Source organism: Photobacterium sp. S4TG1, assembly GCF_036040035.1.
Lineage (GTDB): Bacteria > Pseudomonadota > Gammaproteobacteria > Enterobacterales > Vibrionaceae > Photobacterium.
Map to the genome: position 1 here is coordinate 57672 of NZ_JAYXUH010000015.1, position 56290 is coordinate 113961.

The 56290-nt window shown below is 37.3% G+C and carries 57 protein-coding genes and 2 pseudogenes (1 of these 59 running past the window's edge); 33 read left to right on the forward strand and 26 right to left on the reverse strand.

Translation table 11 applies throughout. The annotated features are described in order from the left end of the window. Positions 1–739, reverse strand: partial view of a TldD/PmbA family protein gene (locus tag VXS03_RS15650; RefSeq protein WP_327764833.1) — the 5' portion only. 647 nt of this gene lie to the left of the window's left edge; the window shows 739 of its 1386 coding nt (coding positions 1–739); the start codon lies at positions 737–739; the stop codon falls past the left edge of the window. Positions 740–855: 116 nt separating this feature from the next. Then, positions 856–1845: a CobW family GTP-binding protein gene (locus VXS03_RS15655; protein WP_327764834.1), complete on the reverse strand. Its 990-nt coding sequence runs from the start codon at positions 1843–1845 to the stop codon at positions 856–858. A gap of 202 nt (positions 1846–2047) precedes the next feature. Here VXS03_RS15655 and VXS03_RS15660 point away from each other — a divergent pair, with 202 nt between their 5' ends. From VXS03_RS15660 to VXS03_RS15670, 3 genes are all read left to right on the forward strand, one after another. Beyond that, entirely contained in the window at positions 2048–2260 is a 213-nt protein-coding gene (locus VXS03_RS15660; protein ID WP_327764835.1) for a KTSC domain-containing protein, read from the forward strand. A 163-nt stretch (positions 2261–2423) separates the two neighbouring features. Next, the gene (locus VXS03_RS15665; protein ID WP_327764836.1) at positions 2424–3419 is read left to right on the forward strand and encodes a RelA/SpoT domain-containing protein; all 996 of its coding nucleotides are present in this window, start codon (positions 2424–2426) and stop codon (positions 3417–3419) included. A 114-nt stretch (positions 3420–3533) separates the two neighbouring features. After that, entirely contained in the window at positions 3534–3956 is a 423-nt protein-coding gene (locus VXS03_RS15670; protein ID WP_327764837.1) for a PACE efflux transporter, read from the forward strand. 65 nt (positions 3957–4021) lie between these two features. Here VXS03_RS15670 and VXS03_RS15675 read toward each other — a convergent pair whose 3' ends face one another. Next, on the reverse strand, positions 4022–5533 hold the full coding sequence (locus VXS03_RS15675) for a diguanylate cyclase domain-containing protein (RefSeq protein WP_327764838.1): 1512 nt from the start codon (positions 5531–5533) through the stop codon (positions 4022–4024). A gap of 698 nt (positions 5534–6231) precedes the next feature. On the opposite strand from VXS03_RS15675, the gene VXS03_RS15680 reads away from it, so the two are divergent. Genes VXS03_RS15680 through VXS03_RS15690 form a run of 3 tightly spaced genes read left to right on the forward strand, consistent with a single transcriptional unit; the run spans position 6232 to position 9778 of the window. Beyond that, the gene (locus VXS03_RS15680) at positions 6232–7554 is read left to right on the forward strand and encodes a paraquat-inducible protein A (protein ID WP_327764881.1); all 1323 of its coding nucleotides are present in this window, start codon (positions 6232–6234) and stop codon (positions 7552–7554) included. Positions 7555–7565: 11 nt separating this feature from the next. Beyond that, positions 7566–9206: an intermembrane transport protein PqiB gene (pqiB, locus tag VXS03_RS15685; protein WP_327764839.1), complete on the forward strand. Its 1641-nt coding sequence runs from the start codon at positions 7566–7568 to the stop codon at positions 9204–9206. Between the two features lie 2 nt (positions 9207–9208). Then, on the forward strand, positions 9209–9778 hold the full coding sequence (locus tag VXS03_RS15690; RefSeq protein ID WP_327764840.1) for a PqiC family protein: 570 nt from the start codon (positions 9209–9211) through the stop codon (positions 9776–9778). Positions 9779–9909: 131 nt separating this feature from the next. On the opposite strand, the gene VXS03_RS15695 is transcribed toward VXS03_RS15690, so the two are convergent. After that, positions 9910–10563 (reverse strand): HAD family hydrolase, encoded by a 654-nt coding sequence (locus VXS03_RS15695; RefSeq protein ID WP_327764882.1) that lies wholly within the window; start codon positions 10561–10563, stop codon positions 9910–9912. A 210-nt stretch (positions 10564–10773) separates the two neighbouring features. Here VXS03_RS15695 and cqsA point away from each other — a divergent pair. After that, positions 10774–11941 (forward strand): annotated as a pseudogene (gene cqsA / locus VXS03_RS15700) (alpha-hydroxyketone-type quorum-sensing autoinducer synthase). 177 nt (positions 11942–12118) lie between these two features. Here cqsA and VXS03_RS15705 read toward each other — a convergent pair. Beyond that, a complete protein-coding gene (locus VXS03_RS15705; protein WP_327764841.1) occupies positions 12119–14173 on the reverse strand; it encodes a hybrid sensor histidine kinase/response regulator in 2055 nt (684 codons plus the stop codon). Between the two features lie 175 nt (positions 14174–14348). On the opposite strand from VXS03_RS15705, the gene VXS03_RS15710 reads away from it, so the two are divergent. Next, positions 14349–14978, forward strand: a complete 630-nt coding sequence (locus VXS03_RS15710) for a class I SAM-dependent methyltransferase (protein WP_327764842.1) — start codon at positions 14349–14351, stop codon at positions 14976–14978. An 86-nt stretch (positions 14979–15064) separates the two neighbouring features. Here the strand turns inward: VXS03_RS15710 and VXS03_RS15715 are convergent, their stop codons facing one another. Beyond that, the gene (locus VXS03_RS15715; RefSeq protein WP_327764843.1) at positions 15065–16471 is read right to left on the reverse strand and encodes an amidohydrolase; all 1407 of its coding nucleotides are present in this window, start codon (positions 16469–16471) and stop codon (positions 15065–15067) included. 314 nt (positions 16472–16785) lie between these two features. Here VXS03_RS15715 and modA point away from each other — a divergent pair, with 314 nt between their 5' ends. From modA to VXS03_RS15750, 7 genes are all read left to right on the forward strand, one after another. After that, positions 16786–17559: a molybdate ABC transporter substrate-binding protein gene (gene modA, locus VXS03_RS15720; RefSeq protein WP_327764844.1), complete on the forward strand. Its 774-nt coding sequence runs from the start codon at positions 16786–16788 to the stop codon at positions 17557–17559. Between the two features lie 198 nt (positions 17560–17757). Then, a complete protein-coding gene (gene modB, locus VXS03_RS15725) occupies positions 17758–18447 on the forward strand; it encodes a molybdate ABC transporter permease subunit (protein WP_080156182.1) in 690 nt (229 codons plus the stop codon). Then, on the forward strand, positions 18447–19547 hold the full coding sequence (gene modC, locus VXS03_RS15730) for a molybdenum ABC transporter ATP-binding protein ModC (RefSeq protein WP_080156181.1): 1101 nt from the start codon (positions 18447–18449) through the stop codon (positions 19545–19547). Before modB ends, modC begins: the two co-directional genes overlap by 1 nt. A 176-nt stretch (positions 19548–19723) precedes the next feature. Continuing rightward, the gene (locus VXS03_RS15735) at positions 19724–20017 is read left to right on the forward strand and encodes a Bor family protein (protein ID WP_327764845.1); all 294 of its coding nucleotides are present in this window, start codon (positions 19724–19726) and stop codon (positions 20015–20017) included. 153 nt (positions 20018–20170) lie between these two features. Further along, positions 20171–20527 carry a type II toxin-antitoxin system HigB family toxin gene (locus VXS03_RS15740; protein ID WP_107250802.1) on the forward strand — a complete coding sequence of 119 codons (357 nt, stop codon included), beginning with the start codon at positions 20171–20173 and terminating at the stop codon, positions 20525–20527. Positions 20528–20553: 26 nt separating this feature from the next. Next, entirely contained in the window at positions 20554–21021 is a 468-nt protein-coding gene (locus VXS03_RS15745; RefSeq protein ID WP_107180346.1) for a helix-turn-helix domain-containing protein, read from the forward strand. Positions 21022–21259: 238 nt separating this feature from the next. Continuing rightward, positions 21260–22777, forward strand: a complete 1518-nt coding sequence (locus VXS03_RS15750) for a hypothetical protein (protein ID WP_327764846.1) — start codon at positions 21260–21262, stop codon at positions 22775–22777. 299 nt (positions 22778–23076) lie between these two features. On the opposite strand, the gene VXS03_RS15755 is transcribed toward VXS03_RS15750, so the two are convergent. After that, entirely contained in the window at positions 23077–24105 is a 1029-nt protein-coding gene (locus VXS03_RS15755; protein WP_327764847.1) for a DUF2955 domain-containing protein, read from the reverse strand. Positions 24106–24156: 51 nt separating this feature from the next. Beyond that, positions 24157–25224, reverse strand: a complete 1068-nt coding sequence (locus VXS03_RS15760) for an HlyD family secretion protein (RefSeq protein WP_327764848.1) — start codon at positions 25222–25224, stop codon at positions 24157–24159. Between the two features lie 115 nt (positions 25225–25339). Between VXS03_RS15760 and VXS03_RS15765 the strand changes: the two genes are divergently transcribed. Further along, complete coding sequence (locus VXS03_RS15765) at positions 25340–26206, forward strand: LysR family transcriptional regulator (protein ID WP_327764849.1); 867 nt, start codon at positions 25340–25342, stop codon at positions 26204–26206. 48 nt (positions 26207–26254) lie between these two features. Here the strand turns inward: VXS03_RS15765 and VXS03_RS15770 are convergent, their stop codons facing one another. The 4 genes from VXS03_RS15770 to VXS03_RS15785 all read right to left on the reverse strand — a co-directional run bounded on the left by VXS03_RS15770 (position 26255) and on the right by VXS03_RS15785 (position 30027). Continuing rightward, positions 26255–26521, reverse strand: a complete 267-nt coding sequence (locus VXS03_RS15770; RefSeq protein WP_327764850.1) for a hypothetical protein — start codon at positions 26519–26521, stop codon at positions 26255–26257. Between the two features lie 169 nt (positions 26522–26690). Beyond that, positions 26691–27413, reverse strand: a complete 723-nt coding sequence (locus VXS03_RS15775; protein ID WP_327764851.1) for a DUF4336 domain-containing protein — start codon at positions 27411–27413, stop codon at positions 26691–26693. Positions 27414–27580: 167 nt separating this feature from the next. Beyond that, a complete protein-coding gene (locus VXS03_RS15780) occupies positions 27581–28930 on the reverse strand; it encodes a cation:proton antiporter (protein ID WP_327764852.1) in 1350 nt (449 codons plus the stop codon). 356 nt (positions 28931–29286) lie between these two features. Next, positions 29287–30027, reverse strand: coding sequence for a glycerophosphodiester phosphodiesterase family protein (locus tag VXS03_RS15785; RefSeq protein WP_327764853.1), 741 nt, complete (start codon positions 30025–30027; stop codon positions 29287–29289). Between the two features lie 288 nt (positions 30028–30315). On the opposite strand from VXS03_RS15785, the gene VXS03_RS15790 reads away from it, so the two are divergent. The 3 genes from VXS03_RS15790 to VXS03_RS15800 all read left to right on the forward strand — a co-directional run bounded on the left by VXS03_RS15790 (position 30316) and on the right by VXS03_RS15800 (position 33287). Then, entirely contained in the window at positions 30316–30894 is a 579-nt protein-coding gene (locus VXS03_RS15790; RefSeq protein WP_327764854.1) for a nucleoside triphosphate pyrophosphohydrolase family protein, read from the forward strand. Positions 30895–31011: 117 nt separating this feature from the next. Next, positions 31012–32364, forward strand: coding sequence for an MATE family efflux transporter (locus tag VXS03_RS15795; protein ID WP_327764855.1), 1353 nt, complete (start codon positions 31012–31014; stop codon positions 32362–32364). 104 nt (positions 32365–32468) lie between these two features. Next, positions 32469–33287 (forward strand): alpha/beta fold hydrolase, encoded by an 819-nt coding sequence (locus tag VXS03_RS15800; RefSeq protein WP_327764856.1) that lies wholly within the window; start codon positions 32469–32471, stop codon positions 33285–33287. 83 nt (positions 33288–33370) lie between these two features. Here the strand turns inward: VXS03_RS15800 and VXS03_RS15805 are convergent, their stop codons facing one another. The 3 genes from VXS03_RS15805 to VXS03_RS15815 form a co-directional block, all read right to left on the reverse strand. Then, positions 33371–34171: an alpha/beta fold hydrolase gene (locus VXS03_RS15805; RefSeq protein WP_327764883.1), complete on the reverse strand. Its 801-nt coding sequence runs from the start codon at positions 34169–34171 to the stop codon at positions 33371–33373. 114 nt (positions 34172–34285) lie between these two features. Beyond that, complete coding sequence (locus tag VXS03_RS15810; protein ID WP_327764857.1) at positions 34286–35380, reverse strand: nucleotidyltransferase family protein; 1095 nt, start codon at positions 35378–35380, stop codon at positions 34286–34288. 89 nt (positions 35381–35469) lie between these two features. Then, entirely contained in the window at positions 35470–36321 is an 852-nt protein-coding gene (locus tag VXS03_RS15815; protein WP_327764858.1) for a CPBP family intramembrane glutamic endopeptidase, read from the reverse strand. Positions 36322–36496: 175 nt separating this feature from the next. On the opposite strand from VXS03_RS15815, the gene VXS03_RS15820 reads away from it, so the two are divergent. Further along, a complete protein-coding gene (locus VXS03_RS15820; protein WP_327764859.1) occupies positions 36497–37987 on the forward strand; it encodes a cobyric acid synthase in 1491 nt (496 codons plus the stop codon). Positions 37988–38088: 101 nt separating this feature from the next. Here VXS03_RS15820 and VXS03_RS15825 read toward each other — a convergent pair whose 3' ends face one another. The 3 genes from VXS03_RS15825 to VXS03_RS15835 form a co-directional block, all read right to left on the reverse strand. After that, complete coding sequence (locus VXS03_RS15825; RefSeq protein ID WP_327764860.1) at positions 38089–38640, reverse strand: protein disulfide oxidoreductase; 552 nt, start codon at positions 38638–38640, stop codon at positions 38089–38091. 14 nt (positions 38641–38654) lie between these two features. Continuing rightward, positions 38655–38846, reverse strand: coding sequence for a hypothetical protein (locus VXS03_RS15830; RefSeq protein WP_327764861.1), 192 nt, complete (start codon positions 38844–38846; stop codon positions 38655–38657). A gap of 121 nt (positions 38847–38967) precedes the next feature. Continuing rightward, on the reverse strand, positions 38968–39345 hold the full coding sequence (locus tag VXS03_RS15835; protein ID WP_327764862.1) for a hypothetical protein: 378 nt from the start codon (positions 39343–39345) through the stop codon (positions 38968–38970). Between the two features lie 314 nt (positions 39346–39659). Between VXS03_RS15835 and VXS03_RS15840 the strand changes: the two genes are divergently transcribed. Then, on the forward strand, positions 39660–40346 hold the full coding sequence (locus VXS03_RS15840) for a pseudouridine synthase (RefSeq protein WP_327764863.1): 687 nt from the start codon (positions 39660–39662) through the stop codon (positions 40344–40346). 59 nt (positions 40347–40405) lie between these two features. Here VXS03_RS15840 and VXS03_RS15845 read toward each other — a convergent pair whose 3' ends face one another. From VXS03_RS15845 to VXS03_RS15855, 3 genes are all read right to left on the reverse strand, one after another. After that, positions 40406–41098, reverse strand: a complete 693-nt coding sequence (locus VXS03_RS15845; protein WP_327764864.1) for a DUF305 domain-containing protein — start codon at positions 41096–41098, stop codon at positions 40406–40408. A gap of 82 nt (positions 41099–41180) precedes the next feature. Continuing rightward, positions 41181–42218, reverse strand: a complete 1038-nt coding sequence (gene rsgA, locus VXS03_RS15850; protein WP_327764865.1) for a ribosome small subunit-dependent GTPase A — start codon at positions 42216–42218, stop codon at positions 41181–41183. 5 nt (positions 42219–42223) lie between these two features. Beyond that, entirely contained in the window at positions 42224–43402 is a 1179-nt protein-coding gene (locus tag VXS03_RS15855) for a MerR family transcriptional regulator (protein WP_327764866.1), read from the reverse strand. A gap of 235 nt (positions 43403–43637) precedes the next feature. On the opposite strand from VXS03_RS15855, the gene VXS03_RS15860 reads away from it, so the two are divergent. Further along, positions 43638–44669: a cytosolic protein gene (locus tag VXS03_RS15860; protein ID WP_327764867.1), complete on the forward strand. Its 1032-nt coding sequence runs from the start codon at positions 43638–43640 to the stop codon at positions 44667–44669. Between the two features lie 77 nt (positions 44670–44746). Here the strand turns inward: VXS03_RS15860 and VXS03_RS15865 are convergent, their stop codons facing one another. Beyond that, positions 44747–45361: a hypothetical protein gene (locus VXS03_RS15865; RefSeq protein ID WP_327764868.1), complete on the reverse strand. Its 615-nt coding sequence runs from the start codon at positions 45359–45361 to the stop codon at positions 44747–44749. 216 nt (positions 45362–45577) lie between these two features. Here VXS03_RS15865 and VXS03_RS15870 point away from each other — a divergent pair, with 216 nt between their 5' ends. Beyond that, positions 45578–46222: a glutathione S-transferase family protein gene (locus VXS03_RS15870; RefSeq protein WP_327764869.1), complete on the forward strand. Its 645-nt coding sequence runs from the start codon at positions 45578–45580 to the stop codon at positions 46220–46222. Positions 46223–46719: 497 nt separating this feature from the next. Here VXS03_RS15870 and VXS03_RS15875 read toward each other — a convergent pair whose 3' ends face one another. Then, positions 46720–47307: a TetR/AcrR family transcriptional regulator gene (locus VXS03_RS15875; RefSeq protein ID WP_327764870.1), complete on the reverse strand. Its 588-nt coding sequence runs from the start codon at positions 47305–47307 to the stop codon at positions 46720–46722. A gap of 310 nt (positions 47308–47617) precedes the next feature. Between VXS03_RS15875 and VXS03_RS15880 the strand changes: the two genes are divergently transcribed. The 8 genes from VXS03_RS15880 to VXS03_RS15915 all read left to right on the forward strand — a co-directional run bounded on the left by VXS03_RS15880 (position 47618) and on the right by VXS03_RS15915 (position 52048). Continuing rightward, positions 47618–48175: a carboxymuconolactone decarboxylase family protein gene (locus tag VXS03_RS15880; RefSeq protein WP_327764871.1), complete on the forward strand. Its 558-nt coding sequence runs from the start codon at positions 47618–47620 to the stop codon at positions 48173–48175. Positions 48176–48352: 177 nt separating this feature from the next. Then, entirely contained in the window at positions 48353–48847 is a 495-nt protein-coding gene (gene msrA / locus VXS03_RS15885; protein WP_327764872.1) for a peptide-methionine (S)-S-oxide reductase MsrA, read from the forward strand. A 143-nt stretch (positions 48848–48990) separates the two neighbouring features. Beyond that, positions 48991–49557 carry a sugar O-acetyltransferase gene (locus VXS03_RS15890; protein ID WP_327764873.1) on the forward strand — a complete coding sequence of 189 codons (567 nt, stop codon included), beginning with the start codon at positions 48991–48993 and terminating at the stop codon, positions 49555–49557. 85 nt (positions 49558–49642) lie between these two features. Further along, a complete protein-coding gene (locus VXS03_RS15895; RefSeq protein WP_327764874.1) occupies positions 49643–50038 on the forward strand; it encodes an ACT domain-containing protein in 396 nt (131 codons plus the stop codon). Between the two features lie 84 nt (positions 50039–50122). Beyond that, the gene (locus VXS03_RS15900; protein WP_327764875.1) at positions 50123–50371 is read left to right on the forward strand and encodes a DUF3297 family protein; all 249 of its coding nucleotides are present in this window, start codon (positions 50123–50125) and stop codon (positions 50369–50371) included. Between the two features lie 296 nt (positions 50372–50667). Continuing rightward, positions 50668–51144 (forward strand): prolyl-tRNA synthetase associated domain-containing protein, encoded by a 477-nt coding sequence (locus VXS03_RS15905; RefSeq protein WP_327764876.1) that lies wholly within the window; start codon positions 50668–50670, stop codon positions 51142–51144. A gap of 62 nt (positions 51145–51206) precedes the next feature. Beyond that, entirely contained in the window at positions 51207–51677 is a 471-nt protein-coding gene (locus tag VXS03_RS15910) for a pyrimidine dimer DNA glycosylase/endonuclease V (RefSeq protein WP_327764877.1), read from the forward strand. Between the two features lie 89 nt (positions 51678–51766). Continuing rightward, positions 51767–52048 (forward strand): hypothetical protein, encoded by a 282-nt coding sequence (locus tag VXS03_RS15915; RefSeq protein WP_327764884.1) that lies wholly within the window; start codon positions 51767–51769, stop codon positions 52046–52048. Positions 52049–52246: 198 nt separating this feature from the next. On the opposite strand, the gene VXS03_RS15920 is transcribed toward VXS03_RS15915, so the two are convergent. Both VXS03_RS15920 and VXS03_RS15925 read right to left on the reverse strand, forming a co-directional pair. Further along, a complete protein-coding gene (locus tag VXS03_RS15920) occupies positions 52247–52600 on the reverse strand; it encodes a hypothetical protein (RefSeq protein ID WP_327764878.1) in 354 nt (117 codons plus the stop codon). Positions 52601–52757: 157 nt separating this feature from the next. Continuing rightward, entirely contained in the window at positions 52758–53276 is a 519-nt protein-coding gene (locus VXS03_RS15925) for an Hcp family type VI secretion system effector (RefSeq protein WP_327764879.1), read from the reverse strand. Between the two features lie 365 nt (positions 53277–53641). Here VXS03_RS15925 and VXS03_RS15930 point away from each other — a divergent pair, with 365 nt between their 5' ends. Together VXS03_RS15930 and VXS03_RS15935 are read left to right on the forward strand one after the other, a co-directional pair. Then, positions 53642–54763, forward strand: a complete 1122-nt coding sequence (locus VXS03_RS15930) for a type VI secretion system ImpA family N-terminal domain-containing protein (RefSeq protein ID WP_327764885.1) — start codon at positions 53642–53644, stop codon at positions 54761–54763. A 52-nt stretch (positions 54764–54815) separates the two neighbouring features. After that, positions 54816–55817, forward strand: a complete 1002-nt coding sequence (locus VXS03_RS15935; protein ID WP_327764880.1) for a formylglycine-generating enzyme family protein — start codon at positions 54816–54818, stop codon at positions 55815–55817. A gap of 121 nt (positions 55818–55938) precedes the next feature. On the opposite strand, the pseudogene VXS03_RS15940 reads toward VXS03_RS15935, so the two are convergent. Further along, a pseudogene (locus tag VXS03_RS15940) lies at positions 55939–56290 on the reverse strand (hypothetical protein); the annotation flags it as partial.

Here is a 56290-nt window from a genome sequence, read left to right on the forward strand (position 1 = left end):
AAGCTTCATGGAAGATCACACCGCCAAAGCCATTACCAATGATAACCGGCATTTCACCTGACGGGCAGGCCTCAGCAAACAATTTAATCATGGCTTGTTGTGCTACATCATGGCCAAGCTTTTGTGCGTCGAGATGAGTATTAAATTCCCATCCGGTAAATGCACCAGGTGCTTCGTAACCTGTTGATTGCTCACTGCCATTCTGTGCGACAGCATTCGCTGAAATACGGGTGTAGTGACGGGTGTCGCCAATATGAAGACCATCGGAATTGAAGATCTCAATTTGTTGTTCACGTTGTGCAACGCTACCAATAAATTGGGCGATTTTCTCGTTTTCAGCACGGGCTGCTTGATCCGCTTGGCGTAAAAAGGCAATTTTAGCCGCCATGTTGGTATCTTGGCTTAGCGGTAATTGACAGCTATGTTTATTGTCATAGCGGCTTAAGTCTAAAGAGCCTGCCGTTAATATTTGGTCGCGTTTATCTTTTGCAGCAAGTAAAGAAGTGACACGTTTTAATTCTTCTTCATCAGTGCTATTGGTGTAACCGTAGAGGACTTTATGGCCAAAGAAAAGGCGGATACCAATGCCAAAATCAATGCCTGAGTTAACTTTATCAATGTCAGCAGAGATAAGCTGAACTGAACTTGATTGATGATGTTCGACAAATAATTCAGCAAAATCGGCACCAAGAAATAGTGCGTGATCAATGACTGTTTTAGCAGTATTAGGGTTTAGCATTTTTGCTCCCTTCTTTTTATGAGCTCTATTTTATAACCTAGCAGTAAAGTGATAAAATTTCTCACTATTACTGCAATTGGTATGAGCAATGAATCAACAACGACGAAATAGTAGCGTTATTTGGCAACTGTGTTCTCAGCAATAGAACACAAAATATTTTCCAGTTCATCCCACGGTAAAATTTCACTATCAATCACTTCAATGCGTGATTCAAATCCTTCTAGCGAAAGTTCATTCACTGATACGACTTGATTGACAACATTAAAGGCAAAGCAGCCATTTTCAGTATTAACCACCGCTTTTACTCGGTTGGCATTAAGGTTGGAGAAGAGACTGAATAGTTTTGAAAATTCAAATAATTGATCAGCGGCAAAGAACCAACCACAGCTGTGGTATCCCTGACCATGGTTTTCTTTACGAATAAATTGCTGACCAGGAGCCAATTCTAATTCAGGCAGTGGTTCCATTTGGTTATCGTGATGATGGTGGTGACTATGTTGCGCTTGACGTTCTATGCGTTCAATATCGAGCCACTCAAGTTCAAGGCGACCATGTTCCACTTCTGCGATCAGGGCTTTTTTAGGCTCGGCTTTTTCCATTGCGGTTTGGAAAGTGTATAAATCAAAATCATCACATTGGTCGATTTTATTGGCGACAACAACATCAGCTAGTGCAAGTTGATCTTGGAAATTAGCGTTATCAGTATAAATACTGTCGGCAAAATGGCGTGGGTCAACGACGGTGATGGTTGCTCGAAGATCAACGTAATTACAGTAGCTTTCAGAGGTTAACTTATTGATGACTTCTTTTGGATGACCGAGGCCTGTTGGTTCTAATAATAAGCGGTCAGGTTTTTGTGCTAACAATGCATTAATTCCGACAGACATAGGTAGGCCAGCGACACAGCACATACAGCCACCAGGAACTTCTTTAATAATTGCCCCTTGTTGCTCTAAAATAGCGCCATCAACGCCAACGTTGCCAAATTCATTAATTAAAATGGCCCACTTTTCATGTTCAGGTTTACGTGCGAGCAAAGAAAGAATAGAGGTCGTTTTCCCTGCACCTAAGAAGCCAGTAATTATATTTGTTGGAATACGTTTCATGTTTTTACTCATTCCTAAACGATTAAGTACCAAAATAAAGAGGTCAGTTTACGTGAGCGATACGAAAGTGACTAGTATAACTGAGTGAAGCGTTAGTTAAGTGCGGTTTTTGACTGCAAAAATCATGAAAAGCAAAAAAATCTAGGTATGTTATAACGTTTTTGGCATGATTAATTATTCAAATATTATCAAGGAAATATGAATGATTAACTGGTTTATTGTAAGTTCTGACTTAATAAAAAAAATAGGGCATGATGCAAGTAATGATTGCCTTTATATTGATTTTGGCCTGCGGGGTGAGTATGAAGTTTACGCTAATGTATCCTTATACGCTTTTTATCATTTTTCGTTAGCAGCCTCAATTGACGAGTATTACCAGCAAGTTATTCGATCCAGTTATTCACTCCAGCCTTAATACTATTAGTGGTAACTTTGTTATCATTTTAAAACGCGTATTAAGTTGAAAAATATATGTAATAAGCATAATTTAACTCACTTATTAAAATAACAAACACAACAACAAATTATTGTTCGTTCGTTTTTATCTGTAACTGTTATTTATCAGTAAGTGAGCCAAAATGAGTATTGCTTTTTTGACAGAAGATGAGTTTCTGCACCAGAATCGAATTAGTCAACAGCAGTGGCAAGCAAGCCAAGTTTCGTGGCCGACATTAAAAGCTATTGGTCTGCGCCATGAGCAACGAACCCCAGCATTGAATGTTACCGCAGAATCATATGCACGAATTATTCAGCAATGCTCACATGTCCATTCTGTACGCTGGCGAGTTAAGAATCCGCAGCATTTGATGGAAAAAATCGTTCGAAAAACACAGCCTCATAGTGCAACATTCAAAGCTAAATATCTTGGTATTGATCAATATAATTATGATGCCATTGTGACTGACCTTATTGGTGTTCGTGCCTTGCATTTATTTAAAGATGATGGCTTGGCTATTCATGATTATTTAATGAGTCAGTGGCAGTATGAAGAACCACCTGTTTATTATGTTCGAAGTGGTGATGATGAAGTCTCTGCGGCATTACCTGCAGATATTACCGTGAAAATACATCCTGCAGGTTATCGGTCCTTACATTATGTATTTGGCAGTGAATCACAGCAGCAACATATTTTTACTGAAGTGCAAGTCAGAACCATTTTTGAAGAAGCATGGACAGAAATAGATCATAAAATACGTTATCCCAATTTTTCTACTAATGCAGAAATTTGTTCTTTTTTACTTATTTTTAATCGTCTTGTTGGCTCCGCTGATGAAATGGGTTCATTTGTAAAACAGCTTGCGGTTGAGGCTGAACAACGTCAGCAAGCTTTCATTGAATCGAAAAAAGGAATAGAAACGAATGTAACTGATGTGGAAGCTTTGTTTCAAAAGCTAGAACAACAAGATGAAAAACAGCATAACTCTCAATTGGTTATCAATCAACTTCGTCAACAAGTGATGCAGTTACAGGCAGACAAAAAAGCATTACAACAATCAATGAACTCAAATATGTTATCGTTACCAACATCAGTTGCTCAGCGTTGTTATAAAGCCTCTGAATTGTTAGACAAATAGTTAATCTATCTCTTTTTCGGATAGGTCCTAGCTTGTTAATAGCAAAAAAACATTTATAGTCCGTATGCAGAAAAGCTATCGATTATAAAAATACATGTACTGAGGGAATTTTTAATGAGAACGCGGTTGGATCGTATTCGCCATGCGATTTGTTTTGAAGTTATTGGTTTAATTTTATTGGTGGGTGTATTAAGCCAATTTGGGTTTGATAGTAGTCATGTTGGCGTAGTCGGGATTGCTTTTTCAATTTTAGCAACGGTTTGGAACTATATTTATAATATATGGTTTGATCGTATGCTTTATCGTCGTTATAAAACAACGGTAAAAACCACGATTGTTCGAATTATTCATAGTCTTGGATTTGAAGCTGGACTTCTTTTTGTTACGATTCCTATTTTATCTTGGGCGCTAAAAGTGACCTTATGGGAAGCTTTTGTTCTTGATATTGGAATGGTACTTTTTTATCTCATTTATGCATATGTCTATAACATTGTTTATGACCGCTTATTTCCAGTGCCAGTAGTACAACAAGATTAAAATCGAATAATATAAAAAAAGCCCCTAATATTAATACTATTAGGGGCTTTTTATTGGTTAAAACATTAATCGTTAATATAAAAGCTATAACAATTTTTACCTTTTTTCTTGCTGTCATAAACAGCTTGGTCAGCATTGTTGATCAATTGTTCAATATCACGAGTTTGGTTATCAGTAACGGCGACACCAATAGATGCTGAAAATGGTATAGCGATATCACCATTACTAACGGAGCCATTAAGTTGGCTAATAAGAGTTTCTAATGTATTGATTAAATCTGTCTTATTATTGAAGTTACTGGTTAATACAATAAATTCATCCCCGCCAAAACGACCAATTAAATCGATAGGATGATTAAAAAATGACTTCACATGTTGAGCAAAAATACTAATAACATCATCACCATAGTAATGGCCTAAGGTGTCATTAATGGCTTTTAGATTATCAAGATCAATAAAAAGTAGCGCTAAATTTTGATGACGTTTTTGAATCGTAATATTTGCATGTTGAATGAAATACTTGCGATTCAATAAATTTGTTCGAGAGCAATAAACGCCATCTTTAGTCGTATTGATGATGTTTTTAAAGTGATGATTTATATCAATATTATTGTTTTTTGATTGTGGCTGAATTGGTACGATAGAGGTGCTTTCTTTAATAAAGGCATCAATGGGGGACATGATGATAGTTACTTTTTTTATTAAGTAATACCCGATAGCTATTGATGCAATAATAGAAATACAAATATTAATAACCATAAAAAGAACTCGATCTTTCAAATATTGATTATAGTTAAGTGTTGACACTAAATACCATGGCGTGTTTTTTAATGGATGTAACGATAATATTTCAAGTTGGTTTTTATTGTTAATAACATGATAGCTAAATGTTTTTTTATTTTTTATATTAAGCTGTATTTGTTTGTTATTTAATGATGAATAGATTTTATTTTTCTTAAGTGTGTTAGTATTTTTACAATTATTATTGCTATCTTTACAATTATTAAGAATGTTATTTTTAATACTAGTGTTTTCTTGATGCGCTAAGGCTTGATTAATATCGGTGTAAGAGACAGAAGCAAAGACTGTCCCTTCATTGCTGGTGTTATTAAAAGGCTTACATATTATATAAACATAGCTATCAGAAATAGGCGAGTAAATTAAGTTACTAATAGTTAATTTTTTTTCTTTTATTGCTTGTTGGAAATACTGTCGATAGTTTATATTTTCAGCATTATTCCTATACGTTGTGGCAGCATTACCCTCAATATCACTAATACCTAATGTTTCTATATTAAATGCTTTTTGATAGGGGCGAATAATCTCAATTCGTTGCGGTAACTGTAATGATAGATCTTGCATGACGGTATCATTAGATATAGCCGTCAATAAGTCTGTGTGCTTACTAACAATCGTTAATACATTGTTCTCTGTAATGGTTTGATTTCGAATAAGCGATTTCTGAATATTAATATATTGGTTATAGGACCAATATCCAATGTTAAATATAACTAATAAGCTTAGGCATAGTAAAATGTATTGGGTGATTTTTTTTCTAATACTATGACTAATATTCATGCAGTGGTGTCTTTTGCCAGATAATGTATTGATACTTAATAAAATACTATATTACTGTTTTTTAAATACAGATGAATAGTATTTATTTGTAACAATTCATCATGTTTAAAATTAAAAATAGGGATAAAAGTGGATAAAGTTGTAATAAGCAGTGTTTATATGTGAAAAAATGACCTTTTACTGGTTTTTTATTCTTAATTGAACGGGGTGGCATAATTGTGTTGTCAAAAAAAGAGCATAAATACGAATGAATGGCTGATAAATGTAATGCCGCATAAAGTGAGAATACTGTTATAATGTATACCGTTCAAAATAAAATTTCGTAGACAGATAATGATAACTAATCATAAATAATCGAACTATATTAAACAATATATAACAATTGATTATATTAATTATTCAATTTTCGTTGTTAAGCTTTTGATGTTTAATACATTACTTGTAATTATTGGATTGCGTTTTAGAATGATGGAATAATTGGCATATTCCAGAGTAATCATATGTAACGATATAGATTCTCAGTGTGACAAAAATGTAATTTGGGGTGCTCAGTGAGAAACTGCTGATCATTAGTCTATTTTTTGAAAATGATTTTTAACATGTTAGTAAACTATACTATCAGATTTATTTGTCATAGGTGATGTACGTTGAGTAAACAAAGTAAACTCGCACGAAAGGCGGTTGACGTGCAACAATCGATGATGATTGCGTGTGAAGAGTGTGGACTAGTCGTTGATATTCCCAGCTTAAATGAAGGTGAAAAAGCGGCGTGTCCTCGTTGTGGTCATACTTTAATCAAAGCCGTTAGTTTACCTTTTCAACGTCCAGTTGCTTACGGTATCGCGTGTTTGATCATGCTAGTATTAAGCCTGTCATTTCCATTTTTATCTTTTACTGTAAATGGAATGGGGCATCAAATTACACTATTAAATGCAGCGGAGACATTACAACATTTTGAAAATAGCGTATTAGCTATTTTATTAATGACAACCGTTATTGTCTTTCCTGCAGCATACATAGTGTTAGTTCTCTATCTTTATTATTGTGCTCATAAAGTAAAGCATATTGGACATGTGATTCATGCACGTAGTTGGCTTAAATTTTTATGTCGAGTATTGTTTAAAATCCAGCCATGGTTAATGGTTGATGTCTTTTTAATTGGCGTATTAGTAAGTCTTGTCAAAATTTCAGCATTAGCACACATTGGTTTAGGAAATTCGTTTTGGGCGTTTTGTCTCTATAGTGTGTTAGTTATTAAATGTGTGTCGTTGGTTGATAGAACGTGGCTGTGGGACCAATTTTTTGCCATGGTACCTGTTGCTGGGGTTCATGATGGTGATACGCATATGGATCATAACCATGTTGGATGTCATGCATGTAATCAAATAAACCCAATGCCAACAACACACCATGCGCGTTGTTTACGTTGCGATAGCCGATTACATGTCTTTGATGCAAATCATTCATTGCAATATGCTTGGGCGTATTTAATTGCATCCATTGTTTTTTATATTCCCGCCAACTTATATCCAATGATGTACACCGTGAGCTTAGGTCAAACTGAAGGCTCTACGATTTTAGGTGGTGTTGTATTACTTTGGAAAATGGGATCATGGCCGATTGCATTAGTTATTTTTATTGCCAGTATTTTTATTCCTATGGCTAAAATGTTTGCCTTAGCATGGCTATATTTTTGTGCGGGTAAACAAGCAGATAGTTCCGCCCATGTCGCAATTAAACGTTTAAAATTATATCGTTTAACAGAATTTATTGGCCGTTGGTCTATGGTTGATATTTTCGTTGTTGCTATTTTAGTGGCGTTAGTACAGTTACAAAATGTGATGGCAATTTCACCAGGCCCTGCGGCGTTATGCTTTGCAACGGTGGTGATATTTACAATGTTATCAGCGATGAGCTTTGATCCTCGAGTATTTTGGATGCCTAAAAGTAAGTCGTATAAACAAGATTCAGAGTTAGATGCTGCTGAATCCCATTCAGTAGTGCCTAGTGTACATAAATGAGAAAGCAGATTATGAGTGATAACCAGCCAGTTGAGGCTAAAGTGCAACGTTTGAAACAAGTATCACCAATATGGATTGTTCCATTGGTTGCGTTGGGTATTGGTATTTGGATGTTTGTGCAATATCTAAATAGCCAAGGTCCTGTCATTACAATTCGATTACCCAATGCTTCAGGTATTGAAGTGGGTAAAACGGCCATTAAATCGTTAAATGTTAAAGTGGGTGTAGTAACCAAAGTCCAACTAAGTGAAGACTATAGTTACATTACGGTGACGGCCCAAATGGATAACGATACTGGGCGTATGCTTAAAAATGACACGCTATTTTGGGTGGTTAAGCCGCGTATCGGTAAAGGTGGCGTATCAGGTTTAGATACTTTGCTTTCTGGTTCATATATTGAAATGCAGCCAGGTGAAGGCAAAGAGGATAAGCATCATTTTGTAGCATTAGATGTTCCGCCAGTTGCACCAGCGGATGCAAAAGGGTTACGCGTTATTTTAACCAGTCGTCAGGCGGGTAAATTAGGTGTTGGTGATCCGGTTCTTTATGATGGATTTACTGTTGGTCGTGTTGAACAAGTAGGTTTTGACATCAATAGTAAACGTGCTAATTATCAATTGTTTATTTTTGAACCTTACGATCGCTTAGTACGCACCAGCAGTAACTTTATATTATCTTCTGGTGTCCAAGTGAAAGTTGGTGCTGAAGGTTTTGATGTTAAGATTGGTTCATTAGAATCATTAATTACAGGTGGCGTGACATTCTCTACACCGATTGATGACCAAGGCTCACAACAAGCCAAACAAAAATCTTATTATCGTTTATATGATAATACGGCCGAAGTTCGCGAGAAGACCTTTGAACAACATCTTGATTTTGTGATGTTATTTAGTGAATCTATTCGTGGCTTAAAAGCAGGTGCACCAATTGAATATCGTGGTATTCAAATCGGTACAGTGCAAAAAGTACCATTACGCTTACCAACCAGCCAAGAAGGCTTTACTAGTAAGCAGATTCCAGTATTAGTGCGAATCGATCTTGGCCGTGTTTATGATCATACTGATGAAGGCACTTTAGCGTCATTACATGCCAATCTTGAAAAAGAGTTTAAGAAAGGCCTTAGAGCAACATTGAAAACCGGTAATTTACTGACGGGTGCATTGTATGTTGGCACTGATGTTTATAAAGGTGAAAAGCCAGTTCAAGCATTGGAATATGATGGTTATGATATCTTCCCAACTAAAGCTGGTGATTTAGCTGAGGTACAGAAGCAGCTAACAAACTTATTGACTAAATTTAATAAGTTACCTGTTGAAGATACCTTAAACTCAATGACGGCAACACTAAAAGCATCAGAAAAAACCATGGCGACGATGCAATCAACAATCAATGAGTTAGATCGTTTATTCAAGCAGAAAGACACACAAGCATTACCTGGTGATGTGCGTGCAAGCTTGAAACAGATTCAAACAACACTCAATGGGTTTGGTCCTGATGCTGCACCATATCAGAACCTAGAAGGCGCCTTAACACGTTTTGAAGCAGTGATGACTGAATTACAACCTGTGTTACGTCAACTTAATGAAAAACCAAATTCACTTGTGTTTGGTGATGAACAAACAAAAGATCCAGTACCTGTTGGAGGTCGTTAATAATGAAAAAGTGGTTAATCATGGCAATGGCTACTTTAGCCGTAACAGGTTGTAGTAGTGCACCTGAAGGCGTAAATACCTTCTTGTTACCAGCAGGTAAGACTGTGACGGTATCGCACGCAAATAATCAACCATTATTGATTGTGCGTCCGGTTGAAGTTGCTGCACATTTATCAGGTAATGGCTTAGTTTACCAAACGTCAGCTACAGAAATAGTAGAAGCACAGCAAAACTTATGGGGTGAGGCATTAGCGAAACAGCTAACACGTCGCATTACTCATGACTTGCGTCAAAAGCAACATCGTTTATGGGCAACACAACTAACACCAACCTTATCAACAGCGGGTGCACCGCGTTTACAGGTACGCATTAACCAATTTAATGGCGTTTATACCGGTGTAGCTAATGTTGCTGGTGAGTGGATGATCATTGGCGCGAGTGGTGATTTGCAAACAGTGCATCCATTTGAGTTTAGTGTGCCATTGGCAGAAGACGGTTATAGCGCCCAAGTTGAAGCGTTATCAACGGCGGTTGGTGAATTAACAACTCAAATAGCAAATGCAGTGAAGTAATATATTCACTCAAAAAGAAGCCCACAGGTTAATAGCCTGTGGGCTTTTTATTACTTTTAATTTTTTTATTACTTTTAACATGGTAGCGACGGTTTCCAAGGGAGCACTTTATCCTTAGATAGCAACGCTTATTAGTGTGTTTGTAAAAACGCTAATGCATCATCCATAGTGTCAAAAATATCATGTCCTAAAGCACGAGTATCAGTATCTGGCTCTACAAGATCGATGATTTGAAATGTTGTCATGTTGGCAGCAACAGCAGCTTTGACACCATTGTTTGAATCTTCAAAGGCAATACACTGGTAGGGCTCTACAAGCAGGCGTTGTGCTGCGAGTAAATATATTTCAGGGTTAGGTTTTCCTTGAGCAACTTCATCGCCGCAGGTTATGTGTGAGAAGTAAGTTGATAACCCTGCAAGATCCAATTTTTTCTGAGCGAGTGCTGTGTGAGTCGAGGTGGCAACAACCATGGGAATATTTTGTGCTTGTAACCAATCTAATAATGCAATGACACCGTGCTTAACGGGAATGGCTTGATGTTCAACGACGGCATGGTAATGTTGCATCCAGCGAGAGTGAAAAGAGGTATAGTCCAATATTTCACCATAGCCTTGTTCAATGATGGGTTTGATTCCAGCTTGGTTACGCCCAATGATTGAAAGATAAACATCTTGCTTAAAAGGCAGGTTCATCTCATTACAGGTTTGCTTGAAAGCGGTCATACACACTAGTTCAGTATCAAGCAATAATCCATCCATATCAAAAATTGCTGCATTATATTTCATCATATTCTCAGTGTGGTTATTTTTTAGGTAGTCTCTCATAATATTAAAATTCAGAATAGGTTATATATAACAAATAATGATAATTGTTTTATCAGGATGATCTTATAAGATATAAAAATAATAGGTTGTGTATTTTTTATTTGATAATAATATACCTTTGTTATTTATAAACATGTAAATAATATTATTGTAATTAAAAAGGAATATACAATGACAAACCATAATCTATCTAAACCACTACCAGAATTTATAAAAAAAAATTGAAATTCATCTAGAAGAGCTTATCTATCCTCGAAAAAATCAACAGCATTTAGTGTTAGGAAAAAAGCCAACTGAAAATGGAGTGTTATTACAGAGTAATGATTATCTTGCCATTTCTAATCATGATCGTATTCGAAAAACATATATAGAGGCATTAAGTAATAATAAAAAAGACATTGTGATGTCGGCTATTTTTTTACATAAAGAGGATGATCATTCATTTGAACATCAATTAGCTAATTATACTGGTTTTGAGCATTGTATTTTATCGCAATCAGGATGGGCTGCAAATGTAGGCTTAATTCAAACAATTTTACCGGTAAATACGCCTGTATATATTGATTTTTTTGCTCACATGTCTTTATGGGAAGGGGCGAGAGTTGCTGAAGCTCAGATTCATAGCTTTTTACATAATAATGTTCGTCATTTAGAAAAGTTAATAAAGCGTAACGGACCTGGGCTTATTTTAGTTGATTCTGTATACAGTACTTTAGGTACCGTAGCCCCCTTAACTGAGATAGTCGCACTCGCCAAAAACTATGGCTGTGCTATTTTGGTTGATGAGTCGCACTCATTAGGCACACATGGACCAAAAGGTGCCGGCTTAGTGGCTCAATTAGGTTTAACTGATGATGTTGATTTTATAACTGTTAGCCTTGCAAAAGCATTTGCTTACCGTGCTGGGGCAATATTGTGTAGCCATAAAATTGGGCAAGCATTACCGTTTGTTGCGCGTCCTGCCATCTTTAGTTCTGCGTTATTACCCCATGAAATTGCAGTATTAGAGACAACATTAAATGTCATTAAGGATAGCGATAATCGCCGCTCACGATTGGTGGAGCAAGCTGATAAATTACGTCATGGCTTAATTCAACGGGGATTTAACATTCAAAGCCAGTCACAAATTATTGCTCTTGAAACGGGTAATGAAGAAAATACGGAAGCAATGCGTGATTATTTGGAAAACAAGAATGTCTTTGGTTCTGTTTTTTGTTCACCTGCGACACCAAAAAATAAAAATCTTATTCGTTTTTCTGTTAATAGTGAATTAACAGATCAAGAAATAGAGACTATATTACATGCGTGTTCTTTAATGAAAGTTGAATTAGCATCATAATAAATATTAATACATTTTAATAGCTGAATATATGGTATTAAAATTTTAAATGGTATTAAGCCTGCTAATAGTATTTAGTAGGCTTATTTGTTTTTAATTATCTGGAATAGTCTTTGTGTTATTAAATGATTATTTTAAAAATAGGCATAAAATCACACCTACTTTTTAAGGCTCAATTTAAGCATCTATCCATTTATGTACAATGTCTAATAATGTTGTTTTTGACGATGGTTTTAACAGAAAGTCGGTAATGCCAATATTAGTTAAATGTTCTCTATGTTCTGCATCTAAAGAGCCTGAATAACAGATAATCGGTGTGTTTTGATGTGAAGAGTATAGATGATTAGTTCTGATTTCTTTGGTCGCATCGATACCTGACATTATTGGCATCTGTGAATCCATCAAAATAAGATCAACAGTGGATTCTTCTAAATACGAAAGAGCGGTACGCCCATTATCAGCTTCAATAACATCATAGCCCGCATTTTTTAATAAAATACCAGAATACAAACGTAAAGAAACATTGTCATCAACAAGCAGAACTTTCGCTTTGTTAACATTGGCCGTTGTGAACGCGTCATTTACTGGTTTTTTATGTGTAAAAATTTGAGTGATTAATTTTTTCTGTAATTCGTCAATATGGTTGTATTTAAATAAGTAAGGTTGATAAGTTTTTGATAGTACAACTTCTTTAGTGCTATTTGAATGACTAATTAGTATCATCTTTATTGCTGTTGTTGCTATGTGATCATACAATTTCGTTAATAATTCATTTTGAATTGAATCTATATCAATAATGACGCAATCATAATTATTTGTATTAATGTCAGCAATATTATAAGACGATGTTTTTTTATAGAGTAATGTGAAATTATAAAAGAAGGCCAGATGATTAATATCTGACAATAACTGATTGTGATAGCCTAAAAATAATATTTTTTTACTACACATTAGGTCAAATTGCATTTTTTCAACGACAGATGACGTTACACTAGGCAATCGAATAATAAACGTTGTCGATATATTTTCAGTTGAATAGCACTCAATATTACCGGCAAAAGCTTTAATTACTTTATTACAGAAAGATAATCCTAAACCTGAATTGTTCTTTTTACCTGAAGTATAATATTCAGTAAAAATATTTTTAATAGCTGTTAATGGTATACCTTTACCATAGTCTTTGACACTGATAATTGTTTCATTATTTTTGCTATAAACAGAAATAACAATTTTGAAGTTTGGTTTGTTTTTATAATAAAAAGAGTTTTTTAATAGATTAAAGATAACATAGCGTAATAAAATATCATTACCAAAAAAAAGATTATCTTTGTTGATCTGGTAACTGACTAATTGACGATCACTTTTCTGTTGATAGCCATAAACATTAAGAGCGTCAATAATCACGTCGTTAATTGAAAGATACTGAAAAGAGTGAGGGGATATTTTTTGACTATCAATAGAATTCAATAGAAGGTTGATGGTGCTATGGCCATTATTTATAATCGAGATATTGTCTTGAATAATATTACGTAATTTATGTATTTCAGCATTGGAGATCAAGCGGTGCTGTTGAGGATCATCGGTCAACGTTTCAGGCAGTAGTTCTAATAAGACTTCTTGAGAGGCGTATAAAGCACCTAGGGGATTACGCATTTCATGGGCGATACCGCTACTGAATGATCGCGAAAACAATTGCTTACTTTCAATTTCTATTCTATTACGGTAATTAAAACAGATACCTGTGAAATAAGAAAAACTAAACACAATAAGATATGAGGAATGGAAACCAATACCAATATTCCCCATAGTCAGATAACCAAAGAAGGCAGCGCTACAGGCAGCTATTGTGCTACATATTAAAATGATCAACCAGTCATAGATAATAATAATCGAGAGAAAAATAGCAGCCATAAAAGACATTATCCATTCGACTGACCATTCATTACGTATCATCATATAACAGAAGAAAAAAGGTAAACAAAAACATATAGTAAAAACAAAATGTTTTTCTTTATAACGAGAAAATAAGCTTGGCATGTGATTTTTAATCGCAAACGGCAAAAATAATGCGGCACAAACTAAACGTAATGGTAAATTTTCGTAAGGCTGGGGGAAAATATAAGCCCAAATAAGATAATAAGCAGGGAAGCCGATAAAACCAAATAATCCTATAAAAAATAGATTTGGTTCAATATAACGGTAAGCGCTAGTTATTCTTTGCTTGATGCTCATTTCATTTCACATGACTACGGATGACTATTGTTAATGTTATCTGTGCGATGAATCGTTGGCAAGTTTTTACTCTTTTGTTGTTATATTTTATTGTTAATAATAAAGATTAGTTAAAAATACTGTTTGCTATTTTTTAAAGTGTTAAGGTAACTGCTTATCATTTGGGAGCGTTGTAATGTCTTTCTTTACTGCTTTATTTTACGACAATGTAATGAAATATACTGAAGAAGCTTGTTTGATTGAATGGCGTCGAACGTTACTTGAAAGTGTAGATGGAAATGTATTAGAAATAGGCGCAGGAACAGGGGCGAGTTTAGGTCTTTATCCACAAAAATCGTCGTTAGCGCTTTATTTATCTGAACCAGATCAACATATGCGAATGCAATTGGAACAAAAATTGCGTTTTCAATCGAATATTAAGGCGACGATCTTATCTTGTTCAACGGAGAATATTGATAGTGATGATGATTTTTTCGATTATGTTTTTGTATCATTAGTGTGTTGCTCAGTTAAAGATGTGGCTGCATCTTTACAAGAAATTAAACGAGTTCTTAAACCGACAGGGCGTTTTGTTTTTTTAGAGCATGTTGCCGCTGAGCCAAACTCTCGTTGTTATCATTGGCAACAACGACTTAATTTTATTTGGCGTAGAGTTGCAGATAATTGTCATTTAAATAGAGATACTGAGCAATCGATTATTGATGCGGGTTTTGTGATTGAAGATATTCAATATGAAAAAATGCGTAAAATGATTGCTGTAGTACAGCCAACCATTAGAGGTGTTGCACGTATAGCACCAGAGTAATTAGCGCTATCTTTGTTAAAGATTGAGAATAAAGCAGAGAAAAGAGTGCACAACGCTCTTTTCCCGCCATCAACTTTTTTACTGCATTATTGTACTATTTCACCGCTCTCAACCACGGTTTTACGTACTACATCTGCAAATTTCAATGCTTCATCACGCACTGTTTTTTCATTTACTGTCAGAATGTTACGATCTTCCATCAGTAACTTACCGTCAACCACTGAGTGCTTAACATTGGTAGCATACGCTGAATACACTAATGCAGAGTATGGATTATAAACTGGAATCATATTGGGTGCTTTGGTATCAATTACAATAATATCAGCCAGTTTTCCCACTTCTAAAGAGCCAATTTTATCTTCCATGTGCAACGCACGTGCAGCGCCAATAGTAGCCATTTCAATTACATTGATTGGAGGCATTGCCGCGCGATCTTTATTGACTAATTTGTGTACTTTTGCAACTTGGTTAAATTCATCAATTGTACTTAATGTATTGCCTGACATTGGCCCATCAGTGCCTAAACCAATACGTAACCCGTCGTTAAACATCTTTAATGCAGGCGCAACGCCTTTGGCTGATTTGATATTGGCACTCATGTTGTGGGCAACACCAACATCGTGCTTTTTCAAAATAGCGATATCTTCATCATTAGCATCAATGACGTGTGCGGCTAAGAAGTTTGAATTAAGCGCGCCAATAGATTCCATGTATTTAATTGGTGATAGGCCGCCAGAACGTTTGGCGATGACTTCACGCTCACGATCTGACTCTGCAAGGTGCATCATGACTGGTACGTCGTGTTTTAACGACAATTTAGCGATAGTTTGCAGCGTTTCAGTGGAGTTAGTATAAGGGCCATGGGGCGCAAATGCCGGTGTAATACGTGGGTGATCTTTATATTGTTCAATAAAATTGAGCGTGTATTTAATACCATCTTCTGGTGTTTTAGCACTCGCTACAGGAAACTGAATAATGGTTTCACCTAAGATGGCACGCATACCTATCTGATCAACGGTTTTAGCCACTTCATCTTCAAAATAATACATATCAGCGTAAGTAGTGACGCCACCTTTAAGCATTTCGACGTTACCTAGCTGTGCGCCAATACGCACCATATCGCGCGAGACTAATTTTTTCTCTAATGGGAAAATATAGCGGTGTAAGCGATCAGGCACATCATCAGCCATTGAACGGAAAACGGTCATTGAGGCATGGGTATGGGAGTTGATCAAACCTGGCATAACAATATCACCATCAGCATCAATGGTTTTAGTTGCTTGATATTCTTTGATGTTTGTACCATCAGTAACGGCATAAATCTTGTTACCTTTTATTGCGACTAAGCCATTATCAAAGACGGTCTTATCTTGATCCATGGTAAGGACTGTCGCATTTTTTATTAACAAGTCGACATTTTCAATGGCGTAAGCCGAGGTGCTAATAAGTGAAGAGGCAGCTAAAGAAACAGCAAGTAAGGTTTTCTTAAACATTATGTATTACCGTGACGATGGATTTTCGCTGATAATACAGTGCAATAAATGAATGAAAATAACTATTTTATGCATTACTTTTATTTGTGACGAAGATCGTATTGAAAGCCGTAATTTAAAAATAAAGGGGGTAAAAATGCTCAATTATCAGATTGGTAATCGATTGCTTTTTGCTGTTTTGTGAATTTTTAAGCTTTTGCATGGCATAAGTTTGAATCAGGGAAAAGGGAAGTATTGGCGCTAGGAATTAAAATTTATACTTGGTAAATATCGATATGTACATTACTATATATCGAAATATTATGGAGGTTGTTATGTCACTTAAATCTGCGGTTATTACTGCTGCTGTCTTATCTCTTTTTACACAACCGGTTTTAGCGGCTGATAATGTTACTGTCTTTGCTGCATCATCTTTAACTAATGCATTAAATACCATTGCTGCTAAATACCAACAACAGACAGGTGTTAAAACCACATTATCATTTGCGTCATCGTCGGCTTTAGCGCGTCAGGTTAGCCAAGGTGCACCCGCGAATATTTATTTATCAGCGAATGAAAAATGGATGGATTATGCCGAGCAGCAGGGGGCAATTGCCGCCAATACTCGTAAAGATATCGTTAAAAATAGTTTAGTGATGGTTGCTCCTTTGGCATACCCACAAAATAAAGTGAATGTTAGCGCGAGCTGGAATTTAGCCAAGGCATTAGATGGCACTCGTTTAGCTGTCGGTGATCCTAATTATGTTCCTGCAGGTATTTATGCAAAACAAGCATTAGAGTTTTTAGGTTTATGGAAGCAAGCACAACCACTATTAGCCAGCGCGAATAATGTGCGTTCAGCACTAGTGTTAGTTGAGCGTGGAGAAGCTCAGTTGGGAATCGTTTATAAAACAGATGCTGAAATTTCTAAGAAAGTAAAAACAGTTTATCAATTCCCTGCCGATTCACATAAACCGATTGTATACCCAATGGCGTTAGTGAAAGGCAATGTAACACCAGCAGCAAAAGGTTTTTACCAGTATTTACAACAGCCTCAAGCCGCAGCAATTTTCAAATCTTATGGTTTCGATCAAGTGACAAAACAGTAGTGTGATGAGCTAAACGCATAATACTAAAGGGACAACGTTAAGGTACTGAGTGAAAGCTGAGTACCTTTTATGTTTTATCCTTAATTATGTTTAAAAATACAGCGAATAAAGCACAGAAATCAAATCATTGCTGACTGACGGTAAATGATTACCTATGCTATTGCTATAACGAATAAAAGTTTTACAGGATTGTTGTTAGTGCTGACTGAATATGAATTAGAAGCGTTATTTTTAAGTTTGAAAATTGCCAGTGTCGCAGTAATTTTCAGTTTACCATTAGGGATTGGCTGCGCCTGGCTATTGGCTCGCCGCCAGTTTTGGGGTAAATCATTACTCGATGGACTGATTCATTTACCGTTAGTGCTACCACCTGTGGTGATTGGTTACCTATTATTGATCACTATGGGTCGGCAAGGCATGGTGGGCAAGTGGCTGTATGATTGGTTTGGATTTACGTTTAGTTTTAGTTGGCGCGGTGCAGCATTAGCTGTTGCTGTGGTGTCGTTTCCTTTAATGGTTCGCTCAATTCGATTAGCTTTAGAAGGTGTTGATAAGAAGTTAGAACAAGCGGCCCGCACGCTAGGTGCATCTTCTACTCGTGTGTTTATGACCATCACCTTACCATTAATGATCCCAGGTATTTTGACGGGTACAATTTTAGCCTTTGCGCGTGCATTAGGTGAGTTTGGCGCTACGATCACTTTTGTGTCTAATATTCCGGGACAAACTCAAACCATTCCTTTGGCGATGTACTCCTTTATTGAAACCCCCGGCGCTGAAAGTGAAGCGGCACGCTTATGTATTGTCGCCATTGTGATTGCATTATTATCATTGTTTGCTTCTGAATGGTTAACCCGCGTGGCCAGAAAACGATTGGGGGCTGCGTAATGAGCACGAAAACAGCGCAAAAAAGATTGAAAATGTGTTTTACCCAACAATTAGGTGATCTTGCGTTAGCCATTGATCTTAATGTGCCGATGCAAGGGATCACGGCAATTTTTGGACGCTCAGGTGCAGGAAAAACATCTTTAGTGAACGTATTGAGTGGATTAAGTCATCCTGATAATGGCTATATTCAGCTCGGCGATCGCGTTTTATTCAACAGCCAACAGGGTATCGCATTAAGTGCAGACAAGCGTAACATTGGCTATGTTTTTCAGGATGCGCGTTTGTTTCCACATTACACGGTGAAAGGTAATTTGAATTACGGCGTTAAACATACCGATCAACAACATTTTGATGATGTGGTTAATTTACTAGGTATTGCACCGTTATTATCCCGCTATCCCGCTTCGTTATCTGGTGGTGAAAAGCAACGGGTAGCCATTGGACGAGCATTATTGACCAAACCCGATATGTTATTAATGGATGAGCCATTAGCCTCGTTAGATATGCCACGTAAACAAGAATTGATGCCTTATTTAGAGAAGTTAGCTAAAGAGGTCAATACACCGATAATTTATGTAACTCACAGTTTAGATGAGATTCTACGTTTAGCCGATTCAATGGTGATGTTAAACCAAGGCAAGGTACTGATTTCAGGGCATGTGAATTCTGTTTGGAGTTCTCCTGAAATGCGACCGTGGTTACCTGCAAAAGAGCAGAGTTCACTATTAAGTGCGCGAGTAAATATTAACCATCCTCGTTATGCCTTAACACAAGTAATGTTGAGTCACGATGCCTCATTATGGGTAACACAGTTGCCACATCAACGAGGGGAGTGGGTGCGGGTACGTATATTTTCTAATGATGTTTCAATTGCGCGTCACTACCCTCAAGCAAGTAGTATTCGTAATATTCTCGCGGCAAGGGTTGATAAGATTCATTACGCTAATGATGAACGTGTGGAAGTTAAATTACGTATTGGTGAAACCCATTTATGGGCCAATATTACCGCATGGGCAGCGGATGAATTAGCATTAAAAGTCGGTGATCAGGTGTTTGCTCAGATAAAAGGTGTGAGTGTCACTAAAGATGATTTAGCTTAACATATTATAAATAATGCCATGATTTATATATTTATTATTCATTTGTGGTTGAAATTTAACCGCAAAAATTGAGAGTATGAATTTATAGCATAATTATTCTTTAAAAGAATATGTTAACTGTTGTTTATGTGATTAAATGAATATCACTTTTATTTATCCATTTTAGAGTTAACTTAATGAAAAAAGTAATTTTAGCAACAGTAATTGCAGCGACGGTTATGACTGGTTGTGCACGCCAAACATTTATTATGTCACCTGCACCACAAATGAAAACGGCTGAATTAGATAAATCACAACCATTTTTTATTTCAGGTATTGGTCAACATAAAACAGTGGATGCTGCGAAGCTATGTGGTGGTGCCGATAACGTGGCTAAAGTTGAAGTGCAACAAACGTTTGTTAACGGTCTATTGAGTGTTGTTACATTTGGTATTTATACACCACGTCAAGCCCGCGTATTCTGTAAGTAATAGTCAGTATTAGCATCATATCAAGCCTCCCGCCATGGAGGCTTTTTTCTTTCCTGTTGCATCTCATTTCTGAAAACAAGCCATATCGCATATTGCTATATATCGCACTTTGCGATAATCTGGTCTAAAATTCACAGCAAAGGGTTAATATGCGTGCGGATCATCACTACAACTCGAATTAAACAGGCAATGTTGATGTACCCACAGTGGCGGGTTGGGTTGACTCTCTGGCAACAGACATTCAATCGAGCAGGCTTAAAGTTTGAATCTTTTGCTCAAATTAAAGCGCTTTGGCGTACACAAAGTGGCTGGAATGTTGATCGTGTCCCTGCGCGTAAAGTAGGTGAAACGGCTTTTAACGGTGACAATTACGACCTTTACATTTTTGACGTTCATAAGAACGACTGTCGCATTTTGGCTCGTATTGATAGCACTCGCAGCAAGATTTTTATTCGTGAGATTTTATCTCATGCAGACTATGACAAATGGATTAAAAGTCATATTAAGTAATCACCTCCGTATATTTTGGAGCAGTTATGATTAAACACCATGAAAATGTTGGATTGAACACCGCAAATCTAAGCGGCATGTTTGAGGCAATGTCAGATGTCCTAAGTGACTACGCACAGAATGCCCTAATTTTATTTAACTATTCAACGAAACCAATTGAAACTGAAGCGGAAGTGCTAGAACGCGCTGAATTAATGGACGAGCTAATGGATATGGCGACCTCTGAAACTGATGTTTGTATGGTTTATGCCCATGCAATTTCAGACCGCATCGAAGAATTTGAAACGAACCATTTAATTATGCCTAAAGTTCCCGCTGTAGAAATGCTAAAGGGCTTGATGGATATTAAGGAGCTTAAACAATCTGATTTAAAACATATCGCGCCTCAAAGCGTGATCAGCGATATTTTAAATGGCAAAAGAGCTATTAATTTAGCTCAAGCAAAAGGCTTCAGTGAGTATTTCAATTTACCTTTTGAAACCTTCATTGATTAATAACCGCTGTTCTATCGCTAATAAAACCGCCGAGCATGGCGGTTTTGTTTTATCTGGCCTTTAATCACCGCGCTGACTCTCGCCACTATCTCAATATTCTCGGTTAGCTGTCGGCTGACAAGATAGTCTGATCGACCACAATTTGACGAGAAATCACAAATCTAGAAACAATGTGCTATTTGATGGATATTTAAAATGTTAAACTACTCAACATGTTACTTAACTAAAAGGGTTAGTTGTGGAGTTCGAAACTGATTTAAAAATAGGCACACTTGGTGAGCAAACTTTTTCAACTTGGTGCTCTGCTGCACATCTGACCAGTAATCGTTCATTAGAAGAAGACCGTACAGGCTGGGATCATCAGATTGAGTTTCCATACATCAAAACTCATTTACCAAGAGATAAACAACTTAGTCCTATTCAATGCCGTGTTCAGGTTAAATCTACACAGCGACGAGATCGTAAATGGTCTATCAAATCCAGCGTACTAAAGAGACTTATTGATTATAGTTATCCGTCTTTCTTGTTGTTTCTCGAATTTACTAATGACCCAGAACCAGTAGTTGAGAGTGCTTTTCTAGTCCATATAGATAAAAGTATTATTGAAAGAACATTAAGAGCTATTCGGAAAAATGATACTCAAAAGGCTCCAAAAGAACTGCATGAGCTAAAGATTTCGATTAGCTATAGCAAGAAACGTAAACTTCTTGTCGCGTCTGGAGAAGCGTTCAGAGATGCTGTTGTAACGTATGTCCCCGATGGAGATATTACGAAGTACCAAAAATCAAAAAGACAAGCGGTTGAAACTGTTGGTTATGGCGAGGGGAGCTATAGAATGCAGTTTCAAATCTCACCAGAGGAGCTTGATAAACACATTTGTGCTCAATCAATAGGATTAAGCAAAGAGCCTGTTGAAGTTAGAAATTCTGTAATCCTTGACAACAGGTTTAATCTGAAAAAAGGTTCTATTGAAATAAAACGCTCTAGCGAAGCAAAACTCACTCTACAGCCAAACGTACTAGATACATGTCAATTAAGATTCAGAGAAACTGAATTTTCGCCTTCGATTAACTTTGATGGTGAGTTTGTTTCTTCGGTAAACATCTACAGCGTTGACAAGAATAAACTATTCTTTAGAACGAATATTTTTAGTTTCGAGCTTGGCGATTTAGATGATAACGGCAAGTTTGATGCGAAGCTTCATTTCATGTTAGAGAAAGAGGTTCCATTAGACGATGTAATTAAAGTGTTTCGACTATTTCACGAAGATAATGTAGGAAAGCAACTGATATGTGAAGTCGAGTTGTTTAAAGAGCAACGAACTTTGAATTTTCATATTGGAATGGATCATAAGTTTAAAGATGCTAAATCGGTTGCAGATGCTCTTTGTGTGCTTAAAGATAGCTTCAGTATTGATGGTGCAACTCTAACTACACCAGATGAATTGTTTTTACAGAGAGATAGATTAAATGCATTGGCTTGTGCAATACAAAATAAAGTCGATAGGTTTCGAGTAAAGATGGACGATAAAATGCAAGAGTTTCCAAAAGAGATAAAAACACCGTGTACAATAGGTGCTGAGATTGGAAAATTAGCCATAGGTGTCATTGCGTTGTTTCACGGGACTAGAATTGAAGATAATAATTATAAAGTTATAAAATCTGAGGTGCTACAACCTCTAGTTTTTAGTAATGGAATACCGTCTGATGAGACACTCAAACAATTAGAACAACAGGCAGTAGCGAAGATTGAATAGAACAGAGCTACATTATGTCATTTTTACTCCAGATTGACTGGTAATTAGGTCAAGCGACTTTATCGTACAAGAAATAATGTATCGATTGCTAAATTAGTAAAGTCGCTGACACACTTTTGTCCACTTTTTAGTTAGTCAGAACGGCTAACTAAAAAATGCCCCAAAGTGAGAAGCTGATTCCCCCCCTCGCAATTTGAATTAGTTGCCTTTATACCCAGAACGTTAATGTTGTGATCCAATTTATAATCCACTGCAGCTATAAAAAGAGCAATCTCACTTTATGGTTGTATCAACAAATCTTAACTGTGACTAAAATGTTCATTGGGTGATTTGATCACTCGTACTAAGAAATGGTGAATAATCCAAATAGTTATTGAGGTTAAAATAACGGCAACCAAAATAGAACTAAAGCGATAGAAAATAGCAAATACGGCATCTTTTTGATCGGGAATCAGTGATGTTGTCAAAGGAACCGTTAATGCCGACATTGCCGAAAACGCAATGCTGGATTTGATGGTGCCAAGGGCGAGCCAAGAACAAAAAAATCCTGCTGCAATCGCATAAGCCATAACCAATAATACGCCATTATCAGCCCATGAATAGAGTCCTATTTGAATAAATAATCCCGCTAAACAGCCTAAAAATGTTCCTATAATACGTATTTTTGATGCAGCGAGTGAGCCCACTAATGTCATCGGTGAAAGTACGATCAATATAGATGCTTGCGCTGATAATGAATCATTCAGATCGCCAAATTGAAACACCAAAAATGCGAGCATTGCGATGATCCAGCCTAATGCTGTTTGTCTTATCATGCCAATATGGTCGTAACGTTGCACATTGTTGGTGGTATCACTGATCGCGTCGGCACTTGGCTCAGTATTAGGTTCAGGGAAGAAATAATAAGCTAGCGCACAGACAGGCACCGTTACAATCGCACTGAACCATAAAGTAACTGAAAAATCTTCTAAATCAAAACTACTGTAGCTGGCAAAGTTAAGCGCTATTGATCCAACAAGTAGTCCGATAAAGCCAAACAAATAGCTATTCTTGTTACTCATCGCAATACATTTTTCAAGGAAGAATATGCCGACGACAATAGTTAATAGCAGTGGTGATGACTGAAAAAAGCCATGAATAAAACTGACTTCAAGCGTCACCCACACGACACCGACCACTAATTGAACATAGCTATTCCAATGCCAATGATCTGAATTCATCATGATATTAATGGGTAATAAGGCAATAAAAAAACCGTACGACCACCCAAAGATCATACTGATTGCTAAGCCCACGACACAACCAAACCAAAGGCGCATTGTTTTCATAAGTTATGACTCCGAAAATTAATAATTAATCGCTTTAACTTATTGTTGTGGTTAATAAATATAATGCAGCACACTGGCTAGATGGATTTCTATTTTTGCTAATAATTGCCATACCGGATTGTTTTGCGGATAGACAACAACAGTCGCTCGTGAACCTACGAATAATTGCGGTGGTAAGGGCTGTTGGCTGATGAAATTGACGCGTACTCGCTGTGCATCTCGTACCCAACGGTTACTGGTTTCAATACTTGTTAGGTGTCCATTGGCGACTTGTTGCGCTGCGGCAACACCAAAGTCACGATTATTAATGGTTAGCGGGAATACTTGCCCAGGCAAAGCATCATAAGCGACATAAGCCATTGACTTAGAATGAAAGTTTGCTATTGATTTTTCTCTAAAATCTGCAGCAACCCACATTGAATCGGTTGGAATAAAGGTCAGCATAGGTTGGTTAGTGTTTGCCATCGTACCAACATCAACTTGCAGGTTAGTGATTACGCCGTTGCTGGGTGCAATAACCTTTGTATGGGCTAAATTAAGTTTGGCTTGTGCAAGGGCATTTTCAGCCGCAAGTACAATAGTACTTTGACCGTGTTTAGCGCCCAATTGAGTTTGTATGACAACGGCTTGTTGCTTTGCTGCGGCTAAATTTGCTTGGGTTGTTTGGTTTTTAGCATAAGCATTATCACGCATTGACGCTGAAACCAGTTTCTTTTTAGCTAATTTGTTTATGCGGTTAAAGTCGTTATGCGCATTATTGTAATTTGCTTGGCTGGTGGCAATATTGGCTTTAGCAACACTGGCTTGAGCATACAGAGCTTGTTCTTGTTGATGTGCTTGCTCTAAAGCAACTTGTGCTTGATCAACGGCAAGACGGTATTTTTGAGCATCAATACTAAACAGTAATTCGCCTTTAACGACAGCTTGGTTGTTCTTAATGTTTACTTGTGTGATTGTGCCTGAGACTTCAGGTGCAATTTGCACTACATACCCTTGAACTCGACTTTCACTGGTTAACGGTACATACCTATCTGCAATAACGATGTAGGCCATGAGTAAAATAAAAATAACAATTAGGCACCGCATCCAACGTTGAAAAGTAGTATGAGAATTAGGCATGAGATATTCCAGTGATCATAATCAAGCTGACCAGTATAAGAAGAATTTACTTGATTGAATACTGCGACAAATGTCACACTTATGAGCTAAATATAGGACAGTGTGAGGAAATCGAATGAAAGCATCAATGGATGATTTGTATTTATTTATGTTAACGGTGCGTCATGGTGGAATAAGTGCCGCTGCAACAGTCCATGGATTACAACGTTCAAAAATTAGTCGTCGCTTACAAGAGTTAGAAAAAGCGCTACATTGTCAGTTATTAATTCGTACCACTCGTCATATAGAATTAACCGAAAATGGACGTTTACTGTATCAACATATTAATCAACCATTAACTGAAGTGAACCATGCTGTTAATTTACTTGAAAGCCAGCAAAACAGTTTTCAAGGCGTGTTACGGTTAGCGGCTACGGCATCGTTTATCGCATCACCACTGTTTGCTGAAGTGCTAAATAATTATGCTAACCAGTTTCCATTGGTGCGAATAGAATTACTATATTTACAAAAAAGTGTTGATTTAGAAAGAGAAAATATTGATTTGCAGCTGCTTCCTGATATGGCTGAAATTATTAATGTGGATTATGTACAGCAAGCATTTTTAAGCTCAAGTAATGGTTTGTTTGCGTCGCCTGAATATTTAAAAAAGCACACGGAACCTAAATCAACCACCGAGTTGCAGCAGCATTGGCTGTTAGTGAGCCGCTATAATTCAACATTATTACAAGAGGGAACGCGACTACGGTTAGTATCTGAAGATATAAATATTATTCAGCAAATGGCTATTTTAGGGCAAGGAATAGCGTTATTGCCTAATATATTGATGCAAGAATCATTGTTACAAGGTCAGTTAGTGCAAGTGCTAACTGAGGTTAATTACTCAGATATTATGATGACAGTGGTGTATCCATCGCGGCGCTTTTTACCTGAAAAAACGCGCGCAATGATAACTTTATTACGAGAAAGATTTGCAGATCAGTAATAAATTAAATAATGAAGTGTATTTATTATGGATCACTATAATGGGTAATTATTGTTTTTCACGTGCGAATTTAATTTTATCAACTTCAGCCACCCAACTTGGACGGTTGATATAGTGACCAATAATTAATGCGGGAATAACAAAAATAATATGCGATAAGGCAAGATGCACATTTGATGCGGCTAATGCTGTATTACCACTGGTATAATTAAAGAATGCAATCGTAGCAAAAATAACACCAAGAATACTTAATATAAAAAAGCCAACGACACCAAGACCAAGAATATCTCGAGAGTAAAGTTTAAAAAGATTCATTAATTAACTCCTAACCTCGACGGTTTGTTATTGTTTAAAGAGTAAATAAAAGCGTGTTTCAACTCGTGTTTTATTACTATGCACCTTCAAAATAAAAGCAATATTGATCCTGCACATAAAAAAATGCTTATACATTTAAATCATCGATAAATACGTTTATTTCTATTTACTACACTGGTGTGATGTTTAATTTATGTGGCATTACCCACTGAAATGCGTCGGAAAAATAAGCTTTGGCATTAGTATCTATGACTTTTCCATGAGACAAAATGATACGCTCAAAAGGCCATGTTAGGATTTCTTGAATTGATTGACGTAGTTGAGTGTGATTATTAAAGGTGATTCGCCAATATAACGGCATGGCAGGTTTAAAATAACAACCATTAATAACAGAAAGCGCAAAGGTTAACGGATGGTGGCTATCGACCATCCAGGCTAATGCATCACCGACAATCAGCGTTTTTGATAATGGATCACAAAATGCAATTTCTTCCATGCTGTCACTTCCTCGAATAACCGTTTGAAGTAATTGTCCTTGCCAGTGGGAAGGGGTGTGATTACCAAGGGCACCGTCAAATGTGAGATCACTGCGTTTATGTACTAATCCTGGCGGAGCATAAAAAAGTGCTTGAGGGTAGGCTAGCCACCAGTCAGAGAGATAAATATTGTGGCTTTTGTTAGGTGTAACTACATAGGCAGTCTCACCAAGTTGGCTAATGTGTTGTTGTAAGGATGTGGTTATTTCAATGGGGGAATGAATAAAGAGTTTATGGTTGTTTAATCGAATAATTGTCATTCGGTGACCCATAGGTGCACCTGCTACTCGGTATGGCATATCACAATACCAAATACGATCTGTAGCCCATTCAACGAGTGTGCAATCCTTGCTCATAAGCGTCATAACTATTCATCTATAGGTAATTATTATCATATGACTAATTTGGCAACGGTCAATGTTTTTGTTACGTAGTTGTTGAATAAAAATAACAACATAAAAAATAGCCACCGTTATAAACGCTGGCTATTAAATGCTGTATTAGAGTTGCGTCTGGAGGGACGTTAATTTTTGGTGGTGTTTGTTTCTACAGCATTAGGCATGCCTGCTTGAGAAGTAGAACGGGTTGCTTGATCCATTTTTTCTTGCTCAGCTTTGGCTTTGTAAATCATAGGTGTGATTGTTGAACCTTGCACAATAATAGAGAAAATCACTACTGCATAAGTCATTAACACCACGATCTCTTTTACATCGATCTCTGGGCTAAAACCAATTGGAATACCGCTTGGAATCGCCATCGCCATTGCAAGTGCTAGGCCGCCACGCAATCCACCCCATGTTAGAATTTTAATCGATAATGGATTATAGGTACGGTAACGATTAAAGATTTTATAAGAGTATTTTACGCTGAGGTAACGGCTCAGTAATACGAGTGGTATAGCTATCACTACTGCAACGATATCGATCGCATGGAATGTGAACGTGATCATCATCAAGCCAATCAATAAAAATAAAACGGCATTTAAAATTTCATCAGCGAGTTCCCATAAATGCGAAATTTGATGCGCCGCTTCTTCTGAGAGGGTATTACGGGTCCAGTTACCAATAATAATACCCGCAACCACCATTGCAAGTGGGGCTGAGACTCCAATATGTTCACTAACGACATAACCAAAAGTTGGAATTAAAATCGTTAAAATTAAGCGAAACATATTGTCATGCGAGCTTTTAATTAAGAAGTGGAATACCACGCCAATAACTGCACCACATGCAATACCGCCTAACGCTTCACGAACAAATAATAGCGCAGTGCTAGAGACCGTTGGGGCTGTTTTACTAAATGCAATTTCAAATAGGGTGACAAAAATAACCAAGCCAACACCGTCGTTAAACAGTGATTCGCCTTCTATTTGGGTTGAAATGCGTTGGGGAGCATTAAGTTTTTTAACAATAGCTAAAACAGCAATGGGATCGGTTGGTGAAATTAAAGCACCAAATAGGCAGCAGTAAATAAAATCGATATCAATGGTACAAAGCTTAAATAGCGCCCACAGTACAATCCCGATGAAGAAGGTTGAAAAGAGGGTGCCGATAAGAGCCAAAAACGTGATTTCAAATTTTTGATCTTTAAGGTGAGGTAATTGAATATTTAGTGCGCCGGCGAAAAGAAGGAAGCCTAGTACGCCTTTTAATAAGAAGTCATCAAAGTTGACCGCTTGTATCATTTGAATAACTTCATGCTCCTCATTGTGAGGAATGTAGCCTAATTTACTCAGTGTCAATAGGGTCAATGATATTGCAATTGACCAGCCAGTGATGGCGATGGTTGGTTGAAACTTACCGATACGGTGGTTAATAATTGAGATAAAGACAGCAATGGCTGCCATTATACAGACGGTGTCATAAGCTGACATGAATAATGTGCTCCACTAGGCATCAAATAAGTTGTCGTTAGACAGTTGCTAGCATAATTATCTGATATTGTGTGTAATAAAAGAGAGTTATAAATAAATAGGGTTTAATTTATATTCTCTATAAACATATTTTTACATTTTAATGGTATCAAACATAAATTGTTTATATTGTTTTGAAATGTAAAGTTCCATTTTTAGTGACGATGAAACGACCGTATAAATATAGATAAAAAATAATGAGTGGGTGAAGAAATTAAGCAGATTGAGACAGACAGAGAAACAATAAAAATGAGATTTGCTACGAGTCAATATTCGCTCTTCATTGACTCGTAAACAACATATTAAGATGAAGACGATTATGATTTTGCTGCTGAAATTAATAAACCAGGATCATCACTGATAATAGTGTTAACACCCCAACGGGTAAATTTATCCACTTGCTGCGGGTCATTCATGGTCCATATTTGAAGCACTTTTCCGGCATCCGTAATTTCTTTTGCCAATTTTTCATTGAGTAAGTGGTGATCTAAATGGATGCTGTAAAGGTTAAGCTTGGCATCTAAGCGAGCGATATCTGGTACCCAATCTTCAATGATCAAACCACGACGTACTTCAGGCCATAATTTTAGGCAGTGTTTTACTGCGTTATAAGAGAAACTAGATAAAATGAGCCTATCGGTATCAAAACCATAATCTTTAATTGTTTCAATGGTTTTCCTAACTTGAAGTTCAACTTCTTCTTCATAATGAACTTTGATTTCAAGGTTGATATTTAGTCCATAATCATCACAGGCTTGCAGTAATTCTGTTAGTGTTGGAATGGTTGCATCGGCAAATTCAGCAGCAAACCAGCTTCCTGCGTCTAATTGCTTTAATTCACTGAGTGGCTTATGACGCACACTTCCTGAACCATTGGTACAACGACGGACACTTTTATCATGAATAATAACTGGAATTAAATCTTCGCAGAGTTGGGTGTCCGTTTCGATCCATGTTGCGCCAGCATTTGCGGCAGCCTTCATGGATATTAATGTGTTTTCTGGGGCAACTGCGCGTGCGCCACGGTGACCTGCAATCATCACTTCTCCAACATACATATTATTATCTCAACATAGAGAGTTACGGCTGAAATTTTATTGGCTTTACTTGAATTCGCAAGTGATTAAATACGAATAATGATATCCCAATTGTTACGTTTTAGCCCATCCTCATAATGGTAAAGTCTATTTTGTCATCAAGCTGGCAGATTTTAGGTAATTGGTTTTGTATCTGATACAGGATTGGATTAGTATCTCTGCCCGTCGCGTTATTTTATTAAGCATAACCTTGCGCTTGTGAGTAACAAAATAATGTCTCCTCTTTAAATCTGAAACAAGGATATTCGAATGAAGCTTTCTGCGCTAGACCAATCCCTTTTCGATCACCTTTACCGCGATATTCGAGAGTTTCGTTCCACCTTTGACTTAGATATTGAAACCCCAGCGACCTTAGATGCTCAAGCTGACGCATTGCATACCTCGTTAGCTGTTGAAGAAATGACCGAGCTTGCTGAAGCCGATTCATTGGTGGAACAAGCGGACGCAATTGTTGATTCAGTGTATGTACTGATGGGACGTTTAGTCCATTTAGGTGATAAAAAAATCACAGATAACATTGGTATAAGTTATTTGATTGATATTTTATTACAGATGTCTGAGCGTTTAGGATTTACATTTATTGATTGTTGGAACGAAGTCCATTCAAGCAACATGAGCAAAGTGTGCTGTAACCAACAACAATATGATGAAACTGAAGCTTTTTATGCCAAGCAAGGCGTGACGCTGATGGCGAGCACTAAAGGCGATTATATTATTGCGAAGTGTGCTCAAGATGTTGACGTTAATGGCAAGCTGATTCGTACGGGTAAAGTCTTAAAATCTGTTTATTACCGCCCAGCCGATTTGGTCAAATTAGTCATTCGTTAAGTGTCGTATTAAAGTTATTTTGATCCTCGCTCTGGCGGGGATTTTTTATTGGTAGTCAGTGTAAAGCTAAAGGGTGACCGGTTGTGCTGTCTACTCGTGTTTATTTAAGTTGTTATTATGAATGTAAAAACAATCACACTTCCAGCGTCCCGCAGTTTAGCTCATCAACTATTTACCATGACATGGCCAATGCTCTTTGGCGTGTTATCGTTGATGAGTTTTCAGTTAGTCGACAGTGCATTTATTGGTCAACTTGGCGTTCTACCATTAGCCGCGCAAGGGTTTACTTTACCAATGCAAATGCTAGTTATTGGTTTACAAGTGGGATTAGGCATTGCAACCACCGCTTTAATTTCACGCGTATTGGGCAATAATGATCATCATCGCGCACGCCAATTAGGTGGGGTTGTGGTTATTCTTGGCGATATTGGAATCATGGCGCTGTGTGCGGCAATCTGGTTTGGCCGACATCAGCTGTTATGGTTACTTGGCGCGCCTGATAATGTCTTTGGTGTTATTGATAGCTATTGGCCCGTGTGGCTAACAAGTGCGTGGTGCGGCTCAATGGTGTACTTTGCCTACAGTATTTGTCGCGCTAACGGTAATACGCTGTTACCTGGGATTATGATGGTAATTACCAGTGTGCTTAATATTGGTTTAGACCCACTGTTTATGTTTACTTTTAATATGGGCATTAATGGTGCAGCATGGGCGACTATTGTGTCGTTTAGCGTCGGTCTGCTGGTGGTGTTTCCATTGTTATTTAAACGTCAATGGCTGAGCTTTGATTGGCGTGGTTTTGCTGTTTACAAGGCGATTAAAGAGCTGATTCATATTATGGCTCCAGCAATGTTAAGCCAATTATTACCGCCTGTATCTGCGATTTTAGCAACGAAATTAGTGGCAAGTTTTGGTGCGGCAACTGTTGCTGCTTGGGCATTAGGATCACGATTAGAGTTCTTTTCACTTGTTATCGTTTTGGCATTAACCATGTCGATGCCACCGATGGTGGGGCGTTTACTTGGTCGTAAAGACATCGCTAGTATTGAAAAATTAATCATGATAGCGGTGCGGTTTGTATTGATATGGCAAGTGGCTATCGCGATCGTGCTCTTTTTAAGTGCGCAGTCGTTAACCCAGCTATTAACCAGTGATAGTTCAGTGCAACACATTTTAATGATCCATTTAACACGGGTGCCTATTAGCCTAGGTGCATTAGGGATTTGCATGCTGATGGTTTCTGTTTGCAATGCCATGGGATTACCGATGCGAGCTTTATTGATTTCAGCGTTACGATTATTTGTGTGTTATTTGCCCGTATTATGGTTGGGAGCACATTTTGCTGGGTTATCTGGGCTATTTACCGGAGCAATGCTAGGTAATATTGCAGCAGGACTTTGCGCATGGGTATTTTATCGCCAAGGGTTAGTCAATATTCGAAATAAGTATCGAGTTACATCAATGGCATAAAGGTTATGATAATGTGCTTAATAACTCAGAGATAGAATCTCGGCTTAATAACAAAATAACCCTTAACATTGACCAACAATGTTAACTAAGAAAGGATACTTGCAATGCAAACATTCGCTATTGATGGTCAACAGATGACTTATCTTGATCAAGGAACCGGGCCAGTGCTTGTTTTTGGTCACAGCTATTTATGGGATAGTGCAATGTGGGCACCGCAGGTTGCGGAATTAAGCCAACATTACCGTTGTATTGTACCTGATTTTTGGGCGCATGGTGGCTCTGACAGTGCGCCATCAGCAACACGAACATTGCGCGATTATGCTGATGATGTGTTGGCATTATTGGATCATCTAGAAATTGATAAATTTGCTGTAATAGGTTTATCCGTCGGTGGTATGTGGGGCGCAGAATTAGCACTCAAAGCGCCCCAGCGAGTGATGGCCTTAGTCTTAATGGATACCTTCTTAGGTTATGAGCCTGAAGTACTGCACGCGAGATATTTTGCGATGTTAGATACCTTACGCGATCAGCAACACGTTCCTGCGCCATTGATCGATATGATTGCGCCATTATTTTTCCGTCGTGACGGCCATCTTCATAACCCGCAATTAGTGAGTGAATTCCGCAATTCTCTTGCACAATTACAAGGTGAACGTGCAGTGGCAGTATCTGAGATGGGACGTATGGTGTTTGGACGTCGTGATACGTTTGATGATATCGAGCAACTTACTGTTCCGACATTAATTATGTCAGGTTTAGAAGATAATCCGCGTCCGCCACTTGAAGCACAATTAATGCATGACGCGATTGATGGCAGTGAATATGTGCTGATTCCTGAGGCTGGTCATATTAGTAACCTTGAACAGCCACAATTTGTTACTGCTCAATTACAGCGTTTTTTAAATAAAGTGGTCGCGATGTAAGCTCGGTTTATTTAACTATAACGTGTTTCAGTACAGCATAAGTTAAGCCCAGTGATATTCCATTATTACTGGGCTTTATTATCTTAGCGGGTTAGTACTGGCTGGCTGTGCAGTTGAATAAACTCAATTGAATGATGATTAAAAGCGTCAGGTTGCTCAACATTACACACATGACCACAATTTGATAATTGTTTTAATACACTGTTTTGATGACGTTTAATCATTTCTTTGACTGACTTTATAAACATATAGTCGTGTTCCCCCATTAAATACAGTGTCGGAATCGCAAGCTCTTTTTCTTTAAAGTATTTCATAATTGGATTTACATCTGTTGCTAATTTAAACCACCGCTTAAATTCTTGTTGGCAGAGCTTTTTTGCTTCTCGAATAAATAAATGACGAGATTGACGTTGGTTTTTTTGTGGCATTACCACATAAGCAAATAAACGGTAGAGCCACATATAGGGCAGAATATGCTTACTAAAATTACCTAAACTAATTAATACTTGAGAGCGTGTATTTAAGCGTGTAACCGCACCACCTAATGTCATGGTTTGGACTCGCTCTGGCGCAAGTTCTGCCAGATGGCGAATAATGATTGTTCCTAATGAGATGCCAACAAAGTGGGCTGATTCAATTTTAAGATGATTAAGCACATCAATAATGTCTTTGGTCACCATTTTAAAAGTATAGCGATTATCCATCACATCTTGAAACATGGTGTTAGATTTACCGTGACCACGTAAATCTAGTAGCAGTAAATTAAAATGCTGTTTATAGGCTTTTATTTGCTTAAACCAGATGGCAGAGCTTCCTCCTGCACCATGAACAAATACTACCCACTCTTTACTTTGCTTATGTGGGTATGTTTTGTAAAACAGCATGTTATCCAAATTATTCTTCCTTCCTTGAGAATGGCTTAGCATAGTAACATGAGAATTCTTACGCGTGCCTGTCTTATTAGGTATCAAATAATGATAATCGGAAGTTGGTCGTGTTTAGTTGATTACTTCTTCATCGTCATGCGGAATACTATTAATAATTAATCGTTTAATAATATGCGGCACAATACAATAGATTGGCATTTGTTTTAAGCGGCCACGAAAACGCAGAGATTTTACAGCGTCACGATAACCAATGTTGCGGTGTAACGGAAATTGGTAAAGGAAAGCATCAATAAAATGTTGCTGATAAAGCCAATAAGATAATCGGTTTAATTTATGCTGTTTAAAATATGCCCAGACAATATCAGGCACAGATAAATCAAATAAGCGGTGACATAAACTGACCGCAAGATAAAGGCTATTATCATTGCCGACTTGTTGGTGAAGTTGAATTAAATTATGCCAAAACGTGGGGTCTTTGCTGAAATGAACAAACTGTAAATATAAGTTGTAAATATCACGTAAGCCATAATGATAATCAATTTGATGAAATAACATAATCGCTTGATGAAGTACCATGGCATCGGAGGATAATAATGTGGCAGGTTCACACAGTGGCGGTGATAAGTGGTGGTGAAGTAAAGGGGTTGGGTCGAGTTTGTTGATTAATGTTTTAGGTAATAATTGAAAGTGAATTGCCAGCTCAGTACGCCTTTGTTTGTGGATCAATGGCGTAGTTTGTTGCGCCCAACGACGATAAAAAGTTTCTTCATAATCAGCGATGTTTTTATAGCGCCAGCCATTATTTAACAGTGCTTTTTCTACATTGGCAACGTGTTGCTGCGGAACATATATATCAATGTTATGTTTGATTCTGCCAGCAAACATTTCATTATCCAGTAATTGCAAGGCGCTACCGCGTAGATAACGCCATGAGCTAATTACGCCCTGTAAATGTTCAGTGAGGTATTGGTGTTCAAGTAATAATTGCTGCTGTTGTTTTTGGTAGCTATGAAACCCTGACTGTAATTGTTGCTGAGTGTGTAGAGGAAGATCGTGTTCGATATTTGCACGATCGCAGCACGCCTTTAATTGCCCTAATAATGATAGGTGGCGTGCTTCGGTCATGATCTGATAACTACATTTATGATCAGCATTCAATAATAGTGTCGGATTATTGAGAACATCTATCAGCAATAATTTTGACATTACATCCTGTTCCTTATCCCTGTTTATGCTTTGAAGCATACGGTGCTGTGTTCAAAGAAGGGATAAGACTTCTTTTTTATTTTGCATTATTACAAGGGCAGTGGGTAAGTAAAAAAGACTAAATGAAGTAAGTTAAATGCAAAATGAACCACGATAGCGACCGTTATCTTCTTAGTCCAATAATAGCTTAAACCATAAAGTATGCCAGCCAGTGTCGCAATTATGATAAACAATGGTCCGCCGGCAAAGTGTGCAAGGCCAAATAAAACACTCGCAATAATTATTGCTATCGGTGGCGCTAATTTCTTGCATAATAGTCCCTGAATGTAACCTCGAAAGAGTACTTCTTCAGCAATACAAGTAAAAATAAGATTATTAATAGCAAATATCCACCACCATGATGGTAAGGTGAATTCAGGCTGTACCAGCTGTAATGCCCATGCTAATAACGGTAAGCTGATTAATCCACCCCCAATAATGCATTTTTGCGCGCGTGAGAGTGAAAGGTGATGCCAGTTATATTCATTATTACTTATCATATTAGGCACTAGCAGTAGTAGTGCAAAAATAAGCATAGGTTTATCAATATTAAAGTAAAGTGTAAAAGGTAGGCTAAGAGGGCCACTGTTTACATGATTTAGGACCAACAAGTTATTTATGCCTGGGTATAAATGTAGAATTAGCCCGATGATCCACAAAACCACAATAGTATGACCCGCGTAGATCAACGGCTTAGATTGTTGCCGAGCAGTAAAACTGGCAATAGCAATACCACTGATCATAATGGCTGCACCGATAACTGTTAAAACGTTAAATATTACGGCTGTGATCAGTGACAATAGGAGTGGTATACGCCAAGATGTGGATTTTGTTAGGGCGCAACAAATACTGATTGCCAACAATAGCCATACCAACATTGTAGGAAAGATAAGATAATTCATAAAAAAGAGTAGCTAAAAAATGATAATCGTTATCATATACACCAGATTGATGATTATTCAAACTTGTTTTTTATGATTTATTACCAAATATGAGCAGTGGCTAAGACGGTTAATTCGGTATAGATAACGATGATTTACGATTGCTCACTTTATTATATGAATATGGAATTAGGAAATGACGGATACACTACAGTCGACAACACGTGCATTAATGGTACAAGGTACGACTTCTGATGCTGGTAAAAGTGTGTTGGTGGCAGGCTTATGCCGCGTGTTGGCACGACAAGGTATTCGTGTTGCACCGTTTAAATCACAAAATATGGCACTAAACAGTGCTGTAACCAAAGATGGTGGTGAAATTGGACGAGCACAAGCGGTTCAAGCGCAGGCTTGCGGTATAGAGCCTAGTGTGCATATGAATCCGGTATTGCTAAAACCTAATACCGATGTTGGTGCTCAGGTGATCGTGCAGGGGCACGCTTTAGCTGACATGAATGCGGTGGGTTATCATAACTACAAAAAAGTAGTAATGACGCCAATTATGGAATCTTTCGCATTGTTGCAACAACAGTACCAAACCATTGTTATTGAAGGTGCGGGGAGTCCAGCTGAAATTAACCTGCGTGAAAATGATGTGGCAAATATGGGCTTTGCTGAAAAAGCCGATGTGCCTGTGATCATCATTGCCGATATTGATCGCGGTGGCGTGTTCGCCCATATTTATGGCACATTAGCGTTATTGTCTGAATCAGAACAAGCACGGGTAAAAGGCTTTGTTATCAACCGTTTCCGTGGCGATATTAAGTTACTTGAATCGGGTTTAGAGTGGCTAGAACAAAAAACAGGTAAGCCAGTATTAGGCGTATTACCGTATTTGCATGGCTTAATGTTAGAAGCCGAAGACGCTATTAACTGTCAGCAAGTTGATGCCGCTGATCATCAATTAAAGGTAGTAGTGCCTGTTTTAACCCGCGTCAGTAACCATACTGATTTTGATCCCTTACGAATGCACCCGCAAGTTAACTTACAGTTTGTCGGCAAAGGTCAGCCTTTTCCGGCTGCTGATTTGATCATTATTCCAGGTACCAAAAGTGTTCGTAGTGATTTGGCCTTTTTACGTGAGCAAGGCTGGGATAAACAGATTCAACGTCATTTACGTTTAGGCGGCAAAGTGATGGGTATTTGTGGCGGTTATCAGATGTTAGGTGAAACCATTGCTGATCCACATGCGATTGAAGGTGAGGCGGGTGTTAGCCAAGGCTTAGGTTATTTATCTATTGCTACCACCATTGAGAAAAATAAATGTTTACAACAAACGCAAGGCACACTAACACTGCCTGATCAAGCACCTGTTATTGTTAAAGGTTATGAAATTCATGCGGGTGTTACTCAAGGCGTGAGTGCCAGTGCACCATTACAGTTAACTGACGGTCCTGATGGCCAATTAGGTTGTGATAACCAAGTGTTTGGCACTTATTTGCACGGCATTTTTGAACAACAAGCAGCGTGTGACGCAATTTTACGTTGGGCAGGTTTAGAAGCAACACAAACCCCTGATTTTGATGAAATTCGTCAGCAAGGCATTGATCGTATTGCAGATACTATCGAAGAGCATATGGATCTTGCTGCTTTATGGCCGCAATGGGCCGATAAATTTCAACGTTAATCCGTCTATTTTTACGGTTTATTTTACAACGATAGTTTTTGAATAGGTTACTACCAACAACCTTTGTTGGTAGTAACTGTGACATGATTTATATGACTACACTAAGCAAAAATCAGCCGTAACCATAAGCCAATCGGGGTTGTTGCACCGGTTGTTATTGACGAAATATGACCATCTTTAATGATCATGATCGAAGGTGTGGCTGTTACTCCCCATTGTTGACCAATTTTGCCTGTTGGATCATTGATGACAGGGAAATTGTATTTTTTATACTTCATAAATTGCGCAACACGCTGATTTTCACCTGATGTAATCGCAATTGAAACAACTTGATATTTATCAGCAAGCCAGTCAACACTAGGGCTAACCAGTTTACACACTGGACACCATGTCGCCCAAAAATAGAGTAAGACAGGTTTTTCATAACTCATCTTTTCTATATCAACCCATTGCTGATCTAACGTATGTGCAGCTAATGTGGGAATCTCTTCTGATGGCATATCTTGACTGCGCCAAGTATCCATGCCGATGGAAAAGAGAGTTAATATAATGACTAATTTAGCGATGTCTTTTACCCATTGCCATGGTTTTTTGGTAGCCTTTTTCTCTTGTGTAGGTGGTGCTTTTTTAGATGGTGTATTTTTGGTTATCATTATTATTTCCCCCTTCAAAATGCCAGTGTTTGCATAATACTGTCGTGATTAAATAGCTCTGCTAGTATTAAACAGAGTTGTGCTGGTGGATGAGTCAATACGCCTGTTTTTAGCGATTGAGCAGCGACAGGGATGGTGGCTAGCAATAGCACTGAAATTAATGATAAAGTAAATAAAATAGTACTAATTAGTTGGTTTTTAAACACAATTGTGCTCCATGAATAATTATATAAAAGATATAAGTATTGGAAGGGGCTGCTATTGCATACGATAAAGCCAGGTTGTTTTAAGGCGTAAGTATGCTTGGTTTTCAGACCCTAATTGTGTTTATTCTTGAAAGGTACAAAAGGCTAAATGTCGCCGCACACCATAGGAGGTTGTTGGCTCAGGAGGAAAGTACTTAACACCCGATTGCTTTAATATCGCCGCAATAATAACAAGGGCGAGGATAAACATCGGAATAGCAAAATCAAGATTAGCCGTGTTGGCATTAACAAGATGCTCACTATTACTACATTGCGTTTCTATATCAGAGTGTGTTTGTTGTTGCTGCAGTTGTTCTGTTACTTCCGTCGTCGGTGTTAGCGTGCATAATGTCGATAAACCTAAATTTTGAGAAATACACACCAATAGCACAATACTCACTAAGACTAGTGACCATGAAGCGAGTTGTTGACGCTTATATTGCAGAAGTGAAAATTTCAAAAATTAACTCGATGAGAAAGTATTTAACAGAATAATATCATATTTAGCTCATAAAAATTAATCAATATTTTAATTGTTATTAAAAGTTACTAACATCAATTGATCTGGATAATAATTTTAAGAGTGGTATTTCCTTTCTTTATTAGAAGCATATCGCAAGCACTTTGAGTTTTAGTTGTGACGTTATAATTATGAGTATTATTAAATTTTAAAAATATAGTTGTTCTATTTTGGCTGTTATATGTAAAGATGCTCATCTTCCCAAAAGTACATTTACGAATGAATTTTTTACATACTGCGGATATCGTTATGTTATGAAATCTTCTACCACGCGGCTCGATCGTTTTATTAGTCAACACACTATTTACTCCATTTCAGACACCCGTCTTTTGATTGCTCAAAAAAGGATCATAGTGGATGGAGAAGTCGCACACTCAACGCATCAAAAAGTGACTCAATTTATGCGGGTTGAATTAGATGACCATTGCCTTCAAAATAACAAACCGATTTATATTATGCTGAATAAGCCGCAAGGCATTGTAAGTGCAACTAAAGATTCAAAGCATAAAACAGTATTAGATTTAATTGATCACCCTCAAAAAGATGAACTTCATATTGTTGGCCGGTTAGATTTTAATACGACAGGGCTGGTATTGTTAACTAACGATGGAGCATGGTCGCGTCAAATAAGTTTACCAGAAACAAAGCTCGCAAAAGTATATGAAGTAACCTTGTCTAAACCAGTTACTGATGATTATATAGCAGTGTTTAAAGAGGGAATTTATTTTGGATATGAGAATATCACCACTAAGCCCGCGCATTTAGAGATCGTCTCAGAGTATCAAGCACGGCTTTCATTGGTTGAAGGGAAGTACCACCAAGTGAAACGTATGTTTGGTTTTTTTCAAAATGAAGTTTTAGCGTTGCACCGTGTTTCAGTGGGGCATTTATCGGTAGATGGGCTTGAGAGTGGGCAATATAAAGAGTTTACTATTGAATAAATAGCTTAAATAAATCCGACGTGATAAAGACGTCGGATTTATATTACTGGAAAAGACAATTAATGGTGAGCGTGACTTGATGTGACAGCTTTTGTTGGTACAGATGCTGGCGCATTATTTTTTAACCACGTTTTCATGAACGCAATTTCTTTTAGTTGTGCTTTGATAATGTTTTGAGCAAAAGTCTTTGTTGATTGATCTTTTAGATAAGGCATGATGACTTCGGCCATTTCAACGGCGGCTTCATGGTGAGGAAGCATACCCGCCACAAAATCAACATTTGGACGACCCGTTAATTTCACTTCCATCATGTTGTGCATGATTTTCATTGATTTTGTCATCATTTCTTGCGAGTTAGCAATATCACGTTGTGCAAGTGGTAGCTCTTTGTGTGATGCTAACCATTGCTTCATATAAACCACTTCTTCTTTCTGTGATTTAATAATATTGACGGCAAGTTTATGTACTTCAGGATTGGTGAGTGTTGGTAAAATCGACTCACTCATCACAATCGCTCCTTCATGGTGAGGCAGCATACCGCCAATAAAATCTAAATCAGGATCGCCGGTTAATTTTAATGTGTGCATACCTGACATTGCTGCCATAGAGTCTTTCATCATTGTCTGTGATGCTTGCAGATTAACGCTGGTTTTTGCCGGTGTCATATGAGTGTGATCGACCACATTTTCACTGGCAAATGCAGAAGTAGAGAGTAGTGCTGACAACACTATAGCTATAGATAATTTTTTCATGATGAGCTCGATATATCGTTGTTATTAGAAAGTCAGCATAAAGCTTCCACCACAGGGAAGGTCAAGATGGTTATACTATTTTTTATTTAAATTTCTTTATTGAGCGCGCTTGATCTTGAATAGAGTTAACTATTTTAGTAAAAGTGCGATCTTTTGCTCTCTTTTGGGCTAACGTCGCACTATTATGAGCATCTTCTCTTAGTAGTTTATGAAAGTTATTCAATCTTCTTGTCGATAATTCGCCGTTTGCGATTGCTTTTACTACCGCACAGCCGGGTTCATTTTGATGCTGACAATCTTTAAAACGACATGCAGTAGCGAGAGATTCAATATCAGCAAATGTGAGTTTTATCCCTTCTTTTACATCACTAAGTTGTAGTTCTCGCATGCCAGGAGTGTCCATTAATAGGCCACCATCAGGTAACCATTTAATTGTGCGATAGGTCGTTGTATGACGTCCTTTACTGTCCTGTTCTCGAATTGCGCCAGTTTCCATTTCATCATTATTGAGCAGATTATTAACCAGTGTTGATTTTCCCACGCCAGATGATCCTAAAAAGGCCACTGTCTTGCCACGTTGGAAATAATCTTGTAGTGCCAGCAGGCTATTTTGAGCCAGCCCATTAACACAGTGAACACTTAGTAGGGAATCTAGCTGTTGTACTTGATGGCGAATGTCTTCTTCATCATCACAAAGGTCTGCTTTGGTTAAAATAATAACAGGCTCAGCATGGGTTTCTTTTACTAGCGCTAAATAACGTTCAATACGATTTAAACTAAAATCTTCATTTAGTGAGCTAACAATAAAAACAACATCTATATTCGCGGCAATAAGCTGACGATCTCTATTACTGCCAGCGGCTTTTCGCTGAAAAAGGGATTGTCTTTCAAGCACGCGAACTAATTTATTTTGATTAAAAACCACCCAGTCGCCAACACATATTGCATCAAAATTTGGTGGTAGCTTATACCTTAGTGCGTCATCGCCAGCTAAGATAACGACTTCAGATTTATGTTGTTCAATAACTCGTCCAAGAAAACAGTTTTCTATTTCTTCTAACGATAATTGTTGTTGGAAAAAGGGACGTAACCCCAAATCAGTTAATGATGGTGTTTTCATAATCTTTATTTACTCAGTTTTACGATAAAGTAATGATAAGTGAAATCTTTGGCGACGCTTTTTTCATAAATGCTAATTTCTTGTTCCACATCCAATAATGCTTGAGAGGTTGGCATGGTTGACTGTAATGCTTCAACTCTTGCTTGTAATGGTAGCCAATAATTTTCCCAAGCGTTTAGCCCTAATGAAAAATGATTAATTACGTCATAACCTTGAGCCTGAAAGAGCTTAAGCCTTGCAGGTATTGTTTGAATATCTGGGTAATTTGATAGCCAAAATTGTTTAACTTCATCATCAGGTGTGTCAGTTAGCCAAACCAAATCACTCACAACCAAAATACCATCATCTTTGAGTAACGGTTTCCACTGTTTGAGTGCATTTTCCATACCCATTATATAAACACAGCTTTCAGCCCAAATAGCATCAAAGCTCTTGGCTTCAAAAGGTAAAGCTGTCATTGATGCACACACGGGTGATATACGATCGTCCAGTTGTGATTCTTTGATTTTTTGATGAAGTTGTTCAATTGCAACCGGTTCATTATCTACCGCAGTAATATGTGCCTTGGTGTTGTTAGCCAGTAATACCGTCGACCCACCTTTTCCTGAGCCAATTTCTAAAATACGGCGTATTTGCTGATTAGGCATCAGTGATATTGCATGTAAAGTATCTTGTTTACTCCCCGGAGCCCATTGCTCTAGTGGCGTAAATATTGTCATAAAATCTTTCATGTACGCATTATGTTCATTCATATCTTTTGATAACCATTTTAGTCTGAGTGCTTCTTTTTCGTCATAGCCTTGCGTGTTGAGCCAATTAAGGTGGACTGCTGGTGCACTTTTACTTAAAGAATTGTGTAACTCTCGCTGTGATCGTTCCCCAAGTAACCCTAATAACAACTCACGCGCTTGGGTCTTTTTTTGAATTTCTTCTGTTAACTGAGTTAATCGCTCGAACAAAATATTTTTATCCAACTTTGCTTCTAAGCAGCTTTGACATTCTTTTAGCGTCAAGCCTGCGCTTTGAAGTTGTTTAATTAAAAATAACCGTTGCAGATCGCTTTCACTGTAATGACGATATCCATTATCCAATCGATGTCCTTTAATCAGCCCTTGCTTCTCATAATAAAGTAGCGTGGTACGTGATATTCCGACTTTAGTTGCTAACTCTGAAATCAAATACATGACGAATCCGATGTGTTTATGTGTATTGCTAATATTTGACTAGTATGAAGTGTAAAGCTATAGACAGGTCAAGATTATTTTGGTTATTTTTTATGAATAAGCCCAAAGAGAGTATAGAAAAATTTGTATAGTTAAAATCAAGTTAGTTAAATTAAATAATTAGTGTTCTAACTAAAATTTTCGTTTAATGCATAACTTTGCTACAATCCCGCCGTTGTTTTTAAAGGTGGGTAAAATGAAATTATTGTATTGGTTAGATGAGTGGCTAACACACTCTCGTTCACAGCAGCAAGCACAACTACCGATGTCAGGAGGGGACTTACTTGATGATGTATTTGTTAAGTATGAGTTTGTTGATGTGAATAAGCCGCTACTGTTTACATTTTCACCTGCAGGAACCAATGTACAACAACAAGATCTTGATGATAATTTTGCACCTTGGGGATTCCACCTAGCCAAAAAACAGAATGTGAATGTTATCTCTTTTCAACATTTAGGAAAGAGTAATTGGTTTCGTAGTCGTAACTTAATTTTCTTTCTTGAACAGTTAACTACGTTATTAGAGCCGTTTAGTTATCGTCTAGGCTATGGCTTAAGTCGTGGCGGTTTTGCGGTGGGTGCTTTTGCTAACTTATTGCAACTTGATCAAGTTTTGCTATTCCACCCGGTGAGTACTAAAAATAAAACCATCGCCCCGTGGGATAATCGCTCTAGTACTGAACTGGCGCAGCAATTTGATTGGGAAGGGGATTACCACGATCTTGATTTAGGCAAAGCTAAAGGTTATATCATTTACGATCCTACCAATAATATTGATCGTCTACATGCCAAACGTTATTCAAAATTGACGCATTTACGTGTGTTTGGAATGGGACATGGCACTCATGCTACTTACCTTAATAAGTTTGGTTTCTATAAGCAGGTCGCTGTTGATTTTATTCGCCATCAGCAACTAGATATTGCTCAATTTCGTCAACAAACAAAAACATTACGTTTTAAAGAAGATTATTATCAGAATTTAAGTAAAGCCAATGCGTATTCAGAGCACCGTTTAGGGTTATTGAGTAAGGCACATAATATTCTTATTGACGAAAAAGAAGCGCATGTACAAGAGCACCAAGCTCAAATTGATGTACAGCCATTGATTGACATCGCGATCAAACATCAAGATGATCATCCACAAGATGCCATTCAATTGCTAGAAATGGCGCAACAACTGGTTCCTAACGATCCATTAGTTGAACATAAACTAAGACAGCTACTTTAAGCCTGTTATTGATTACTATCACCACATCATTCATTAATATAAATAATCAGGAATGATGTGGAGATTGATATCAGTGCTTATTTACTGCTAATGATTGATTTTGTCGTTGTCGCGATTGTTTTGAGATATAACATAAATAAGAAGCAGATATTTTGCTGAATAAGTTTTGCTATATTTTCTGAATCGTTAACCGCATATCGGTGAATGCAAGGTGGAGTGTTACGGTATAAATAGTTAATATTATCGGTAATCAATAAATGGCGTAGCTGGTGTTTTAAATTATTCATATCTAATAATTCTGTCATCAGATAATCGTAAATATGATGAATGCTGATAGGATTAAAAGAAAGCTTTTTATCAGTAATATTAATAAAGCCTTTCGTCATCACCATCACTTCTTCTGACCAGCGTGTAGGATCGTATTGACGTGCGAGATAATGTGCAAAAGCAAAATAGCCATAGTCACTATTAAGGTTTGCCAACGTAATATCATCGTGGTTCACCATATCAACCCAACCATCAATAGATGGTGCTAATTTGGCATGAAAATAAGCAAAAAACTGCGAGTATGAACCTTTTATTTTGACTAAATCAAGAGGATGTAACGTAAGTTCTGCGTTTACTTGAGTAATAAGCAAATCTGTTGTTAATGCTATTGTAGCTTGTGATGGTGCTATCGTTATATTGTTCATATCTATCTTCGTTAGCTGTACAATCGTATGATTATTAAAATAATTTTATAGGGTGAGATTAGACAACGATTAGTAGTGGTGTTTTGTAGCCTAGCTCGCAAAAATTTAAAATAATAAGGCTATTTAGTCGCGCTTTTAACTGAATGGTTAACTTGTAATCTATAGGGTGAGTTAATGTAATGCATTAATAAAAAACAATTAGACAAGGAGTCGATATTGTTCAAGCTTTATTACTATCCCAATAATGCCAGTTTAGCACCTCACTTCTTATTACATCACTTAAATGTAGATTATGAATTGTTGTTAGTTGATAAGCAGTCTAATGCACAAAAATCAGCAGATTATTTGAAGTTAAACCCAGCAGGCCGAATCCCTACATTAGTTATTGGTGAACAGCCTATTTTTGAAAGTTCGGCTATCTGTATTCATCTGTGTGAATTGCATCCTCAATCAAATTTAATGCCAGCGGTGGGAGATCCTAAGCGCCCTCTATTTTATCAATGGTTAGCATTTTTAAATAACACGCTACAAGCCGAACTAATGGTACGTTACTATCCACATCGCCATACAAATGATACAGCAACCATTTCCAATATTATTGCTGCACAAGACGAGAGAATTGCAGAAGCCCTAGCTATTATTAATAATCAACTCAAATATAACCAATATCTTATTGGGGATACGCTAACCGCATGTGATTATTTTTTATTTATGTTGGCACAGTGGTCGTTACCAATCGAAAAATCCCCGTTAATGTTTGAAAACCTTGCTGCTTATTTAAAATACCTTTGTGACGATTCAACAATAAAGGCTGTTTGTAAGATAGAAGGGATCGATCTTGCTCCTTTTGGGGGGAGTTAATTAATAAGAGCCCTTTAATAAGCGAGTTCAAATAATCATTTATGTTTCTACGTAAAATTTAATTGGCTTCTTTAAGGCTTGATCACGTGTTGAGTAGATCACGGATAGCTTCGTAACTCGACTTCCGATATGTGAATCTTGGGCAGAGTGAACGCCAAGCACATCCCTCACTTTTCGTTTATAAAAAGAACAAAGAAGGATTATTGGCTTGATACCAAAGAAATGTATAATTCCCAGTATTGTCGGGTCGGTAGTCGGTTATTGGCTGGCTCGTCAGTGCGATGGTTTTCACAGTTTATTGCTTGGTCAATTTCCTTTTTTGCTAGATAAAACCATGCTTTTTATGTGTTTGGTTCCAATTATTACCCTATTGGTGATGATTGAGAATAAGTACATATGGGGTAAATTTATAAAAATGCAAACAAACGCAGATGTGTGGGGTGTTTCATTTGGATTCCTAATAGGTTTTGTAACATTAGGTATTTATTAGGAAACACTTAAGAAAACGGGTAGTGGTTAAATATATCGTCTATTTTTCTGTGAAGTAATGCCTCATTATTATTTACTTTAGCGAAGGTACGCAAACCCGTTATTTGAATTTGCACGTAGCTTGCTAATTCTTCAGCATCTTTACTTGAATCTATAATTCCCTGCGCTTGGGCTTCTTTAATCAGCGTAGTAAATTCCAGTAAAATTTCGTTAAGACAATCTTTAGTCACATCGATTAGTTCTTGATTTTCTGACGTTAATTCTCCTATGGTTTTGGCAAGCATGCAGACACCATTTGGCGCATTAGTTTGGGTGTCGATAACTTGTGCTTTGACAAATGCCTTTAATACTTCGATAGGAGTGTCAAACATATTTCTTAACGCTTCAATTTGCGTAAGCCCCATATTGGTATAGTTACGCAGTACTTCCTTGAATAATCCCTCTTTGCTATTGAAAGCTGAATATATACTTCCCGGTCGCATATCAATTTCGTCTTGCAGGTTACGCATTGATGTCGCGTGAAAGCCTTTTTTCCAATATAAATTAGTGGCTTTGTTTATTACTTCTTGGCGGTCAAATTTTGTTGTCTTTGCCATAAAACGATCTGGTTAATTTATAGGTGAACACTCGTTCAATTGTAGTGGCAGTCGGTGACTAGGTAAAGGCTAATTTGCTTGGTTCTATGCTTGTTGATTAAAGGTAAATACAAAATTATAAATATAAATCATTTATAATCAATGCTATAGGTGTTAATTGGTTAATTATTTGAACGGTCGTTCAGTTTTTTACTTGAACGATCGTTCAGTGTTCGTTATAGTTCAATTCGTAGGCAGGGAACACAGCTTATTTCTGTGGCGTATCACATAATATTTCCCTTTATTTTGAACGACGATTGGAGTATTGAAGATGAGCAAATTTATTTTTCACACAGTAGAAACCGCGCCAGAAAAAAGTAAACCAATGTTAGAAGGTGCTGTGAAACAAATGGGTGCAGTACCTGGTTTATTTGCAGTACTGGCAGAGTCTCCAGAAACACTGAAAGCATACCAGCAGCTCCACCAAATATTTATGAATTGCTCATTTGATGCAGAGGAGCTAACGGTTGTATGGCAAACTATTAATGTCGAGCATGAGTGTACTTTCTGTGTACCAGCACATACTGCCATTGCGCACTCGATGAAAGTTGACCCTGCATTAACCGAAGCCCTGCGCAATGAAGAAGCGATGCCAACAGAAAAACTGCAAGCACTGCATGATTTCACGTTAGCTATGGTTCGTGAACGTGGTAACGTGTCTGACGAGCAAATGGATGCATTCTTTGCAGCAGGTTACGGTCAGCAGCAAGTACTTGAAATTATCCTAGGTCTATCGCAAAAAGTGATCAGTAACTACACCAACCATGTAGCTAAAACACCTGTAGGCCCTATGTTTGAACAGTTTGCTTGGACTAAAAAACGTAATTAATCTAGCTTACTTTTTCCAACAATGAGTTAGGTATCTAGTTAACTCATCAATGATATTTGTTCACATAACCATTACTAATTTGTGAGTGGTATTTTCAAGTTCTAATTGCGATGAATATCAACTTATGGTTGTATGAAAAATCATAAGTTCACGCAATGTGGCAATAGGAGTAATGATATGAGTCTCGAAAAAGCAATACTGGCTGGTGGGTGTTTTTGGGGTATGCAAGATCTTATTCGTCGTCAGCAGGGCGTGATTGCAACGCAGGTCGGTTATACGGGCGGTGATGTTGAAAATGCGACCTACCGCAATCATGGAACTCATGCGGAAGCGATTGAGATTATCTTTGATACCACACAGACTAGTTTTACTAAAATCCTCGCTTATTTCTTTCAAATACACGATCCATCGACTGTAAATCGTCAAGGTAATGATCTTGGTACATCTTATCGCTCAGCTATTTTTTATACCTCTAATGAGCAAAAAAACATTGCTGAAGATCTGATTAAACGGATGGATGCCTCTGGTGTGTGGCCGGGACCAATCGTGACGGAAATCGTGCCAGCGAGTGATTTTTGGCATGCTGAATCTGAACATCAAGATTATTTGTTGCATCAACCCAATGGCTATACCTGTCATTTCCCTCGTCCGGATTGGGTATTACCTGAGTAATCATTATAAATAATAAGTGTCATTATGTGATTGAAATAATGGCACTTAACTTGAGTGAATTTTCATAATTGAGCAATGGGACACATACTGCGGCAGAGAAATGCACTTTAATAGTGGCTTTATTTTACTCTGGAATGATCACCATGAACGAAAAAGACAAAATGTTAGCCGGCCTTGCCTATAACGCAGGTGATGAACAACTTTTTGCTGATAGAATGCATGCTAAATCTGTTTGTCATCGCTTTAATATCGCTGATCCTACGCAACTTGAAGATCAAATGGCGATATTAAAAGCATTATTGATCATCAAAGACCGAGCTCACATTGAGCCAAATTTCTTCTGTGATTATGGCTATAACATTGAAGTCGGCAGTAATTTTTATTCAAACCATAATTTAACCATTCTTGATGTCTGCAAAGTGACGATTGGCAATAATGTGCTGATTGGTCCTCATGTGATGATTTCAACCGCCACACATCCTTTAGATCCTATCGAACGTCAACATCAAGAATATGGCGCGAATGTTAGTATCGGTAATAATGTTTGGATTGGTGGTAATGTGTCAATATTACCAGGGGTAACCATTGGTGATAATTGTGTGATAGGGGCGGGTAGCGTAGTAACCCGTGATATTCCAATTAATAGTGTCGCGGTTGGTAATCCTTGTCGAGTAACAAAAACACTTGAAACTCAGTCAATCTCTGTATAAAGATATGAGCTTAATGCGATAAATGTTTAATCAAATATGGGTTAAACATTTATTGATATGTAATTATCATGGAGAGAGAAAAGTTATGTCAGGTATTACAGAGTTAAGTGAATTGTTAGCCTCAATGAAACCTGTTCTAGTTGAGTCAGAGTTTGTTTTCTGTACGGTTACAGGTGAGCTAAAAGAGTATGTTGACTTACAGCCAAAAGCTACGTTTATAGAAGCGGAAGGGCTAACACTGATTCTTGAAAGAAAGGTTGCTGAGAAGGCACAATTAGCATTTAGTGGCTCTTTTCGTCAAATTACATTAACGGTTCATTCAAGTTTAGAGGCGGTTGGGCTAACTGCTGCGGTGTCGGCGAAGTTAGCTGAGCATAATATTAGCGCAAATGTAGTTGCTGCTTATTATCATGATCATATTTTTGTTCAGGCGACGAAAGCAGATGTGGCTATGATTGCATTGCAGTCATTTAATGCTTAGTTTTTAGTTCTATTAATACAGCTCTTGAGCGTTAGTCCGAGATTGTCTACAATAGCGCACTTTTTATTTTCAACAGGCACCATCATGACCGATACTACATCACGACCAACTTTACCTGACCACCTTTCTGGTAATCCTCGTAGCCCACACTTCCTAGAAGCTGCTTTTGAATTCGAAATTGGCATTCGACTAAATGGTAAAGAGCGTTTTGATGTTGAAGAATACTGCATCAGTGAAGGTTGGGTAAAAGTACCGTCACCTAAAGCATTAGATCGTCGCGGTAACCCAATGCTTATTACTCTAAAAGGCACTGTTGAAGCTTTTTATAAGTAAGATGCAGCACTGAGTTAATGGTTGACCGTTAACTGCATTACTATCATTGTTTGCCATATAGGTAGCAATAGATATGATGATCTTAGGGTCTAATAATGATTAGGCCCTATTTGAACAACAATCCCGTTTCTATATTCCTATCTGATTTTAAGTTTATATTATTTTAAAAGACATGTTGTTGCTGAATTATCGCTATTAGTTCGATATTTATTATTAGTTATTATTCATATTTACTTATAGAGTAATAAATGAAATAGTAATTATGTAACTAAATATTCGCTAAAATGGAGTTAAGCATGGACATATATAAGATACTTGATGAACTAGGCATTGATTATAAGAAATTTCAGCATCCTGCAGTGTTTAATTGCGAACAAGCACATTTATTAGCCTTAGAGACGGATGGCGCAGCAACAAAAAATCTGTTTATTAAAAATAAGAAAGGTAATCGTCATTTCTTAATTATTATGATGGACGATAAAATCGTTGATTTTAAAAGATTAAGCCAAATATTGAACGTTTCAGGGTTAAGTTTCGCATCCAGTAATCGTTTAGATAAATACCTAGGTACTAGTGCTGGCTCCGTTTCTATTTTGGATATTGTTAAAGATACTCAAGCAGCGGTTGAATTAATTATTGATAAAAGTATATTTAATTACTCATCCATACAGTGTCATCCCTTTACAAATACTGCAACATTAGAGATTTCGATAACGGGAATACAACAACTGCTAGCGTATTATCAACGTCAGTACACTGAAATAGAGATATAAAATCCACGAGCAGCATTTTATATTGAGCTAAGCTATTAGTATGTTCAATAAGGGATGATGTGATGAATATTTTTATTTTAGATCATGATATTGAAAAATGTGCTCAATATCATTGTGATCAGCATGTGGTTAAAATGATTTTAGAAAGCGTGCAGCTTTTATGTACGGCGCTTAATAAAAAAGGATTTACGACACCGTATAAATCAACCCATATGAATCATCCCTGCGTGCTTTGGGTTGAGCAATCTTATGATAATTTTCTCTGGTTAAAAGCATTAACGTTAGCATTAAATAAAGAATATAAATTTAGGTACAACAAAACAACTGATCATAAATCAATTGCGGTGCTGGCAAAGATTGAGCGTCATTCGTATGATGCCATAGGATTAACGCCATTTGCTCAGGCTATGCCAAATGATTATAAAGTAGAAGCGAATGCGATTGAGGCTTATCGTAATTTTTATCGTGGTGACAAGGCAGCCTTTGCTAAATGGACAAAACGATCTCCTCCAGAGTGGTTTTACGCTGCTTAATGCATAATTTAAGTATTATCGTGGCTATAATCAACGTATTATGTTTTGGTACCATTTTGATTTTATTCGATAATAAGCAAGGGTTAATGATGAATGTAGATAAAGCTAAAAAACGTATCGCAAAACAAGTTAAAAAAGGCTTTAAAGGTTACCCTCAGCTTTCTTTTGCCTACTTTGGTAAAACATCGAATATTGCAACGGAAGTGGTTGTTACCTTTACGCTTGCAGAAGGCGCTGAGCCTCAAGAACAAAAGTTTGTGAGTGAAAATGACGTTCGAGAAGATGAAACGATTCAATCTGTTCTCGTTAAGATCATCGATCGTGCAGGTGCTAACAGTGTACTTGAAACGGAAGGTGTAACTGTTATTTGATTTTTTATTGGAACTCAATAAGAAAGTTATTTTTATTATTGAGTTCCAATGATTAGAAAAGTACTTGAGATTTATATTTCAAGTCTAATGTCATAAGTTTTGTTTTTATTATAGTTCAATACAATACCATTTATTAATCAATCGATTATTTAATATAAAAATTGTTGATATTTATAAAGCGCTTCAGTTATTGAATTGCTATTTTAGTAATTTCCCCTTCACGCTATTAAACATTGATAATAACCGTTGATGAGCGGTAATGTGCTGCTGAATAAATTGTCGGCATATTATAACTTGTTTAGTGTAACCTTCTGGCAAAGAGAGATTTAGTTCATGTGCAATAGTTTGGGCATGTTTAATTTCTTGTGCTGATGGCGGTGCTAATGCTTCTGGAATGGCTTTTAAAATAGAGTCATCTAATGCTTCAGAAAATCCTTGCCATGTCGCTAGGTCAATAGTGACTTCATCTGTTAATGATAACAACGCTTCTTGCTGTTTTGAAACGGTAAATTGATAAGTAATATTGCCAAGCTTAAATTTAATAATATTCATATTAATAATACGGTTACTTACAGTAAATACATGCTAATGAGGTCAGGATATATAGGGCTAATTTCTAGCGGATCCTCTGTAATAACAGTAAATAATGTTTTAACAAAGATATAAAAGCCCGCACTGGATAACTGTGCGGGCAATAATTATTTGATTCTTATGCTTCTAGCGGAGCACGCCAGTCATCAGCACCCGATGTGCCAGAAACCGTATGATCCCAATTGATTTTGCGGTAAGCCATTGAGATTTCGATCAGCTGAGTGAAATTAGCTTTGGTTGAATCTTGGCAATGTGGCATTTGATTGTCGATATTCACAATCGTTGCATCAGTTAACGTGGTTGTGAAGTAGTGTTCTTGTTTACCTTCAACAGATGTGCGGTACCACTTAAGTTCAACCGTTGGCAACATTTCACCAGAAGCCAATGAGTTGTACATCAACGGCACAGCTTTGTTTAATGCCACGGTAAATTTGAAAGGTTTATGGACTCGCTGACCAGCAGGTTGACCTGATTGTGGATCAGTTGGCACGGTTACAATGTGCTTAAACTCTTGTACCAACATCTGGTCTTCATGACCTTCAACATAAATGTTGCCGACAGAATTTGCAGTGAATGCACCCGCAGTGATGTTGCCCTGAGTTTGACCTTGAATAGAGATATAACATGGAGTTGGCATTGAAATGTCCTTTATATTAATAAGTTAGAATATATTTGTACTTAAAGCAGGATGCATGCCAAAATTAAAATAAATATAACTCATTGTTATTAATGGGTTTTAATTTGAATGGAAATAGTGGTGGGCGAGTTGTTGCTTATGTTGGGCCATTTATTGCTCAATGGGCAAGATGTTGCTCGTATTGAGCAAGTTATTGCCTAATGTGTATGTGGGGAAAAATATCCATTTAATTTCAATGACTTGATATTATTGTTGTTGGCTTGATAATTGCTTGGTATAGCTCGTTGTAGAGAGTACGAAATAACATATGTGCTTTGTCACAGCGTTTGATCTATTTTTATGGGGAGTAGTAACCATTGAGTACGATGGGATTTTATCAAGGTCGACAATTTACGTTTGTGGATGACGAAAGCACACTTAGAAATTCAACAAGATATCAATTGATTAGAGATGAGATTAATCGCCTTAATAATCCATCCTATGGAAAAATCGATTGGGATAAAGTTAAGAGATTGTGTGAGGATCTTGCTCGTACTGACGGATTAAACTTTCTGACGACACTTTATTATACGACAGCATTAGTAAAAGAGAGTGGGATAGGTGGGCTCGCTAATGGTCTTGAACTTCAACTTGCTGCGCTGATGCACCTTTATAATAATAACGATGCTAATCTCATAAAATGTGCAGATCTCTATCGTTGGTTGATTGCCAGATTAGGTGATGACTTACGTCGATTAGAACCGAAGCAGTCACAGTTAAAAGATCTTTATCGTTGTGAGCGTTGTTGTAAAGAAATTTATGAACTGTTTCTTGATGTCCATCCTCAACATGTTCCTGACTTAGAGGCCATTAGTTATGTGATTTTTGAACATGTCGATTATCTTGAGGGAAATATAAAGCCAATAGCGTTAGTTGAAGAAAAGCAGATGGATAAGATGGATGATATTCTGCCTGAATTACCATCGCATAAGAACAAACACCGTATACGTCCATATTGGTTGTTTTGCTTAGGCTTACTAGTAGGATTATCAGTTTTTGTGATTAAAGGGTATTTAGAGCCCACAACGCTTAAGGTGGATGATCAAGATTCGTTCCCTGTGTCTAGTGTGAATAAATCACTGAGTATTCCCTTATCTTTACGCCCTGCAACTGATATACAAATAGAACCAAATCAAGTGCATATTGCCGATATTCAAGAGCGGTTTGAGACACAATATCGACGTTTTAAGCTTACCAGAACCAATATTGCAAACTTACAACAAACAATGAGCCAAAGCCGAAACAATAAAATGGCCTCATTATCAGAAGATCTCAACGATTACGCGATTGGTTTATCACCTGTTTATGGAAGAATTGATTATATTGAGCAACAACTAATTAATAAAAATCAGCCAGAAGTACAAAAAGAGCTTCAACAACTTGATAGTGAAATAAAAGGGTTAGCATTAAAATTTTCACAATTAGAAAGTCTAAGTAAAAATATTTAAAGACTATGAGCATTGTTTAATGAATGGATACGAATAAGGAAAGTTGGGTTAAGTGATATATAGAAAATATCTGAGTATATTAATAAGCGCATGTGTATTAACAGCATGTAATGGAGAGACAACGGCTTCAGTAACCAGTAAAACGGTACCAACTGAAAAAATCAATCAAATAGAAGCGAAAGTAAAAAAGCTTTACCCTGATGCAGATACCAAACTTCAACATCAAATCGTGGCTGTTGCTGTCGAATCACTAGAAAGCATGGTGTTTATCAAAGGTGGAACTTTCATGATGGGGGCATTTAAAGCACCTTGTAGTCCCATTTCTACGGATAGAATGGATTGGTCGCCAGATGCTAAGTGTAATACGACTATTTCCAACTTTAAAACTGGCTCTAACTTTATACATAAAGTGACCTTAAGTAACTATTCTTTATCTGCTCATGAAACTACGTATTATGACTTTGATGCTTTTCAACGGGCGCATGATCGCCTCGTTGTAAAAGCTGAAATGAGAGAAAAATACGATCTTTCTGATGAACAGTTTAAAAATAAAGCAACACCAACCAAAACATGGCAAGAGGCAAAAGATTATTGCTTATGGCTGGGTGAATTAACGGGTTCTCCGATTGACTTACCCACAGAAGCACAATGGGAATATGCAGCAAGAAATCGTGGAAAGCATCTATACTATGCTACCAACAACGGTTATCTCCAGCCCAAAAATGGTAGGCATCTAGTTGATGGTAGGTATGTCGATTACACAAAAGATGAATGGAATATTGGTGACGACAACGATAGCTATAAGGTCAAATTGTATCCGCCCAATCCGCTCGGTTTGTATGACATGTCTGGAAATACACAAGAATGGGTCAATGATTGGTATAGCAAAGACTATTACCAACACTCACCAGAACTCGATCCTCAGGGACCATTAACAGGGACTAGAAAGGTCTTGAGAGGCTGGGACCTAACTACTTACAGAACAGGTGAAGATATAGTTCAAAAAAAATATTACCCAACATACGGCTTTCGTTGCGCGGTGCAGCAAGTTTAATGTACCACTATATGAGGGTAGATAATGCTTAGTGTAGAGTTTATATGTTTGGTGCTCATCAGCGCAAAACGCTTCCAATAGCGGAAGCGTTCAAGGCTGTTAATGATAGGGTAGAAAAGGCTTAGTAAAGCGTTCTCACTGTATGTTTCTTTAAGAACTTAGCAGCAAAGTCGTTGACTTGTTCTTTCTGGGCTTCTGATAAATGACTCATAGTTTCAAGGTATTCTTCTTTATAAATATCATAAAGGTCATGCTTTTTATCTGCGCCCATTGAATCTAGATATATTTTTGAGTAAGCAGCACCGAGCACTTCGTTTTTTTCTGGATATATTGTTGTTGGCTGTGAATGTAGGTATTTTCTAGCAAGGAAAATTATAGAACCAGCATCTCCAGTATTCGCCATTTTTATCCAAATATCTAACGCTGCTTCATCTTGTCCTTCTTTGTGAATTATAGAAGCATAACCTTCCATT

Coding starts and splice junctions, on each gene's coding strand:
- VXS03_RS15655 (WP_327764834.1), bottom strand. CDS start 1,845: ATGAAACGTATTCCAACAAATATAATTACTGGCTTCTTAGGTGCAGGG.
- VXS03_RS15660 (WP_327764835.1), top strand. CDS start 2,048: ATGATTAACTGGTTTATTGTAAGTTCTGACTTAATAAAAAAAATAGGG.
- VXS03_RS15665 (WP_327764836.1), top strand. CDS start 2,424: ATGAGTATTGCTTTTTTGACAGAAGATGAGTTTCTGCACCAGAATCGA.
- VXS03_RS15670 (WP_327764837.1), top strand. CDS start 3,534: ATGAGAACGCGGTTGGATCGTATTCGCCATGCGATTTGTTTTGAAGTT.
- VXS03_RS15675 (WP_327764838.1), bottom strand. CDS start 5,533: ATGAATATTAGTCATAGTATTAGAAAAAAAATCACCCAATACATTTTA.
- VXS03_RS15680 (WP_327764881.1), top strand. CDS start 6,232: ATGATGATTGCGTGTGAAGAGTGTGGACTAGTCGTTGATATTCCCAGC.
- pqiB (WP_327764839.1), top strand. CDS start 7,566: ATGAGTGATAACCAGCCAGTTGAGGCTAAAGTGCAACGTTTGAAACAA.
- VXS03_RS15690 (WP_327764840.1), top strand. CDS start 9,209: ATGAAAAAGTGGTTAATCATGGCAATGGCTACTTTAGCCGTAACAGGT.
- VXS03_RS15695 (WP_327764882.1), bottom strand. CDS start 10,563: ATGAAATATAATGCAGCAATTTTTGATATGGATGGATTATTGCTTGAT.
- VXS03_RS15705 (WP_327764841.1), bottom strand. CDS start 14,173: ATGAGCATCAAGCAAAGAATAACTAGCGCTTACCGTTATATTGAACCA.
- VXS03_RS15710 (WP_327764842.1), top strand. CDS start 14,349: ATGTCTTTCTTTACTGCTTTATTTTACGACAATGTAATGAAATATACT.
- VXS03_RS15715 (WP_327764843.1), bottom strand. CDS start 16,471: ATGTTTAAGAAAACCTTACTTGCTGTTTCTTTAGCTGCCTCTTCACTT.
- modA (WP_327764844.1), top strand. CDS start 16,786: ATGTCACTTAAATCTGCGGTTATTACTGCTGCTGTCTTATCTCTTTTT.
- modC (WP_080156181.1), top strand. CDS start 18,447: ATGAGCACGAAAACAGCGCAAAAAAGATTGAAAATGTGTTTTACCCAA.
- VXS03_RS15735 (WP_327764845.1), top strand. CDS start 19,724: ATGAAAAAAGTAATTTTAGCAACAGTAATTGCAGCGACGGTTATGACT.
- VXS03_RS15745 (WP_107180346.1), top strand. CDS start 20,554: ATGATTAAACACCATGAAAATGTTGGATTGAACACCGCAAATCTAAGC.
- VXS03_RS15755 (WP_327764847.1), bottom strand. CDS start 24,105: ATGAAAACAATGCGCCTTTGGTTTGGTTGTGTCGTGGGCTTAGCAATC.
- VXS03_RS15760 (WP_327764848.1), bottom strand. CDS start 25,224: ATGCCTAATTCTCATACTACTTTTCAACGTTGGATGCGGTGCCTAATT.
- VXS03_RS15765 (WP_327764849.1), top strand. CDS start 25,340: ATGAAAGCATCAATGGATGATTTGTATTTATTTATGTTAACGGTGCGT.
- VXS03_RS15770 (WP_327764850.1), bottom strand. CDS start 26,521: ATGAATCTTTTTAAACTTTACTCTCGAGATATTCTTGGTCTTGGTGTC.
- VXS03_RS15775 (WP_327764851.1), bottom strand. CDS start 27,413: ATGAGCAAGGATTGCACACTCGTTGAATGGGCTACAGATCGTATTTGG.
- VXS03_RS15780 (WP_327764852.1), bottom strand. CDS start 28,930: ATGTCAGCTTATGACACCGTCTGTATAATGGCAGCCATTGCTGTCTTT.
- VXS03_RS15785 (WP_327764853.1), bottom strand. CDS start 30,027: ATGTATGTTGGAGAAGTGATGATTGCAGGTCACCGTGGCGCACGCGCA.
- VXS03_RS15790 (WP_327764854.1), top strand. CDS start 30,316: ATGAAGCTTTCTGCGCTAGACCAATCCCTTTTCGATCACCTTTACCGC.
- VXS03_RS15795 (WP_327764855.1), top strand. CDS start 31,012: ATGAATGTAAAAACAATCACACTTCCAGCGTCCCGCAGTTTAGCTCAT.
- VXS03_RS15800 (WP_327764856.1), top strand. CDS start 32,469: ATGCAAACATTCGCTATTGATGGTCAACAGATGACTTATCTTGATCAA.
- VXS03_RS15805 (WP_327764883.1), bottom strand. CDS start 34,171: ATGCTGTTTTACAAAACATACCCACATAAGCAAAGTAAAGAGTGGGTA.
- VXS03_RS15810 (WP_327764857.1), bottom strand. CDS start 35,380: ATGTCAAAATTATTGCTGATAGATGTTCTCAATAATCCGACACTATTA.
- VXS03_RS15815 (WP_327764858.1), bottom strand. CDS start 36,321: ATGAATTATCTTATCTTTCCTACAATGTTGGTATGGCTATTGTTGGCA.
- VXS03_RS15820 (WP_327764859.1), top strand. CDS start 36,497: ATGACGGATACACTACAGTCGACAACACGTGCATTAATGGTACAAGGT.
- VXS03_RS15825 (WP_327764860.1), bottom strand. CDS start 38,640: ATGATAACCAAAAATACACCATCTAAAAAAGCACCACCTACACAAGAG.
- VXS03_RS15840 (WP_327764863.1), top strand. CDS start 39,660: ATGAAATCTTCTACCACGCGGCTCGATCGTTTTATTAGTCAACACACT.
- VXS03_RS15845 (WP_327764864.1), bottom strand. CDS start 41,098: ATGAAAAAATTATCTATAGCTATAGTGTTGTCAGCACTACTCTCTACT.
- rsgA (WP_327764865.1), bottom strand. CDS start 42,218: ATGAAAACACCATCATTAACTGATTTGGGGTTACGTCCCTTTTTCCAA.
- VXS03_RS15855 (WP_327764866.1), bottom strand. CDS start 43,402: ATGTATTTGATTTCAGAGTTAGCAACTAAAGTCGGAATATCACGTACC.
- VXS03_RS15860 (WP_327764867.1), top strand. CDS start 43,638: ATGAAATTATTGTATTGGTTAGATGAGTGGCTAACACACTCTCGTTCA.
- VXS03_RS15865 (WP_327764868.1), bottom strand. CDS start 45,361: ATGAACAATATAACGATAGCACCATCACAAGCTACAATAGCATTAACA.
- VXS03_RS15875 (WP_327764870.1), bottom strand. CDS start 47,307: ATGGCAAAGACAACAAAATTTGACCGCCAAGAAGTAATAAACAAAGCC.
- VXS03_RS15880 (WP_327764871.1), top strand. CDS start 47,618: ATGAGCAAATTTATTTTTCACACAGTAGAAACCGCGCCAGAAAAAAGT.
- msrA (WP_327764872.1), top strand. CDS start 48,353: ATGAGTCTCGAAAAAGCAATACTGGCTGGTGGGTGTTTTTGGGGTATG.
- VXS03_RS15890 (WP_327764873.1), top strand. CDS start 48,991: ATGAACGAAAAAGACAAAATGTTAGCCGGCCTTGCCTATAACGCAGGT.
- VXS03_RS15895 (WP_327764874.1), top strand. CDS start 49,643: ATGTCAGGTATTACAGAGTTAAGTGAATTGTTAGCCTCAATGAAACCT.
- VXS03_RS15900 (WP_327764875.1), top strand. CDS start 50,123: ATGACCGATACTACATCACGACCAACTTTACCTGACCACCTTTCTGGT.
- VXS03_RS15905 (WP_327764876.1), top strand. CDS start 50,668: ATGGACATATATAAGATACTTGATGAACTAGGCATTGATTATAAGAAA.
- VXS03_RS15910 (WP_327764877.1), top strand. CDS start 51,207: ATGAATATTTTTATTTTAGATCATGATATTGAAAAATGTGCTCAATAT.
- VXS03_RS15915 (WP_327764884.1), top strand. CDS start 51,767: ATGAATGTAGATAAAGCTAAAAAACGTATCGCAAAACAAGTTAAAAAA.
- VXS03_RS15920 (WP_327764878.1), bottom strand. CDS start 52,600: ATGAATATTATTAAATTTAAGCTTGGCAATATTACTTATCAATTTACC.
- VXS03_RS15925 (WP_327764879.1), bottom strand. CDS start 53,276: ATGCCAACTCCATGTTATATCTCTATTCAAGGTCAAACTCAGGGCAAC.
- VXS03_RS15930 (WP_327764885.1), top strand. CDS start 53,642: ATGGGATTTTATCAAGGTCGACAATTTACGTTTGTGGATGACGAAAGC.